The sequence below is a fragment of the Xanthomonas hortorum genome (genome assembly GCF_040279205.1).
Classification (GTDB): Bacteria; Pseudomonadota; Gammaproteobacteria; order Xanthomonadales; family Xanthomonadaceae; genus Xanthomonas; species Xanthomonas hortorum_F.
On sequence record NZ_JBEOLS010000029.1, the window covers coordinates 1 to 57671 of the forward strand.

Annotated in this window: 37 protein-coding genes, 2 other RNA genes and 2 pseudogenes (1 of these 41 running past the window's edge); 14 read left to right on the forward strand and 27 right to left on the reverse strand. The window is 63.8% G+C overall.

Annotation, left to right across the window (positions count from 1 at the left end; all coding sequences use genetic code 11):
- Positions 1-827 precede the first annotated feature (827 nt).
- A complete protein-coding gene (locus ABS769_RS12630; protein WP_350498172.1) occupies positions 828-1913 on the reverse strand; it encodes a sialidase family protein in 1086 nt (361 codons plus the stop codon).
- Positions 1914-2027: 114 nt separating this feature from the next.
- On the opposite strand from ABS769_RS12630, the pseudogene ABS769_RS12635 reads away from it, so the two are divergent.
- Positions 2028-2138: pseudogene (locus ABS769_RS12635) on the forward strand (RebB family R body protein); the annotation flags it as partial.
- A 52-nt stretch (positions 2139-2190) separates the two neighbouring features.
- Here ABS769_RS12635 and ABS769_RS12640 read toward each other — a convergent pair.
- The 8 genes from ABS769_RS12640 to ABS769_RS12675 form a co-directional block, all read right to left on the reverse strand.
- Positions 2191-2406, reverse strand: coding sequence for a hypothetical protein (locus tag ABS769_RS12640; protein ID WP_102580840.1), 216 nt, complete (start codon positions 2404-2406; stop codon positions 2191-2193).
- 432 nt (positions 2407-2838) lie between these two features.
- Positions 2839-3585, reverse strand: a complete 747-nt coding sequence (locus ABS769_RS12645; RefSeq protein ID WP_317062017.1) for a YgjP family zinc-dependent metalloprotease — start codon at positions 3583-3585, stop codon at positions 2839-2841.
- The gene (locus ABS769_RS12650; protein WP_317062018.1) at positions 3582-6872 is read right to left on the reverse strand and encodes a type I restriction endonuclease subunit R; all 3291 of its coding nucleotides are present in this window, start codon (positions 6870-6872) and stop codon (positions 3582-3584) included. The genes ABS769_RS12645 and ABS769_RS12650 overlap by 4 nt, the downstream gene beginning before the upstream one ends.
- A complete protein-coding gene (locus tag ABS769_RS12655; RefSeq protein ID WP_317062019.1) occupies positions 6869-8131 on the reverse strand; it encodes a restriction endonuclease subunit S in 1263 nt (420 codons plus the stop codon). Before ABS769_RS12655 ends, ABS769_RS12650 begins: the two co-directional genes overlap by 4 nt.
- Positions 8121-8402, reverse strand: coding sequence for a hypothetical protein (locus ABS769_RS12660; protein WP_317062020.1), 282 nt, complete (start codon positions 8400-8402; stop codon positions 8121-8123). The genes ABS769_RS12655 and ABS769_RS12660 overlap by 11 nt, the downstream gene beginning before the upstream one ends.
- On the reverse strand, positions 8399-9265 hold the full coding sequence (locus ABS769_RS12665; protein ID WP_317062021.1) for a BRO family protein: 867 nt from the start codon (positions 9263-9265) through the stop codon (positions 8399-8401). Before ABS769_RS12665 ends, ABS769_RS12660 begins: the two co-directional genes overlap by 4 nt.
- A complete protein-coding gene (locus ABS769_RS12670) occupies positions 9258-10766 on the reverse strand; it encodes a type I restriction-modification system subunit M (RefSeq protein ID WP_317062022.1) in 1509 nt (502 codons plus the stop codon). The genes ABS769_RS12665 and ABS769_RS12670 overlap by 8 nt, the downstream gene beginning before the upstream one ends.
- A 16-nt stretch (positions 10767-10782) precedes the next feature.
- A complete protein-coding gene (locus ABS769_RS12675) occupies positions 10783-11370 on the reverse strand; it encodes a restriction endonuclease subunit S (protein ID WP_317062041.1) in 588 nt (195 codons plus the stop codon).
- Positions 11371-11539: 169 nt separating this feature from the next.
- Here ABS769_RS12675 and ABS769_RS12680 point away from each other — a divergent pair, with 169 nt between their 5' ends.
- Positions 11540-11800: an XAC0095 family protein gene (locus ABS769_RS12680; protein WP_317062023.1), complete on the forward strand. Its 261-nt coding sequence runs from the start codon at positions 11540-11542 to the stop codon at positions 11798-11800.
- A 519-nt stretch (positions 11801-12319) separates the two neighbouring features.
- Entirely contained in the window at positions 12320-14893 is a 2574-nt protein-coding gene (gene xopK, locus ABS769_RS12685; protein WP_317062024.1) for a type III secretion system effector XopK, read from the forward strand.
- Positions 14894-14950: 57 nt separating this feature from the next.
- Here the strand turns inward: xopK and ABS769_RS12690 are convergent.
- The 10 genes and pseudogenes from ABS769_RS12690 to ABS769_RS12735 form a co-directional block, all read right to left on the reverse strand.
- A non-coding RNA gene (locus ABS769_RS12690) (sX9 sRNA) lies at positions 14951-15026 on the reverse strand.
- A 60-nt stretch (positions 15027-15086) separates the two neighbouring features.
- Positions 15087-16928 (reverse strand): glycoside hydrolase family 35 protein, encoded by a 1842-nt coding sequence (locus ABS769_RS12695; RefSeq protein ID WP_317062025.1) that lies wholly within the window; start codon positions 16926-16928, stop codon positions 15087-15089.
- A gap of 49 nt (positions 16929-16977) precedes the next feature.
- The gene (locus ABS769_RS12700) at positions 16978-19320 is read right to left on the reverse strand and encodes a GH92 family glycosyl hydrolase (protein WP_317062026.1); all 2343 of its coding nucleotides are present in this window, start codon (positions 19318-19320) and stop codon (positions 16978-16980) included.
- Between the two features lie 135 nt (positions 19321-19455).
- Positions 19456-20919, reverse strand: coding sequence for a glycoside hydrolase family 125 protein (locus ABS769_RS12705; protein WP_350498173.1), 1464 nt, complete (start codon positions 20917-20919; stop codon positions 19456-19458).
- A 203-nt stretch (positions 20920-21122) separates the two neighbouring features.
- Entirely contained in the window at positions 21123-22547 is a 1425-nt protein-coding gene (locus ABS769_RS12710) for a 6-phospho-beta-glucosidase (protein WP_317062028.1), read from the reverse strand.
- Positions 22544-23461 (reverse strand): carbohydrate kinase family protein, encoded by a 918-nt coding sequence (locus ABS769_RS12715; RefSeq protein ID WP_317062042.1) that lies wholly within the window; start codon positions 23459-23461, stop codon positions 22544-22546. Before ABS769_RS12715 ends, ABS769_RS12710 begins: the two co-directional genes overlap by 4 nt.
- A complete protein-coding gene (locus tag ABS769_RS12720) occupies positions 23458-24825 on the reverse strand; it encodes an APC family permease (protein WP_317062029.1) in 1368 nt (455 codons plus the stop codon). Before ABS769_RS12720 ends, ABS769_RS12715 begins: the two co-directional genes overlap by 4 nt.
- Positions 24819-26730: pseudogene (locus ABS769_RS12725) on the reverse strand (beta-galactosidase). The gene ABS769_RS12720 and the pseudogene ABS769_RS12725 overlap by 7 nt, the downstream one beginning before the upstream one ends.
- An 80-nt stretch (positions 26731-26810) precedes the next feature.
- Entirely contained in the window at positions 26811-29699 is a 2889-nt protein-coding gene (locus ABS769_RS12730) for a TonB-dependent receptor (protein ID WP_317062044.1), read from the reverse strand.
- Positions 29700-30441: 742 nt separating this feature from the next.
- Positions 30442-33111, reverse strand: coding sequence for a glycoside hydrolase family 3 C-terminal domain-containing protein (locus tag ABS769_RS12735; RefSeq protein ID WP_317062030.1), 2670 nt, complete (start codon positions 33109-33111; stop codon positions 30442-30444).
- Positions 33112-33262: 151 nt separating this feature from the next.
- Between ABS769_RS12735 and ABS769_RS12740 the strand changes: the two genes are divergently transcribed.
- Positions 33263-33339: non-coding RNA, sX9 sRNA (locus tag ABS769_RS12740), on the forward strand.
- Between the two features lie 70 nt (positions 33340-33409).
- Here the strand turns inward: ABS769_RS12740 and ABS769_RS12745 are convergent.
- From ABS769_RS12745 to ABS769_RS12765, 5 genes are all read right to left on the reverse strand, one after another.
- Positions 33410-36091: a beta-mannosidase gene (locus ABS769_RS12745; protein ID WP_317062031.1), complete on the reverse strand. Its 2682-nt coding sequence runs from the start codon at positions 36089-36091 to the stop codon at positions 33410-33412.
- A gap of 21 nt (positions 36092-36112) precedes the next feature.
- Positions 36113-38557 (reverse strand): family 20 glycosylhydrolase, encoded by a 2445-nt coding sequence (locus ABS769_RS12750; RefSeq protein WP_317062045.1) that lies wholly within the window; start codon positions 38555-38557, stop codon positions 36113-36115.
- Between the two features lie 323 nt (positions 38558-38880).
- On the reverse strand, positions 38881-39936 hold the full coding sequence (locus ABS769_RS12755; protein WP_317062032.1) for a glycosyl hydrolase family 18 protein: 1056 nt from the start codon (positions 39934-39936) through the stop codon (positions 38881-38883).
- A 14-nt stretch (positions 39937-39950) separates the two neighbouring features.
- Complete coding sequence (locus ABS769_RS12760) at positions 39951-41633, reverse strand: alpha-L-fucosidase (RefSeq protein WP_317062033.1); 1683 nt, start codon at positions 41631-41633, stop codon at positions 39951-39953.
- Between the two features lie 208 nt (positions 41634-41841).
- Complete coding sequence (locus ABS769_RS12765; protein ID WP_317062035.1) at positions 41842-44535, reverse strand: TonB-dependent receptor; 2694 nt, start codon at positions 44533-44535, stop codon at positions 41842-41844.
- A 720-nt stretch (positions 44536-45255) separates the two neighbouring features.
- Here ABS769_RS12765 and ABS769_RS12770 point away from each other — a divergent pair.
- Positions 45256-46254, forward strand: coding sequence for a glucokinase family protein (locus ABS769_RS12770; protein ID WP_317062046.1), 999 nt, complete (start codon positions 45256-45258; stop codon positions 46252-46254).
- Positions 46255-46380: 126 nt separating this feature from the next.
- Here the strand turns inward: ABS769_RS12770 and ABS769_RS12775 are convergent, their stop codons facing one another.
- Together ABS769_RS12775 and bioA are read right to left on the reverse strand one after the other, a co-directional pair.
- The gene (locus tag ABS769_RS12775; protein WP_317062036.1) at positions 46381-47115 is read right to left on the reverse strand and encodes a 16S rRNA (uracil(1498)-N(3))-methyltransferase; all 735 of its coding nucleotides are present in this window, start codon (positions 47113-47115) and stop codon (positions 46381-46383) included.
- Positions 47106-48524, reverse strand: coding sequence for an adenosylmethionine--8-amino-7-oxononanoate transaminase (gene bioA / locus ABS769_RS12780; RefSeq protein ID WP_317062037.1), 1419 nt, complete (start codon positions 48522-48524; stop codon positions 47106-47108). The genes ABS769_RS12775 and bioA overlap by 10 nt, the downstream gene beginning before the upstream one ends.
- Before the next feature lie 42 nt (positions 48525-48566).
- On the opposite strand from bioA, the gene nudE reads away from it, so the two are divergent.
- The 8 genes from nudE (at position 48567) to ABS769_RS12820 (ending at position 54572) form a co-directional block, all read left to right on the forward strand.
- Entirely contained in the window at positions 48567-49115 is a 549-nt protein-coding gene (gene nudE / locus ABS769_RS12785) for an ADP compounds hydrolase NudE (RefSeq protein ID WP_006451450.1), read from the forward strand.
- A complete protein-coding gene (gene cysQ, locus ABS769_RS12790; RefSeq protein WP_006451451.1) occupies positions 49112-49912 on the forward strand; it encodes a 3'(2'),5'-bisphosphate nucleotidase CysQ in 801 nt (266 codons plus the stop codon). Before nudE ends, cysQ begins: the two co-directional genes overlap by 4 nt.
- A gap of 8 nt (positions 49913-49920) precedes the next feature.
- Positions 49921-50895, forward strand: coding sequence for a nucleoside triphosphate pyrophosphohydrolase (gene mazG, locus ABS769_RS12795; protein WP_317062038.1), 975 nt, complete (start codon positions 49921-49923; stop codon positions 50893-50895).
- Complete coding sequence (locus tag ABS769_RS12800) at positions 50892-51227, forward strand: YnfA family protein (RefSeq protein ID WP_006451453.1); 336 nt, start codon at positions 50892-50894, stop codon at positions 51225-51227. Before mazG ends, ABS769_RS12800 begins: the two co-directional genes overlap by 4 nt.
- A 196-nt stretch (positions 51228-51423) precedes the next feature.
- Positions 51424-52533 carry a glycine cleavage system aminomethyltransferase GcvT gene (gene gcvT, locus ABS769_RS12805; RefSeq protein WP_350498174.1) on the forward strand — a complete coding sequence of 370 codons (1110 nt, stop codon included), beginning with the start codon at positions 51424-51426 and terminating at the stop codon, positions 52531-52533.
- 141 nt (positions 52534-52674) lie between these two features.
- Complete coding sequence (gcvH, locus tag ABS769_RS12810; RefSeq protein ID WP_023904736.1) at positions 52675-53070, forward strand: glycine cleavage system protein GcvH; 396 nt, start codon at positions 52675-52677, stop codon at positions 53068-53070.
- Between the two features lie 379 nt (positions 53071-53449).
- Complete coding sequence (locus ABS769_RS12815) at positions 53450-54115, forward strand: hypothetical protein (RefSeq protein WP_317062039.1); 666 nt, start codon at positions 53450-53452, stop codon at positions 54113-54115.
- Positions 54105-54572, forward strand: a complete 468-nt coding sequence (locus tag ABS769_RS12820; protein ID WP_023904733.1) for a hypothetical protein — start codon at positions 54105-54107, stop codon at positions 54570-54572. The genes ABS769_RS12815 and ABS769_RS12820 overlap by 11 nt, the downstream gene beginning before the upstream one ends.
- A gap of 154 nt (positions 54573-54726) precedes the next feature.
- Here ABS769_RS12820 and ABS769_RS12825 read toward each other — a convergent pair whose 3' ends face one another.
- Positions 54727-56070, reverse strand: a complete 1344-nt coding sequence (locus ABS769_RS12825; protein WP_317062047.1) for a serine hydrolase domain-containing protein — start codon at positions 56068-56070, stop codon at positions 54727-54729.
- A 369-nt stretch (positions 56071-56439) separates the two neighbouring features.
- Here ABS769_RS12825 and ABS769_RS12830 point away from each other — a divergent pair, with 369 nt between their 5' ends.
- Positions 56440-57671 carry the 5' portion of an NTP/NDP exchange transporter gene (locus ABS769_RS12830; protein WP_317062040.1) on the forward strand. Its footprint extends 133 nt past the window's final position, so 1232 of the gene's 1365 nt are visible here — the first part of the coding sequence; the start codon lies at positions 56440-56442; its stop codon lies beyond the right edge, outside the window.

The window sequence follows — 57671 nt, forward strand, 5'->3', positions numbered from 1 at the left end:
TTATCGTTTCGAGTGTCACCTCGGGCAACTGTTCGGGCGAATCAAGGGAGAATCCGGCGTGGGTACCAAGCTACACGGCGATCGCTGAGATCCAGGCTCTCACGGTGGCCCACGCCGGCTCTCGACATCTAAACTGCCAGATTCCGAACAGATAAGGCTCTTCTGCGGCATCCATGCCGCATAAGGTCCCGCGACGGTGTGCGGGCAAGGACCAGTCGAGGTGGTCCGGGGTGCATGGTTTTCAACAACGCAACCGATTAACTCTCTGGTGCGGTGAGGCACCGTGCAATCGACCAGCAAGGCTTTTTACTCGAGCTTCTGATTGCATCTAAACGGCGCTACGACCCAAGTCTCAGTGTGTCGAAGTGATTGCTTAGCGCGGGTAGATCAGTTGCAGAGCGGGTGATCTGTGGGTCTGCTGCAGGGCCCTTGCCCGCCCACCATCGCGGGACACGCCGCAAGTACGTCCGTGTAGGCTCTTACGCGGCATCCATGCCGCGTAAGGTCCCGCGACGGTGAGCGGGCAAGGACCAGTCGAGTTGGTCGGTGCATGGCTTTTAACAAAGCAGCCAGGAACTCTCTGGTGCGGTGTCCTCGCCGCTTGCGGGACCGTGTGGCGGCATGGATGCCGCCACCGAGCCTACATGGACGTACTTGCGGCGTGTCCCGCGAGCGGTGAGGGCACCGCGCCCTCGACTAACTGAGCTTTTGACCGCATCTAAACAACGCTTCGATTCGAAATTTCGCTTGTCTTGTGTCCTCCCTGCATGTCCTGCGAGCAGTGAGGACACCGCGCCCTCGACCTATTCCTGACTATGCAGCAGTGGCTATGGCGTCGTGCTATCAGCGTTGCCGTCAAGTCGCGCCGGATCGATCACCACATGCTTGATACGTTGGCGCTTCCAGGTGTAGCTGATGTGCACCAGACCATCGCGGGTCTGGATCACGGCAGGATAGGAAAACTCGTCTTTTTCGCTGTTTTCCAGTGTCAGTACGCGCTGCCAGTGCACGCCATCAGTCGATAGCGCGACCGCAAGCGTGCCGCGGCCGTCCCACCAGTCCTTGCCGGCGATGCCGGGGTTGTAGACCAGCAGGGCGCGGCCGTCGCGCAGCATCACGGCGTCGGTGCCGGAGTTGGGGTTTTCTACGTCCAGCAATTGCATCGGTTGCCAGTGCAGGCCGCCATCATTGGAGAACGTACTGAAAAGCTTGTTCTGCTGGCTTCGGCCCAATATCTGCACGCGGCCGTCTGCATGCAGCAACACGCTGGGTTGGATCGCGCCGATCACTTTCGGATCATTGAGCGGCATGCCGCGTTGCCAATGTGAGCCGTCGTCGTCGCTCCATTCCAGATGCGCGCGCCAGCCATGGTCTTCGCTGCTGCTGGGCGCGAGGATGCGTCCATTCGGGAGCTGTACCGGCTTGTTCTTGATCGGGCCGAGAATGCCGTCGGGCAGGCGCTGCGGTGGCGACCAGTGCGCACCGTCACTGGTCGATGTAATGCGCAGGCCCCACCAATCGCGCGGATTCGGGCCGAGCTTGTAGTACAGCTGCACCGGCCCGGTGCGGGACTGAAACAGCACCGGATTCCAGGCTGGCAGTGCCGCGCCATCCACGCCTGCGTGCGCGCCGTCTGCGATGCGGCGCGGTGTCTGCCAGTGCTGCGGGCCGCGTTGGGCGAGCCAGATACCGACATCGGCCGCACCCTCGTGTGCGCCGCCGAACCAGGCCGCCAGCAGCGTGCCGTCGCGGGTTTCCAATAGTGTGGACGCGTGCGCCTGCGGCGTCGGTGCCGGGTCGGCGATGAACTCGCTGAGCACGATCGGTGAGGGAGGCGATGCCGGTGATTCGGCGTTGGCGGCGAAGCCCGCGAGGCTCGCAACAAGGCAGGTCAGCAGGCGTGACAGAGGCATCGTGGTCCAGTCCTGTGCGGATTTTAAAGATACCTATTTATCATCTATTAAATACCATGTGCTTTGGTCATCGCGGGCGGCCGCGGTCGCCGACCACTGCGAGCACCCGCGATGCTCGATACCACTGCTTCGGCGGCGGACGTCGAGAAGGTCGCGCAAGCGGGCGTGGCCGACAATCTGACCAGTCTGCTCACCGTGCTCAAGGCATTCAACGGCGGCAAGTAATGGCGATTGGCGACAGCGGCAGTGCTGTCGCCAATGTTGCTGACGCGAGCGCTCAGGTCGCGTCGTCGTCGCGCGCTTGCGGCGGCAGCAGGATCTGCGGCTGTTTGGCCGAGTGGGTCTGGCACAGGAACGTCATCAGGTGCGCCGCTTCGGTGCTGCCGATCGGCTGGCTGGGCGCGGGCTTGCTGTGGACGTGTTCGGCAAAGGCGTGCTGGGTCTGCTCCGGAACCGCGGAGACAGGGTCTTGCGTAACGGTGGACGACGACATGAAACGCTCCTGGAACTCACCAACCGACCGTCGCTCGATGGAACGACGGGAATGCGCCACTGCCTTCCACAACGGCGTGAGCCGGTGATCTTGCCTGGAATGCCATCCGTTCGATACAACATAGGTAGCAGACGGTGCGTAGGCGGTGGACGTCCAGATAACGGCGCGGGCGCGGCGGTCTGAAGGGCCGTTGCTGAGACATGCAAACATCTCTGGCTGATCCGGTTCACGTTCTGGCAACGCATGTAGCGGAGTCAGCCAAGAACCATTGCCCCAGCAGGCAGCAGGCAGCAGGCAGCAGGCAATAAGCAGTAAGCAGTAAGCAGTAAGCAGTAAGCAGTAAGCAGTAAGCAGTAAGCAGTAAGCCTCCACTACGCCGACCACCCGAACGCTTGCCCCAGGCGGTCGGAGAAGCCCGACTGATCTAATTGCTCAGTGACGCAACGCCAGCTCGGCCAGACTATCCAGGCGTTGTTTGATCTCCCGCCAACCAGGCATATGGGCATCGAGCAGGCGATAGAAGGCCTTGCCGTGGTTGTGGATTTTCAGATGACACAGCTCATGCAGGATGACGTAATCGATACAGGCGCCCGGGACACGGATCAGGCCGAGATTCAAGCTGATCCTTCCCAAGGGTGAGCAACTGCCCCACTGGCGCTGCATCATCCGCAGTGAGAGGGGTGGCACCTGCTTGATCCAGCGGAGTTGGGCGGCCATGTTGGCCACGCGCTGCGGTAGCAGCAACCTGGCGCGCTCGCGTTGCCACTCTTCCAGCGCTGCGCGCACCACCTCGGGCGCACGGCTGGGCACCCGTGCTTCGACGTAACCGCCACGCAGGCGGACGTCATGCATCTGGTCGTCAAGGATTACCTTTAGCCGGTAGCGCCGCCCCAGATACAGCACAGTTTCGCCACTGACGTATTCGCGTGGGGTGACATGCCGCAGGCGTTGTTCGATCTTCACCAAGTGCAGGTGGATCCAGCGTGCGCGCCGGGTCAGCGCGCGTCTGATCTGAACATCGGTCGCCTGCAGTGGCGCATCCAGCCGTACGCAGCCATCGGGCTCCACATGGATGGCCACGCGTTGGGTGCGCCTTAGCGCGGATCGCCGGATCTGGCAGTGGATGCGGCGCTCGCCGTAGGTCACCACCATCTCGGTGTCGGTCTGACCTGGTGTCACGTGCGGCTGAGCCCAATGCGCGTGATGTGCACGACCTGCTCCACGATGGCCTTGGCATGGTCCAGCCCGACCAGATCGAAGATGGGCGGAAGCAAGGTCTGGCGAATCTGCGACTCGATGCTGTGCAGGTTCAACGAGTTCTCGGCAATGGCGGTGCGCACCACGCCATCGATCGTCAGTGCCAGATCGGCCAGATGCGTTGCCTCGGAAGCGCTCTTGGCGTGCATGGCATCCTCGCCCAGTTCCAGCAGGATCGCGCCGTAGTAGGCACTGGCATGCGGGTTGTCGGCCAATGCCACTGGAATACTGGGGATCTGCCTGGCCTCCAGGCGCTGCTCGAAGGCCTTGAACACGGCGTACTGCTTCAAGGGATGATCGAACATGGCTTCTGCCTCGGCAATGGCCTCTCGCAACAGCTCGCCGAAGACTTTTTGCGCGTACGGGTCGCTGGCCAACTCCTGTTCGATGGTCTTGCGCAGACGCGTCTGGATCAGATCGGCCTCGTTGCGGGTCTTCTCCTCCGACCAGGTCTGCGGATCTTCGCGCTTGCCCAATTCATACACGACGTACGCACCCGGGGATTCGCGCACCTCGCGGCCGATCACCTGTTTGTCCACCAGCTTGCGGATTTGCTCTTCGTAGATGCTGTAGTCCACGGTTTCCATCGCATCCTGGCGTGCGGTCCTGCGCAACCCGGAGAAGAAGCGCAGGTCGCGCTTGTAGCGGTCGATCAATGCATCCGGAAAGGCGGTGTCTTCAAAGAAACTGCGTGAGGAGAGTGCGGTCTGCAGGCACAGGCCGAACTCGGTCAGCACGGCGGAGAAGTCGTCGCGCAGTTTCTGTCGCTCGTCGTAATCGGCGCCCTCTTCGTCAGCGACGAAGCGCGGGCTCAGGCGCTGCCGGAACTGCTCCGGATCGTCATGGCTGGCCAGTCCGTCGAAGAATGCCCATAACCTGGCATTGAGCGCAGGCAAGCGTCTGTACTCGGTACTGATCGCCTGGTACAGGCCCTCGATATCGGCCACATCGAAGCCGCCTTGGGTACGGGTTTCCAGGTCCTGATACGCACGTACCGCCGTGTCCAGTTCGGTCAGGATGCCGCGGTAGTCCACCAGGATGCCGTAGCGCTTGGCGTCGTGCAGGCGGTTCACCCGTGCCACCGCCTGGATCAGGTTGTGGCCCTTGAGCGGTTTGTCGATGTAGAGCACCGCATTGCGCGGCTCATCGAAACCGGTGAGCAGCTTGTCCACCACGATGAGCAGGTCCGGGTCGCCATCGCCACCGAAGTCGCGCACGGTCTGCCGCTCGTACTCCTGCGGATCCAGCCGTTGGTCGGTGATGGCCTGCTTCCACCATTTCTGAACCTCGGGCAGGGTGTCTTCATCGACGTCGCTGTTGCCCTCGCGGGTATCGGGCGGGGAGATCACCACCGCGCCTGTCACTAGGCCGGTCTCGTCCAGGGCGCGCTTGTAGCGGATGGCATCGCGCTTGCTGTCGGTTGCCAGCTGCCCCTTCAGGCCCAACGGTTTGATGTTCTCGTTGAAATGCGCCGCGATGTCCCAGGCGATCAGTTCGATGCGATTGGCCGCCCCATAAATGGCGCGCTTGCTGGCGAACTTCTTTTTCAGATCCGCGCTTTGCGCGTCCGAGAGCCCGGCGGTGATCTTGTCGAACCAGCGGGTGACCGCCGCCGCGTTGACCTCCAGCTCCGGCACGCGTTCTTCGTACAGCAGCGGGGCCACGGTCTGGTCTTCGACTGCGCGCTGCATGGTGTAGGCATGCAGGATCGGGCCGAACTTGTTGGCGGCTTTCTCGTTCTTGAGCAGCGGGGTGCCGGTGAACGCCAGATAGGCTGCATTGGGCAGCGCCTTGCGCATGCGCTCGTGGGTTTCGCCGCCGTGGCTGCGGTGGCCTTCATCCACCAGCACGATCAGGTCGGCCGAGGTGTTGTGGCACTCGGGCAGCTTGGCGGCGGTGGTGAACTTCTGCACGAGCGAGAAGGTGATGCGCTCGCTGCCCAGGCCGATGCGGCGCGCCAGATCGCGGCCGGTCGTGGCCTTGCTGCGCTCACCTTCTTTTTTGGTGCCGACGGCCGAGCCAAACGCGCCGCCGCTGATGAAGTTGCGCGACAGCTGCGCCTCCAGGTCGGTACGGTCGGTCACCACCAGCACCCGGCACTGCGTCAAGGCCGTATCCAGCACCAACGCCTTGGTCAGAAACACCATGGTGAAGCTCTTGCCCGAGCCGGTGGTGTGCCACAGCACGCCGCCCTGGCGTCCGCCGTCGGGGCGACGCGTGCGGATCTGCGCCAGCAACGCGCGGATGCCGAAGAACTGCTGGTAGCGCGCCACGATCTTGCCGACCTTGCGGTCGAACAGCACAAAACCGCGCAGCACCTCCAGCAGCCGGGCCGGGGTGAGCAACCCGGCCAACAGCAGGTCCTGCTCGGTGGGCAGCATGGGCTTGGCCCACAACGCCTGGCAGTAGGCCCGCAGCGGCGCCGGCTTGTCTGCCAGCAGGGCATCGCGGGTAGCCGCAGGCAGTGGCAGGTTCTTGAGGCGGCGCAGCTGCGCCTGGTCGAACTGCTCGTCGCGCCAACGCGCCCAGAATTTGGCCGGGGTGTGCGTGGTGCCGTAGCGCGCCTCGGTCAGGCTGATGGCAACCAACAACTGCGCATAGGCGAATAACTGCGGAATCTCTTCTGCCCGCTGGTTGCGCAATTGCTGGCTGACCGCTTCGGCCACCATCGACTTGCCGGCATGCCCGGCATCGGCGCGCTTGGTTTCGATCACCACCAGCGGCAGGCCATTGACGTAGCCCACGATGTCGGGCGTGCGCGTATGCGTGCCGTGGGTGGAGAGCACCTCGCATTCTTCGGTGATGTCCCACAGGTTGTGGGCTGCATCGCCCCAGTCGATCACTGCGATGGTGGGCTGGTGCTTCTTGCCGTCGGGCATGAACTCGGTGACGGTGATGCCCAGCGTCAGCAGTTGATACAGCCGCTCATTGGCAGCCAGCAGCCCATCGCCCAGCGGCAGCGCCGACAGCTCGCGCACGATCTGGTCGATGCCACTCGGCGAGAGCGGGTAGGTCTGCCCCTTGTAGTCGAAACGACGGCTCTGCAACGTCTCGATCAGGCGCGGCAGCAATAGCACCTCTCGGGTGCTGCCGCGCAATGCCAGGCAGTGCGCACTGCTGAGGTAGCGCCAGCCCAGGTTGCACAGCAGGTGCAGTGCGGGCAGCTGCGCGCTGGCCTGTTCGCGGGTGTCCGGGGCGCTGTGCGTCATGCGTGTGCGGCCTCGTCGGCTGGCAGGCGCACGCGGCGTTTGCCGGTGAGGAGTTGGGACATCAGGGCGGATTTTTCTTCGCGCAGCAGGTCCAGCTGGTTCTTGATCAACGCAACTTCGCGGCCGGCTTGAGCCAACATCGTCGCAATCGCCTGCTGCTCTTCTACGGACGGCAACGGAATGTGGATGCGTTGGAAGTCCTTCCAGCGCAGGCTTCCGCGGCGGTCTACAGAGGCATTGATCGCAGACGCAAATATCTGGCGATAGTGTTCTGTCTTGAGTAGCGCAAACAGGTAGGTATCAACGACCTTGTCGCTCGTTTTGAAGACGGTGTACATAGGGCTGATCAAACCAGCCTCGTACAAGTTCTGATAGCCGATGGAGCCTTCATCGATATGATTCGTTGCATAGACGAAGCAGCCCCGAGGAGCAACCTTGTAGGTGGACGTATTTACGCTGAATACCTGTTTTTTGAAGTATTTCAGTGAATCCACCAGCCCGTGGTGTTTGGTGCAGGACAAAACCGGATGGGGCTCCGAATCGCCTAATTTTTCGCTGATTTCCGCAGCGACATCGCCGATTCGGGGGTAGTCCCACTCCACTGGAACTGAGCCATAGGGCGTGTTCCTCTTATGCCCACTAGCAGTGAAGCCCGCAAGACGTGCCTTGCCGGTCAATACTTGCTGTGAAAGCAGCATCTTCTGGTGACGACTGTTGGCTAGCAGTCGCTCGGTGGTGGCGATGGCTTGATCCCAGGTGGAGAGGATGTGGGCGATGCGGCGTTGTTCTCCCAAAGTGGGCAGAATGACCGGAAAGTCACATACGTTTTCGCGTGTGATGTTTGGGTCTTTTCTGCTGCTGGCAGCGTAGTTCTTCCATGTTTCAATGCTCCCATTTAGCCAATGTAAGACAAACTCTGGGTCTGCTTGGTTTCGTTCAATATCAATTGCAGAGATCGCCTGATTGACAGCGCTTTTCTCCCGCAATAGCCCTGTGCGGCCGATTTGCTTGAAGCCTCCGTACATGGCGACCAACACAGTTCCGGCAGGGAAAAGCCTGCAAGAAGATTCCGCCAGCGCTGCATCGGTGATGACTTCGTCTGTTGTTAATATCTCTGAATTTGTGAGGTCCATGGTTTTAACCCATGGCCACTTTCCGCCTACGAAATAGCGGTCATGTTGAGAGCGTGCGGGCGTGCTGCCAGATTTGACGGAGCCAATATCCCCAAGCGTTGTGCGTCGCCAGCCATCAGGAAGCATCACTTTTCCTAATTTTAGTTTTCAGCACCATGTTGGGCTGGTTGAGGTCAGCGCGTTCGACCATGCGTTGCGCAGCGGTCTTCTGACCGTAGGCGTCAGTTGTCAGGTTTTTCTTGACAACTGACGTCCCGATTCGGGCTTGTAATGCGGAGCCCCAGTGCTGCAAGCCAGGCAAGGCGGTTGTCCGGATCGCCCTTGGAAGGGGGGGGTCAAATTGACCCCCCCCTTTCGGCAAGTGGTTGATTTCCAAAGTGGCAAGGCGGCTGTTCATTTTTTGTCCTTGTCCTTGTCCTTGTCCTGACCCGGCGCCGGCTTGGCGTCCTTCTGCAGCCGCTTGATGCTGGTTTCCGGTGCGGGCAGGTCTTCCGGCAAGGTTCCGCCCAGTTCCTGAATGGTCTTGCGCACCGTCTGGCCCACCTCCAAATGCGTTCGGTTGGCTGCCGTCTTGCCCTGCACGTTCTCGCGGCGCAGTTTTTCTTCGGCCTGCGTGGCACGGAACAGGTTGGCCGCCAGTTCGGTGCTGCCCATGTGGTCGAGGATCGTCTGGCTCTTCTTCAGGGCCTTGCGTGCGTGGATATCCTTTGCGCCCAGGCCGCCGTACAACCCCTTGTAGCCGTGGTCCTGGAAGACGGCGTACTCCAGCGGTGTTTCCACACCGGCCTGTTTGGCTGCGGCGGCCAGATCCTTGTTGTGCTGGCTCATCTGGTCGCGCAGGAACAGGCGCCGCTGGTTCTCGCTCAGGGCATCGAAATCGACGGCTTCTTCGCCCTGGAGGCGTTCGTTGCCGATGCGCGCCAGCCAGCGCTTGAAGGGTTCGGCCTTGGGCGAGGGGATCGATTGAATGATGCGCAAGGCGCCTTCCAGCGTGGTGCAGTTCAACAACTGCGGCCCGCCCGCAGTGGCCACGCGTAGGGGAGTGACCAATGTGTCCCAACTACGGGAGAGCTCTTCATCGCGGCGACGCAAGTTGCGTAGATAGTTTTCCGGACTTTCCGAGTCGGTCAGTGCGACAACCAGGTCGATGACCGCAAACCACCATTGGTCTTGGTGCCATGTGCGCCGGACTGCAGCACTGTCGTGTGCCGGGAAGCCCTCGTCAGCATGCGTGGCGATATCTTTTTTTTCGTCACTCATAGCCAAGCTCCTTGAGATAGCGGGCCATCTGCGTTTCGAGTGTTGCCAGCTCGCCCTTCAACTGCTCGCGCTCGCGGCGCACTGCCATCAGGTCGATCTCTGCTTCTTCCTCGAAGGTATCCACATACCGCGGGATGTTGAGGTTGTAGTCGTGGCCGGCGATCTCGTCCGGGCTGGCGAGGTAGGCGTACTTGTCTACATTCTGTCGCGCCTGCACCGTATCCAGAATGCGTTGCAGGTCGCTCTCGCGCAGCATGTTCTGATTCTTGCCGTCCTGGTACTGGCGGCTGGCGTCGATGAACAGCACTTTTTTGTCTTTCTTCTTGGCGCGGAAGACCAACACCGCTGCCGGGATGCCGGTGCCGTAGAACAGCTTCTCCGGCAGGCCAATCACCACGTCGAGCAGGTTTTCTTCGATCAATTTCTGGCGGATGCGGCCCTCGGCGGCGCCACGGAACAGCACGCCGTGCGGCACCACCACGGCCATGCGGCCGGTACGCGGTTTCATGGTGGCGATCATGTGCAGGATGAAGGCGTAGTCGCCCTTGGTGCGCGGCGGCAGGCCGCGACGGAAGCGGTCGTGCGGATCGGTATCGGCGCTGTCGTGGCCCCACTTTTCCAGCGAGAACGGTGGGTTGGCCACCACGATGTCGAAGTCCTTAAGATGGTTGCCGGCCAGCAGCTTGGGATTGCGAATGGTGTCGCCCCATTCGATACGGTGGTTGTCCTCGCCATGCAGGAACATGTTCATCTTGGCCAGCGCCCAGGTGCTGCCGATCGCCTCCTGGCCGTAGAGCGCGTACTTGCCGCTGCCGGTGCGCTCGCGGATCAGCCGGCCGCACTTGAGCAACAGCGAGCCGGAGCCGCAGGTGGGGTCGCAGATTTCGTCGCCTTGCTGCGGGTCCATCAGGCGCGCCATCAACGTGGACACCTCTGGCGGGGTGTAGAACTCGCCTGCCTTTTTGCCGCTGCTGGAGGCGAAATTCTTGATCAGGTACTCGTAGGCATTGCCGATGATGTCGAGCTGCCCAATGCGCGAAGGACGCAGGTTGAGTGCGGGCTTGGCGAAGTCTTCCAGCAGGTGGCGCAGCAGGTCGTTCTTCTGCTGCTCCTCGCCGAGCTTGTTGGCATTGAAGCTGATGTCCTGGAACACGTCGCGCAGCTTGCCCAGGTTGGCGTCTTCGATGGCGTGCAGCGCAGTGTCGATGCGCTCGCCGTTGCCGGGGCGGTGGCGCTGGTCGTACAGGGTGTAGAAGTTGGCGCGGTGCGGGAGTACGAAACGCTCGTTCTTGAGCAGCTCCTCGATCAGGCCGGGCTTGTTGCCGTGCTTGGCGGTGTAGTCGTCGTAATGATCCTGCCAGACGTCGGAGACGTATTTCAGGAACAGCATGGTCAGCACGTAGTCCTTGTAAACGCTGGGATCCACGGTGCCGCGGAAGGTGTCGCAGGCGGCCCAGACGGCGGCGTTGATGGTGTCCTGGGCGATATCTGTCTTGTTCATGGCGGTTTCCAACGTCTTAGGCGAGGAGGCGCTCGGCGAGGATCGCAAGCTCGGTGTCGCGGTTGTTGATCAGCGCGTGTAAGGCGGCGCGCTCTGCTTGTGCGGCCTGCTCTAGCGCAATGGCCGCGTGCTGCAGTGGCAGTGGAGGCAGGCGGATGGGGGTCATGTCCAGCACCGTGCGGCGGATACTCAGCTGGTTGCTGCCCTCGGCCGACTGGCGCAGATAGCGTTGTGCCGGCGCCTGATTGAGTTGCCACGCGAGGAAGGCGGGCAATAGATGCTGCGGTGCCTTCACCCGGATGACATAGATGTGCGGGGAGCACAGCGTGCGTGGCGGCGGTGCCTGTGCCAGCGCTGCAAAGGTGTTGGCCCCCCTGGCGATGAACACGATGTCCTGATCCAGGAGCCAGTCGGGTTGTTTACGGCCTTCGACCTCTGTTGCGACAAGCGCGTCGTAGGTGCAGAGCCCGGTGCGTGGAACGTCCCTGATTTGGACAACGCGCACGCTGCCCCCGGCAACCTCAGGAATCGCCCCGCGAAACGGGTAGCCCATGCGGACGTCCGCGTGCTCGGCAAGGGTGGCGATGAGTGCATGATTGATCATGAAGCGCACAATGAAGTGGAATCCACTTTTTTTCAATAAAATTCTGCTTCATTTGATTTGATGTAGTAAAAATGGATGCGCGAAAGCCGGTTGCTTGGTAATCTCATGGGCAAGGAGCGGTGACTCCTGACGTGAGAACAGGCCATGCGGTGTGTGACGGGAGAAAAGAATGCAGCAACCCTTTGACGGTGATGGCTCCGTGCTGGGTTATTACCTGCCCGAGCACGCGCAAGACCGCCTGCAGAAGCTTGGCGAGCACATGCGTTTTCTGGCGCGGATTGCGGAGCCGCGCACGCGCGCAGAAGAGCAGGCCCCGCAACTGGCAATTCGCATGGACGAGCTGGCGCTCTGTCTAGAGTTGCTGGCAGAGCAGGTACGTCTGATTATTGATGAGGCACGCTGGCCGGCGACGCTGCACGCTTCGGTTTGAAGGATGCGGGCGGGTGATGGTGTCGGCGCGGATGCGTGTCAATCCGTATGCGGCCCGTGCAGTGTTTAATGCGTTCGTTGCATGCGACATAGATACGTGGCAGCCAAGCCTTGTGCACTCGGTACTAAGCGACGTCCTCCCGCGCTGGGTAGCGATCGGGTTTAGAGTGCGGAGTAGATTTGACCCGCCCCCGATTGCAGGGCAATTAGTCGGTAGAGATTTCGGCCTGATTTGGCGCCTTTGATCGGCCAGTGAGAAGAGTCAGTGCGGTTGAGACACTCCGCTTGCGGGCGTCCGTTGAAGCTCTCTATCGAGGCGCTACCGGTTTGGCGCCGCGCCGGGAGAAGTTCAGCTCCCGCCCGTTTTGATACGCCAGCGAGTCATCAATTTATATTCGAGATGAATGCTGTTCAATTTCATGTCGGCTGTTCTCTCCAAGGCAAGGAATTTCGCAGTTGGAGCGAGTCCTGCAGATAGAAGGCAGACTATTTCCGCAACGCATCATGTGGATATTTGGCTATGCGCATTCAACAGCACGCAAACAGCTCTGCCCGCTCGTTTGATTCGTCTACTCCCGACGCCCTTGCTTCAGCGAACGATCTGCCAGCTGCCGATGGCTGGCCCATGGGTTTGGAATCGTTAAAGCGAAAGGCTTCCCAACGAAAGCCCGTCTCCGGCCACGCTTCAAAACACAAAGCTGGCGAAAATGCCATGGCCGAAATTCAGGAAGCAGAGGCGGTCTATGATGCATTCGTGGTCGCCAAGTATCTTGCCGATCCACTGCATGGCACTGTAGACAACACGGCGGAACTGATCGCGGAAATGCCCAGCTCGGGTGAACCGGAACATTCCCCGGAAGCCGACCAACCCGCGCATTCACACGAACACACGCCGATCGATCACACGCCAGTGTCGGCAGACCATCAGACGCAGCAGGGTATCGGCGCAGATCACTCTCTGGATCCGCATCCGATCGAGCCTGCAGCGCACGAGAGCCTCCTGCACACCCTGGCTGAGGAGGGGGCGCCGGAAGGCGTTGCCGATCTGGCAATGAGCTTGAGCATCAGTGGCGCCATGCTGCCGCTCTCTGGCCTTGCGATCTACGCCGCCTACAAGGAAACCCGCGAAGTGGCCGAACAACGCGGTGCCCTGCGGCAACGCAAACGTCAACTTCAGTCGGAGAGGGCGTTGCTGCAAACTGCGCTGGAGAGCGGCCCATTGACTGCAGTTGCAGGCGCTCAGATCGATGCCTTGAGCGAGGCGATTGATACAGTCGCTTACCAACAACAGCGCAACGCACGTGATGGCGCCATCGCGGTGACCTCGATGGCGTCCGCAAGTGTGATCTTTACCAAGGCCACGACAGAGCTCGGCATCCAGGGCGGGTTGGCACTCGGCGCCAATAACGCAAATGCTGCTGGCTTGATCGGCCACAGCACCGCGGCCGCAGGCGTCGCGTCGGCGGCCGGTATTGCCGGCACATTTGTCTTGGCTCCGCTGGCAAGCGTCGCTGCCACCGCGCTGGGCGGTACGTTTCTGCACCAGTCACGCAAGGAGAAAACGCGCGTGGTTGCCGATGTGGCGCGTGTCGAAGACTTCATGCAACGCCTGGAAGCGGGCGAGCTCAGCCCTGGCGCGCAACGCTACCAGCACTTCTTGAGCACCAAGCTGACCCAGCGCAGCGGATTCGTCGGCAGCTTCAACAACTGGAACAAGGGCTTTGTCGTTGGCGGCGTCACCTACACGGCCAGCACTTTGACCAAAACCGGAGTCAGTGCTGCTGTTGTGCTGGGTGTAGCCACCGTGACCGGGCCGGTGGGCACCGGTTTGGTGGTCGGTGCCGGTCTGCTGGGTGCGGTCACGATGGGTGTTGGTGGCCACCAGTTTCTGCTGGCGCATGGCAAGCAAAAACGGTATCGCAACTACGAGACTGCGGAGATGCCCAGCGTGGACCGGGCATTGCTTGCCATGGCCGACCTGCTGCCCACGCCCGAGGCGGGCGTCGCTGCCTCACCGGGGGAAGTGGATCCGCATGGCACACCACGCGTCAGTGACGATGCCTCGGGAAAAGCGTCGGACACCGTCGTGACGACGGGCACTGGTGACCAGCTGGAGTCTGACCATGTCATGCCCGGCTCAACCGAACACACGGTGGCTGCCCAGTCGGTAGCGGCAAAACAGGCATCGCCTGCAGCCGACGACGCGTCAGCCGCGACGGAGGCGACTGCTGCCGTTCCGCAGCATGGATTCGAACTGCGCAGCGCCCTGTACGCCTGTATCGACGGTCAGGAAAAAGCACGGGACGCGCTCTTGCAGAGCTGCGCCAACGACATGAAGAAACGCTATCGGGCAGTGCCTCGCTCTACCGATCAGAGCCCAGCAACTGGTCAGGCGGCTCAACCGTCCTCGCTTGCGAAGCGAGCCAGGGCAGCGCTTTTTGCAGGGGCGACCTACGGGCGAGCAGTGCTCACCGGCAAACCCCGCGTCGCTGGCGAAAAAGCCGCGCGAAGCTATGCAAAACATACCGATACATTGACCGAAACAGCGTTGAACCAGTGGCTGCAAACGCCAGGCTCGGTCAAGTCGCAGGTTGCGTACATGCAAAGTTGCCTGGAGTTACAAAAGAAATATCTAGACTCGAAACTGCGCTTGCGGGTGGAGCTGTCGGCGGAGGATGCTGCCAGTGGTGCAATCCCAGACACAGAGGCCACAGCCACGACGGCTGCGCAGGCGCACGCACGCTTGACCACGCAACTGCATCAAGCGCGTGAGCGCGACGAGTTCCAACTGCGATCTGTCAGCTTGATGTTGGAAGAACTGGGCATGGCAAACGAGGAGCTGGAAAGTTCAGACATGAGAAAAATCCAGCGCGCAGAAAACAGGATGCAGGGGCTGCAACAGCGCCTGATCGGTGCGTTGACCGCAAACGCGATCACGCCGCAGCCAGGAAGTGCGGGCTTTGCGCATTTCTGCATGAAACAGGCCCGGCGGCACACTACCGATGTGCGCGGCACGTTGCTGGCCACCGAAATGCAGGCCGCGCGCATCCGCGAAGGCGCTGCGGCCGCGGCAACGCCGTCATTCAGCCCTTGAGCGATCAGCAGCCGTGGCGTCGTTGCCAAATGCACACCTGCCGCCACTGCCTGGAGTGGCTGACAAAACGTGGCGAGCAGTCTTCAGCGTGTGCGGACGGCGCGCTCATAACCGCAGCGCACGAGTGATACGTACCGATTCCGAGCGACGCCGCGCCCATCTGACGGTGAGCGCAGTCGTTTGTTGGCCGCGCTTAGTCCTTCGGCGTGATCCACACCTGCTGCTGCAAACCGCGCACGCTGGGCTTTGCGGTGTTGTCCAGATCGAACACCACCACGGCGTTGTCGCCCTTGCGCTGGAACGGCGCCGGGAAATACAGCGCACGTTGCGGACCGATGGCCCAGTGGCGGCCGAGGTTGACGCCGTTGGCCCAGGTCACGCCCTTGCCGAAGGCGCGCATGTCCAGATAGGTATCGGTGGGTGTGCCGATGCGCAGGCTGCCGCGATGGAAGGCCGGGCCGTCGACGTGATTGCGGGTCCAGCCGCGGATGCTGTCGGGCGAGCGCATCGGTAACGGGAAGGCCTGCCAGCCGGTGAGCTGCCGGTTGTCCAGCAGCACCGGGTCGACCAGACCGGCGCGGCCGTCGGCCATGCGCGGGCCGTAGTTGATGCGGCCGCTGTTTTCGACCAGCACATCGAGCGTGTGTTCGCCGGCCGGAATATCCACGTTGGTGGCGACCTGCTGCAGCCGGCGTTCGACGCTGCCCACCGGTTTCTGATCCACATACACGCGTGCCACATCGCGCACTTCGCCCAGATACAGCGCGCCCTTGCGCGGGCCGGTGACGGTGGTGCGGTAGAGGATGTAGCCGTAATCCTGGCCGAAATGTTCCATCGGCTGCGGGGTGTCGATAGCGATCGGCGCGGGCAGGTTGTCCCACAGCGAGGCCGATTCGCGCAGTTGGGTTTCCGGCAGGGCGGCGATGGCGATCGGCGCCGGCAATGCAGGCGGTTGCACGCCGGTGACGCGGGTGATGGCGTCGCGCATCAATGCGAACTTGGGCGTGGGACGGCCGGCCTCGTCGAGGATGGCGTCGTAGTCGTAGCTGGTGGTCTGCGGTGCGTAATGGTCGCTGGGATTGCCCTGGAAATTGGCACCATTCATGAAGCCGAAACTGGTGCCGCCGATGAACATGTAGAGATTGGCCGAGTGGCCCTGGCGCAGGATCCACTCCAGTTCTTCGGTCTGCTGTTTGGCGTCGGTGCTGGCGTGCGGCTTGCCCCAATGATCGAACCAGCCGGCCCAGTATTCGCCGACCATGCGCGGTTGGTCGGGGCGGAACTTGATCAGTTTTTCGAAGGCGCTCTTGGCTTCGCCCGGCGCGAAATTCACCACCGCCAGGGTATCCGGCAAGGTGCCGTTGGCGAGCATGTCGGCGCCGTCTGAGGTGAACAGCAAGGCGTCGTCGAAGCCGGCCTTGACGTACATGGCGCGGTTGTCGGCCATGTAGGCGTGGTCGTCGTCGTAGGAGCCGTATTCGTTCTCGACCTGCACGGCGATGATCGGCCCGCCGTTGTGGTTGAGCAGCGGATGCACCTGTTTGGACACCGCATCCAGATAGGCCTGGCTGGCGGCGAGAAAGCGCGGGTCGCGGCTGCGCACGCGGATGTTGTCCTTGCCGAACAACCACGCGGGGTAGCCGCCGGCTTCCCATTCGGCGCAGGCGTAGGGGCCGGGGCGCAGGATCACGTTGAGGCCTTGCGCGGCGGCTTCGCGCACGAATGCGGCCACATCGTTGTTGCCGGCAAAATCGAACCGGCCTTGTTGCGGTTCGACCAGATTCCAGAACAAGTAGGTCTCCACCGTGTTCAGGCCGAGTGCGCGTGCCTTCTGCAGGCGGTCCTTCCAGTATTCGCGCGGAATGCGCTGGAAATGGATGGCGCCGGAGAGAATCTGATACGGCTTGCCGTCGCGCACGAACTGCGTGCCTTGGGTGCCGAAACTGGGCCAGGTGTCGGTAGTAGCGGCAATCGCGGTGACGGGAAGTGCGAACGCGAGGGCCAGAACGAGCGGTGCAAGGGTGGTGCGCAACATGGGAAATTCTCGGCGGTGACGAGTGACTTGTAACGAGTAAGAACGAGCATCAACCAAACGAAGGCGGCAGATCTTCCTTGTTCGCACCGAAGGCCTTGTTCGGTTTGGCGCCCATGGTGAATTCCAGCGTGCCGCCAGCAGCCAGATCGGCATGGCGCATCCAGCTGCGGTTGATCGGTTTGCCGTTCCAGGTCAGCGATTGCACGTACACGTTTTGCGCGCTGCTGTTGTTGGCCACGATGCGCAAGGTGCGGCCGTTGCCGACATCCAGTTCTGCACGCTTGAACAGCGGGCTGCCGAGGACGTAGTTGCCGCTGACCGGATCCACCGCATACAACCCCAGCGCACTGAGCACGAACCATGCGCTCATCTGCCCGCAGTCTTCATTGCCGGACAGGCCGTTGCGCGCGTCGTGGTATTGCTCGCGCAGCAGCCGGCGCACCATTGCCTGGGTCTTGTACGGCTGGCCGGCGTAGGCGAACAGATACGCCACATGGTGGCTTGGCTCGTTGCCGTGCGCATACTGGCCGACCAGACCGTCGATATCCGGCGGTGCATCGGCAGGCAGTTCGGAGCTGGTGGAAAACAACTCGTCGAGTTTGGCGACGAAGCCGTCGCGGCCGCCGTACAGGTCCATGTAACCGTACAGGTCGTGCTGGTTGAGAAAGCTGGCCTGCCAGGCATTGGATTCGGTGAAGTCGCGCCACTTGCTGATGTGGCCCATGCCGCGCGGGTCGAACGGTTTAGCCCAGCTGCCGTCTTCCAGTCGCGCCTGCACGAAGCCGCTGTCGCGATTGAACACGTTGCGGTAATTGCGCGAGCGCTCGCGCAGTGCGCGTGCATCGTCGGTGGCACCGGCAGCCTGGGCCAGATGCGCGCAGGCCCAGTCGTCGTAGGCGTATTCCAGCGTGCGGCTGACCGCTTCGTCCACCTTGTCGGCGGGGATGTAACCGAGCTTGCGGTAGTACGCCAGGCCGTGGGTGGTGTCGTCCATCGCGCGTTTGCGGTACGCCGGCCAGGCGGCGGTGTAGTCGATGCCGGTGAAGCCCTTGGCATGCGCTTCGGCCAGCACCACCGCCGAGTGGTAGCCGATCATGCAGCCGGTTTCCACGCCTTGCAGCGGCCAGATGCCCACGCCATCCGGGCATTCGTTGGCGCCGCGCACCAGGCACTGCACCAGGTCGGGCACGCGCTCGGGTTGCACCAGGGTGAGCAGCGGATGCGCGGCGCGGTAGGTGTCCCACAACGAGTAGGTGCTGTAGTTGTGGTAGCCCTTGGGTGCGGTGTGGATCTGCAGGTCCATGCCGCGGTAACGGTTATCCACGTCGCTGAACAGCGTCGGCGCCAGCAGGCTGTGATACAGCCCGGTATAGAAGATGCGGCGTTGCGCGTCGTCATCGCTGTCGATACGCACGCGGCCCAGTTCCTTTTCCCAGGCCGCCACCGCTTGCGCATGCACGCGGGCGAAGTCGAAGTCGGGCAGTTCGGCGTCGAGGTTGGCCAGCGCGTTGTCGGCGCTGACGGCGGAGATGCCGACCTTGATCAGCAGTGGCGCATCGGAGGCATCGGGGAAGTGCAGTGCGGCCTTGAGATGCACGCCATCGGCGCTGCGCGTGCCGGCGGCCAGCGGCTGGTCTTCGTTGTACAGCTGCACCTGTTTGAACGGACGTGACAGCCGCATGGCGAAATAGATGTAGCGGCCCTGCGCCCACTGGTAGACGCGTCGGCCACCGGTGAGGGTGCGTTCGTCGACCACGCGCAGCTGTGCGTCGGTGATGCGGGTGGGGATGCCGGGTTTGTCCTGCATGCCATGGCACAGGTCCAGCAGCACGTGCGCCGGCTTGCCCTTGGGGAAGTGGTAGCGATGCAGGCCTGCGCGCGCGGTGGCGGTGAGCTCGGCATGCACGCCGCTGTCCTTGAGCCGCACGCGGTAGTAACCGGGGGATGCGGCTTCATCGGCATGGTCGTAGCGCGAGCGGTAGCCGCTGTCCGGTGCGTCAAGTTCGCCGGGCACCAGCTTCACTTCGCCGGTGGCGGGTACCAGCAGAAAGTCCAACATGTCGCCGATGCCGGTGCCGGACAGATGCGTGTGCGAGAAGCCCATGATCGAGCCGTCGGACTCGTGATAGCCGGAGCACGAATCCCACACGGCGTTGTAGGTGTCCGGGCTCAGTTGCACCATGCCGAACGGCAGCGTCGCGCCGGGGAAGGTGTGGCCATGGCCGCCGGTGCCGATGAACACATCGACATGGCGGGTGAGCTCGGCGCGGGTGCGCGCATCGGCCGGCAGTGCGTAGATGCCGGCGCGTGCGCGTGCAAGCCCGGAGAGGCCTGCGCTGCCGAACAGTGCCGCTGCGATGGCGCCTTGGAGAAAACCGCGTCGTGTTGCCATGGTGATGTGCTCTTGGATGTCACGAAGTGGGGCGGGCCGTACCCTCATCCGCCCTTCGGGCACCTTCTCCCGGCGGGAGAAGGGAAGATCAAGCGCTCTGCAGGTCCGCGTTGGAAGGGCGGGCCCTTCGTGGAATCAGGCGCTGCGCAGCAGCTGGGGTTTGCGTTGGTGCAGGTCGATGATCAGTTCGCCGAACAGGGTGTTGGCCCAGGCGAACCAGTCGCGGGTGAAGGTGCTCGGGTTGTCCTTGTCGAAGGCCTCGTGCATGAAGCCGGTGCCGGCATGGGTGGTCTTGAGCCACTGCAGGCATTGGCGCAGTTGTGCGTCGTCGTCGCTGACCAGGGCGTACTGGATGATCGACATCGGCCAGATCGTACCCATGCCGCTGTGCGGGCTGCCGACGCCTTCGGCCGCGCTGCCGCGCGAGAAATACGGGTTGCGTTCGCTCCAGGCCAGCTGGCGTGTGCGCAGGAACACCGGGTCGGCGCGCTCGCAGCAGCCCAGGTAGGCCAGGCTGAGCAGGCCGGGGGCGTTGGCATCGTCGATGAACAACTGGTTGCCGTAACCGTCCACTTCAAATGCCCAGTACGCCTGCCCATCGGCGTCGCGTTGCTGACCAAACTTGCGTGTCGCCGCTTCCACTTCGTCGGCCAGCGCGTTGCAGTCGGCGGCAAACGCGGTATCGCGGTGCAAGGCCGTGCTCATCGTCGCCAGCTGACGCAGCGAGGCCACCGCAAACAGGTTGGCCGGCACGAACAGCGGATACACGCAGGCATCGTCGGAGGGGCGGAACATCGAGTGGATCATGCCGTTGGGCCGGGTCGGCTGGCCGTAGCCTTCCAGCACCAGGGTTTCGGTGGCCAGCGGCGAGGGCCGCTGGAACACGTACGGGCCGCGATTCTCTTTGCGCTGCTGCTCGCGGAAGGTCTTGACCACCACGTGCATCGCCGCGCGCCAGTCGTCGTCGAACGGGGCGGCATCGCCGGTGGCGCGCCAGTATTCGTGCGCGATGCGGATCGGGTAGCACAGCGAATCGATTTCCCACTTGCGCTCGCCCACGCCGGGCTTCATCTCGGTGATGTCGTTGAGCGACCACTTCAGGCGCTGGGTCTGGCCATCGGGCAGAAAGGCGTTGGCATACGGGTCGAGCCGGATGCACGCGGCCTGGCGCTGGATCAGACCATGGAACATGCGCCGCAACGCGGGGTCGCGCCTGGCCAGCGGCACATACGGGTGCACCTGCGCGGAGGAATCGCGCAGCCACATCGCGTGGATGTCGCCGGTGATGACGAAGGTGTCCGGCTTGCCGTTGCGGGTGCCGGTTTCCACCGTGGTGTCTAGCGTGTTGGGGTAGCAGTTCTCGAACAGCCAGGCCAGTTCGGGATCGGCGATGCGCGCCTTGATCTGCACGATCTGTTGCTCGACCGCCTTGCTGACGAAGCGGCGCTGCGCCTTGGGTGGGCGCTTGCTGACGAAGTTGCCGGCGGCACTGGACGCGCCGGTAGCGGGCGCGGCCGCCAAGGCGGGCAGCGCGGTGGCCAGCAGGCCGGCGCCCGCGCTGGCGCCCAGCAACTGAAGGATGTCGCGGCGGGTGTGCATGACCTGGAGGCTCCTTGGATTCTGCAAACGGTCTGCACAGCGGCACCTCCGCATCAGCGGCGTGGCACGCCGGACCGACGATGAGACCTATGCAGGACCAATTCCCGATGACCATACAACGTGTGCGCCGAATGTGCATAGTGCGTTCGCACAATTCGGCGCCGTATACGTGGGTTGCGGCCAACAGCCGACACGGCTCCCCATCAACCAGCCGCATGCTCACGCCAATGCGCCGGCCCCGCGCAGTGGCCATCGTCGTGCTCATGCCCGAACAGCTCATCCAGCATGCGTCGCGACGGGCTCCACTCGCCGATCGCCGGGTGGATCAGCATCGCCTTGCAGGCGTCCAGATGGCTGCCGCTGAGCGCCGCCTCGATCGCGGCATGTTCGTAGGCCTTGAACGAGCGCACCAGGCCCTGCACAGCGCTGGGCAGCGGCGCGGCCGGGATCGGCACGATGCGGTTGCGGTCAATGTCGGCGGCGATTTCCACGATGTCGTCGTCGGCCAGCTCGGCCATCGCGCCCTGGTTGCGCACGTTGACCACGTGCCGGCTGGGGCGGGCGCCGGTCAGCGCGCTCATCACGTCCACGGCGATGCGGTGATAGCCGGTGCTGGCGCGGAACGGGTCCGGCTGTGGCGCCAGGTCGGGCGCGAAGGCCGAGCCGGCCTCGGCCTCCAGCTTCATGTACGAGCCGGAGCGCTGCGCCAGGTAGGCGGCATAGGTCTGCACTGCGCCGGTGGTGTCGCCGGCCTCCAGGCGGCTGCGCAGGTCGCCGATCAGGCTGCGGTTGAGCCGTTCGATCTCGCCACCGCGGCTGGCGCCGCTGGCGCGCTGGTTGTCCAGGGCGCGGCGGCGTTCGTAGAAGAAATACAGGTACTCGGTGGGGATCAGCCGCAGCGCACGCAGCATGTCGAAGTCGAACAACGGCGCCAGGTACAGCTGACGCAGGAGGGCGTCGTCGGCCAGCACGCGGTCGAGGATGTCCACGCCGCGCAGCCGCACCGCGCGGATCCAGCCCAGGTGGTTGAGGCCGACGTACTCGCATTCGACATCGGCGGCCGGCTCGCCGAGCGCGCGTGCGATGTTGTGGAACAGCTCCACCGGCGTGTCGCAGATGCCCACCACGCGGGCGCGGGTGTGTGCGCTGATGGCCTGGGTGATCAGCCCGGCCGGGTTGGTGAAGCTGACCAGCCAGGCGTCCGAACTCAGGCGCTCGATCATGCGCGCCTGTTCGATCGCCACCGGCACCGTGCGCAAGGCCTTGGCCACACCGCCGGGGCCGGTGGTTTCCTGGCCGGAATAGCCGTGGCGGATGATGGTCTGTTCGTCGGAGGCGCGCTGCGCGATACCGCCGACGCGGATGCTGTTGAGCACGAAGTGCGCGCCTTCGATCGCCGCTTCCAGCGATGGCGCGGCGTGCACCTGCAACGCGCCACCGGACTCGGCGACGATGGCGCGGCCCATCGCCACCATCAACGCCAGGCGCTCCTGGTCGGGGTCGTACAGCACGATCTCGCGCGCGCCCAGCGCTTCGGCGGCTTCGTTGACGCCGTACACCACCAACGGTGTGCGTACGCCGCCGCCGCCGATCAGGGTCAGTTTGCGATTGTCGACAGAACTGCTCATGGAACGTCCTCGTGTGTGGGGGGAGATAAAAGAAAAAGGCCGTCGAGCGCGCCGAGCGCGCTGCAGCAGGCGGCGCCGGCATGGCAGCCGTGCTGTGCGCTTTCGTCCAGCGTCAGGCCGCGCAGCTGGGCCGCCAGAAAGCCGGCATCGAACGCATCGCCCGCGCCGGTGGTGTCGCGCACCGGCACGATGGGCGCGGCGATCGGGCGTGCGCCGTTGTTGTCGATCACCATGGCGCCCGCAGCGCCGCGCTTGATCACCGTCTGGCGCAGGCCAAGTGCGCGTGCCCAGGCCAGGCAGGCATCGGCGCCGTCGCCGCAGCCCATCAGCGCAGCTTCTTTCTGGTTGGGCAGGAACCAGGTCACCGCGCGGCAGGTGGCGTGGTTGGCCGGGTCGGTAAGCCATGCGGGGCTGAAGCCCACGTCCAGTGAAGTGGTGCAGCCGGCGCGTGCCAACAGCGGCAATAACGTGGCTGCCAATGCGGCCGGCAACGGCATCGCAAAGTGCACATGCGTGGCTGCGGACAGTGTGTCGATGATGTCTTCGCGCAGTAGCAACGCGCTCAACTCGGCATTGGCGCCGAGATAGGTGAAGAACGAACGGTCGTCCTGGAGCGACACGCTGGTGGTCACGCCAGTGCCGGCAGTCGAGTCGATCAAACCATCGGCCGAGACACCGAACTCGCCCAAACGCTGTTCGAACAATAGGCGGTCCTGCGCACCGATCGCACCGAGTACGCGCACGTTGCAGCCCAGCCGCGCCAGCGCGCAGGCGGTGATGATCGTGCCGCCGCCCAGCTCCCGCGTGTAATGGCGCGCCAGCGCTTCTTCGCCCGGCGTGGGCCAGCGATCGAAGCCGCTGAAGATGTGGTCTAGATAGACCTCGCCGACCACCACGAGTTGCGCAGTGTTCATTGCAGCTGGAACGGCCATGCGCGCTGCCTCCTTGCCTGGATCAGATACAAGGCGCTGCCGAAGCACAGTGCCACCACGGCGGCGAGCAGCCGCCGCCCCGGGCTGGTCGCCAGCAGATACAGCCAGCCGAACACGCTGATCAGCAGCGGCCATGGATACAGCGGCATCGCAAAGGCCCGCCGACGTCGCTTGCGGCGCAACAGCACCACCGCCAGGCATTGCGCCAGAAACTGGAACAGGATCTGGATGATCATCAAAGTGGCGATCAGATCGTCCAGCGACAGCAGGCAAGCCAGCGCCGAGGTCGCACCGACGAACAGCAGCGACACGGTGGGAAACCCGCCGCGCGGATGCAGCCGTGCGAACACGCCGAAGAACTGCCCGGCCGCCGCGGCCGCGTACGGCACCCGCGAGTAGCCCAACTGCACCACCAGCGCCGAGCCCCAACTGGCCAGCACGATCAGCGCCACCGCCACGGTGCTGCCGATGGGGCCGTAGATGGCCTGCATGAAGTCGGCCATCACCGCCTTGGATTGCGCCGCCTGCTGCCACGGCAGCACACCGAGCAAGGTGATGTTGAGGCCCAGGTACAGCAGCGCCACGATCGGGATCGAGATCAGCACCGCGCGTGGAATCGTGCGCCGCGGCTTGCGGATTTCCCCACCGAGCATGCACACGTTGTTGTAGCCGCCGTAGTTGTAGACCGCGATCAACGCCACCGCACCGAAGCCCAGCCAGAATCCCTGCGGCGACGCGGGGCGCGCATGCAAGAACGCCGATGCAATGCCGAAATCGAAATGCAGCACGCCGCTGAGAATGATCCACACGCAGGCGCCGATCACCACCCCACTGACCAGCAGCGACAGCACTTGCACCGAGCGCACCTTGCGATACAGCAGCAGCGTGTTGAAGGCGCACAGCGCCATCGCAATCGCGGTTAGTTGGGTGTGGCCCAGCCCCGGCATCAGGAACGCCAGGTATTGCACGCAGCCCACCGCGGCAGAACCCACCGACAACGGTGCGGTCAGCAGGGTCTGCCACAGATACAGAAACCCGAACAAGCGCCCCCAACGTTCGCGGCCGTAAGCCTCGCGCAGATAGTGGTACGGCCCGCCCGAGCGCGGAATCGCCGCGCCCAGCTCGGCCCACACCAGGCCATCGCACAGACACAGCAGCGCGCCGGCGACCCAGCCCGCCAACACCATCGGCCCGGCCAGCGCCGACAGCGCCAATGGGATGGTAATGAACGGGCCGATGCCGATCATGTTCAGCAGGTTGGCCGACAGCGCGCTCCAGAAACCGAGCGTGCGCGGTGGTGCCGAGGCCTGTGGATTCGCTGGCAACACGGTGGGTGCGGTCAGCATGCGTGGCGCTCTGCATGTGCGACTGCCGCTGCGTTGGTCGCAATGCGTGTCGATGTCAGCCCGTCTGCGCAGTGAATCGCGGTGGGTTGCAGCTGATGCAGATCCAGCACCAGCACTGCGTTGTTGCCCTGCTTCAACCACGCGCCCGGGCAGAACAGACATTGCTGCGGGCCGATCTCCCAGTAACGCCCCAGCAGCCGTCCGTTGATCCACAGATAGCCTTTGCGCCACTGGCTCATGTCGAGGTAGATGTCGCCGACTGTTTCCAGCGCGATGTCGGCCGCAAAGAACAGGCCGGGCCGTGTGGGTGGTGCCTGCAGCGGGCGTAGCGTGGGTGCGTTGTCGCCATCCAGTGGCAAGCCATGTACCTGCCAGTCGCGCAGCTCCTTGCCATCGAGCCGCACCGGGCCGAGCAATCCCTTGGCATCGCCCAGGGCCGGACCGAAGTTGATATGCCCGAAGCTGTCGACCAGCACCTCCAGCGTTCGCTCATGATGCAGCGCTTGGAAGTGGCAGCTTTGGCGTGCTGTTGAGGCGCGCATGTTGCACGCGCGAGACATGCCCGATTTCGTCACCGTCGAGGTGCACCGCCGCGTAGTCGTGCACCTTGCCAAGATCCATCTGCGTGCCGGCCGCGATGCGGCGCCGGTACACCACCAGCCCCAGGTTCTGCTTGAGCAGGGTCTGGTTGTCGGTGGGCCGCTCGGTGTGTACAGGTCCGGTACGCAAGTGGTCCCAGAGCGCGGCCACCGGGCGTGCAAGGGCCGGTGCAAAGCGCGCGCGGGGTGGCGCGCCCGGGATCGATGGCAGCGCCGTGCTGCTGTGCTGGGCGATGATCCGGCGCAGCGCCATGTACGCAGGCGTGGCGCGGCCGCCTTCGTCGATCGGTGCACTGTAGTCGTAGCTGGTCAACGCAGGCTGGAATTGCGAACCATCGTCTTCGGCATTGGCACCCGCGCTCAAACCAAAATTGGTACCGCCGTGCACCACGTAGAGATTGAACGAGTAACCGGCGGCCATCAGCTGTTGCAGCATCGGCGCGTAATCGCGCTGCGCAAACGCGTCTTCGCCCCAGTGTGTCAGCCAACCGGGATAACCTTCGGCTACCCACGCCGGTGCATCGCCTGCGATCTGTTTTGCTTCCTGCAGTTCAGCCAGATCGGCGCCATCCAGTCCCAGCGCGGCGCCGGGCAGATAGGCCTTGCGCCGGCGCAGATCCTTCATGCCTTCGGCCAATGAGAACGGACCATCGATACCGTGCTGGCGCCACAGTGCCTCCAACGCCTGCAGATAGCCCACATCGCTGCCCTGCATGCTGTATTCGTTCTCGATCTGCAGCATCAGCACCGGTCCGCCGGCACTGGCCATCAGCGGTGCGATACGCGGCGCCACGGCGGCGATGTAGCGCTGCACTGCTGCCATGTAGCGTGCGTCTGTGGCATCGCGCAGGCGCATGCCCGGCTCGCGCAGCAGATAGGGCGGCAGCCCGCCCAGCGTCCATTCGGCGCAGACGTACGGGCCGGGTCGCAGATACACCCACAGCCCTTCCTGCTGGCACAGCCGGATGAAGGCAACGAAATCGCGTTCGCCGGTGTCGAAATCGAACTGCCCCGGCTCGCGTTCGTAGGCGTTCCACATCAGATACAGCGCGATGGTGTTCAAACCCATCGCCTTGACCATGCGGATGCGCTGCAGCCAGTCCGCACGGGCAATGCGCAACGGATGCATCTCGCCGCTACGGAGTTGCCACGGTTGCTGATCCAGCACGAACTGGCCGCGCTCGAAGCCGAACGCATGCGGGCGGCCATCCGGCCGCGGCGCATGCAGCGACGACAGCACCGCCGGCGCGGCCGCCAGACCGAACGGTGCGAGCAGGCCGAAGGTACACAGGCTTCTGCGTTTCATCGCTTCTCCAGGTGGATAGAAGGAACTGCCGCACTGCGCAGCGCCGCGCAGTGAGCGGCGCCGCACACTGCAGCGCGCCGCTAGAACGCGTACTTGACCGTGAACAACGCGGTGCTGCCGGCATCGACGATGTCGGAGATGGCCAGGTTGTCGCGGCCTACATGCGCCCAGTAGCTGTATTCCTTGGTCAGGTTGGAGATCGACAGGTCCATGCTCACGCCGTTGTCGAAGCGGTAGCCGGTGTGCAGATCCACGCGCCGCGTCGGGCGTGCCCATAGGTCGTTCCAGGGCGCGCCTTCGTGCAGGAAGTCGTAGCCCAGCAGGTAAGAACTGCTGAAGTGATAGCTCAGGTTCAACGAGAACCCATTGTGCTCGTAGAACAACTCCAGGTTGGCCATCGCCGACGGCGCCGATTGCATGTGTTCGTTGTCGAAGCCAGCCAGGCCCAGGTCGGCGCGCGCATGCTGGCGGGTGGCGTTGGCACTGATGCCCAGGCCGTCGAAGGGCGCGGGCAGGTCCTGGAACTTCTGCCGCGCGCTGAGTTCCACCCCGTAGATCTTGCCGTCGCCGCCATTGGTGGGCATGTGGTACAGCACCGTGCCGCTGCCGGTGGTGTTGCCGTTGGCCTGGGCCGAGCCGGCATCGTAGATGTAGTTGCGCAGCTGCTTGTAGAAGCCGGCCAGCGAGAAGAAGCCGCCGCGCTCGGTGGACCACTCGCCGGACAGGTCCAGGTTGGTGGATTCGATCGGCTTCAGGTCGGGATTGCCCTGGGTGATGGTGGTGACGCCATTGGAGATGTCGATCTGGCTGCCGCCACCCAGCTGTACGAAAGCCGGCCGCGTATAGCTGGTCCACAGCGAGACGCGATAGGCGGTGCGCAGGTCCGGCCGCCAGGTCAGGAACACGCTGGGTAGCGGCTCGTTGTAGGAGGTGTGGTTGTGGTCGAAGTAACCGACGATCTCGTTGCCGTCCGCATCCACCGGACTCACCCAGAAGGTGTTGTCGATCCCGGTGTGCTCGAAGCGCACGCCCGGCACGATATCCAGGTTGCCGACAGTGAAGGTGGCAGTGGCATAGGCGGCGCTGACCGCCTCGGTGCCGCGCATGGTGTTGCAGTTGTAGTTGTTGACGTAGAACGCACTGCCGCAGGTGTCCAGGTCATCGTCGGTGAGGTGCTGGGCGATCACACCGGCCACCGCCGCTTTGCTGACGCGCGGCGTATTCCAGTCGTATTTACCGGGAAAAATCGAGGCATAGGTACCGGTGAAGATGCCTAGATCACCCAGCGTGGTAGTGCCGTCCACGCCGCCGGTATACCAGTCGCGATTGGTGTAGCGGCGGCTGCTCTTGCTGTACTTCACTCCGAACTGCACTGACCGCAGCGCGCCATCTTCGAAATCGTAGCGGGTGTCGAAACGCGCGCCGCCTTTCTTCTGGCCGGAGTAGATCTTGGTCTGTTCGCCATAGCTGCTGGCGTACAACGCCGGGATGTTGTTGACCTGCGCCTGCAGCGCGGGCGTGAGCTGCGGGTACGGGAACGCACCGCCGCCGTAGCGCACGAAGCTGTTGCCGGAGTAGGCGTAGTTGTCCTGGCTGAACTTGTCTTCGCGCCCGTCGATTTCGACATGGTCGGGGCGGTCGTTGTTGCCGAAGCTGTAGAACAGGTTGGGCATGAAGGTCCAACCGCCTGCGGTCTTTTTGGCGCCGATCTGGAAGGTGGCGAGGTCGGCGACTTCCGGATTGGTCTCGTACCAGAAGCGCGAGGCGATGCGGCCGATATTCGGCGTGAAAACACCCGGCGTGCCGGTGGGCACGTAGCTCACATCCTGCGGCAGCAACTGGACGAAGGTGGTGCCTTGCTCGGTCTTGGCATAGGCGTAGGTCATGCGCGCATATAGCGACAGGCTGTCGTCCACATGCCAGTCGAACGAGGCGTTGCCGCCGTAGCGGCGCTCCCAGCCGGCGGCGATGCCCACGTTCATGCCGGTGCTAGTGAGGTTGCGTTGCGGGTCGAAACCGGCAGCGTTGCGGCCTTCGGCATCGGTGTTCAAGTATTCCCAGGAGCCATCGTTGAGCGCACTGGTGGCGGCGGCCACTTCGCTGTTGGTGGTGGTGCGGTAGTCGTAATACGCGCTGGCATACACGCCGAACTGCTGTGCCTCGCCGAACTTGTGCTGGAACTCGCCACCGAACCCACCACCCAGGCCATCGCCGCCGTAATCGCGCGCACGGCTTTCCACCCGGCCACTGCCGGTGACGCTGCCGCTGGTGGTGTCCTTGAAGTCGTAGGCGGTGGGCGTGCGGAAATCCAGCGTGCCGCCGATCGCATCGCCGTCCATGTCGGCGGTGGAGGTCTTGTTGGCCACGATGGTCTGCAGGCCGCTCGGCGGCAACAGGCTGAGCTGCACGCTGCGGCTGTACGGCATGCCTTGCGCCACGGTGACGCCGTCGATCATGTTGACGTTGTATTCGGAGGGCAACCCGCGCACCGAGGCGAACATGCCTTCGCCGCGCGCTGCACCGTCGATGCCGCCGAAGTAGCCCGAGCCGGTGCTGGTGATGTTGATGCCGGCGATCAGGCCGAGCGCTTCGGCCACGTTGTGCACGGCGGTGCGTTGCAGGTCGTTGGCCGACAGCACGTCCACCGTGTTGGCGGCGTTGATCTTCAGATCGCTGGCATCGTAGCGATTGCTCACCACGCTGACCGCTTTCAGTTGCTTGACCTCTTCCAACGCAATCGCCACCGAGGCGGTGCCGCTGTCGCCGACCTGCACGCTGGTTTCGGCCGCGCTGAAGCCTGGGTAATCCAGATTCAGTGCGTACTGCCCGGCAGGCACATCGCGGATGACGAAGTGCCCGCGCGCATCGGCGACCGCGCTGTACGGCGTGCCGGCGATGCGCACCTTGGCATTGGCGGCGGGTTTGCCGCTGCTGCTTTCTTTCAGGTCTCCCTCCACGGTGCCGGCCATTGCGGCTGCGGCCGAGGCCATGCCGGTCACGGTCAGGATTGCCACGATCCATTGCTTGCCGTTCGTACGCTCACGCTTTCCCACGTGCCACCTCGCCAGATGCTGGGCAACGTTGCCGACGGCAACGCCCTCTCGATGCCTTGCTCTTGGGCAGACGGTCTGCACGGCGATGCGCGCGTACGGCATGGCACAGCACGCGATCAACGCGTGTGCGAGTTACCGAACGGGATTGCGCCGGAGCATCTGCCAGCTTGGACAGCTATGCAGGCGTCAGTGGCGAGGCGGGGAGTACCCGGCGATGCACTTGGAGCGCGAGCGCATCGCGCTCAATTTGTAGTGCTTGGTCATGACGGCTGCACCAGCGTGACAGCAGCGCAGCATGCGTGAGTGCAATGCACTGCGAGATCGGCAACACGCAAGCGCTGGTCGGTACGACGATGCTGCATCCAACCATCTCCCAGTGCAGGTGCTGCGTGGAAACGCTGTTGCCATCAAAGTACGTCGAGCGCATCGCCGATGGCGCGTGTTGCCGACTGCGGTCAGTGATAGACCTCGTTTTCGTGTCTGTCAAGCAGGTGTGAAGTGTGTGCGGAGATCATCGTATTGCCTGCGGATAGATCACCAATTCCAACTCGCGCAGTTGCGATGCCTGCGTATTGCGATGCACCGCAACATGCGCGCGTAACGCAACAGGCGCCGGCCATGACAGCCGACGCCTGTTGATGTCCTGCAGTCGAACTCTTTACTTCGGCAAGGGCGAACGCCCCGAAATCGAAAACGCCGCCGCCTCGCCAACCGCGCCGGTCCCCGGCTGGCCACCACCGACAAACAGCGTGTAATCGCCGGCTTCCACCGCACGCTGTCCCGTGCGATCCACATCGCTCAAGGCGCGCGCATCCAGGGTGAAGGTGAGCGTGCGCTGTTCGCCCGGCTTCAGATGCACACGTTGAAAGCCGACCAGGCTGCGCAAGGGAGATTGCGGGCGATCCGGATACTGCAGATACACCTGCGCCACTTCATCGCCGGCCCGCTTGCCGGTGTTGCGCACCGTTGTGGTCACCTGCAAGGTGCTGCCGGCTTGCAGCGTTGTGGTGGACAACTTAGGCGCTGCGTAGGCAAAGCTGGTGTAGCTCAAGCCGTAGCCGAACGGGAACAGCGGCTCGCCCTTGAAGTAGCGGTAGGTGCGGCCCTTCATGTCGTAGCTGACGTACGGCGGTAGGTCCTTGGTGGAGCGATAGAACGTCACCGGCAAGCGCCCGCCGGGGTTATCGTCGCCGGCCAGCATGCGCGCGATCGCGGTGCCGCCAGATTGGCCCGGATACCACGCCGCCACGATCGCGTCGGCATGCGTCTTGGCCCAGTTCAAGGCCACAGCACTGCCGCTCATCAACACCACCACCAGCGGCTTGCCGGAAGCCTTTGCGCGTTCGAGCAGCGCTTGCTGCGGGGCGGGCAGGGCGATGTCGTTGCGGTCGCCGCCGTCGAAGCCAGGCACGTCGATACGCAATTCTTCGCCTTCCACATCCGGCGACAGGCCGACGAAGGCCACCACCGCATCGGCCTGCGCCACGGCTTGCTCGGCCTCGGCCAGTTGCGCCGCCGCCGGTGCCAGCCACTCCAGGCGCACGCCCTGATCCTGGCCGCGGTGTTCCAGTTCCAGCCGGATCTTGCGCGGGCGGGTGTCGTCGAAATGCAGCACGGTTTCCACGCTGCGGCCATCGGCGTTATGCATGCCGGCCGGCACGTGCTTGTCTTCGGCATTGCCGGCGACCACCAGCTTGTCGTCGATATACAGCCGTACCGGATCGTGGCCGGCGCAGTCGAAACAGCGCGCCACCCGCACCGCCAGCGTGTAATCGCCCGCGCTCGGCGGCAGCAGCTCGCCGCTCCAGCGCACCGCATAGCGATCGGCCGGCACGCCCTTTGCGGGGGCGACCTGATCCCAGTTGAAACTCACCGCGCGGTCCTGTCGCACCACGCGCGCAGCACCGGTCATATCGACGTTGTCGAAATATTCGCCACGTAGCCCCGGCTTGCCATCGCTGCGCAGCGCGGTCTCTGGAATCATGCCCGGCACACCCGTGGCCAGCGGGGCACCTTGCGCGTAACTCACCTGCTGCGCACCGAAGCGCTGGCGCAAACCCAGCAGCGGCGTCACCGGCGTGGACGAAGTACCTTGGTAGTTGGCTTCCAATGCCGCCAAGGCATCGGCATTCGGGCCGATCACCGCCAGCCGCGTGCCGGCTTTCAGCGGCAGGGTGTTGGCGTCGTTCTTGAGCAACACGATCGATTCGGCAGCGGCTTTCAGCGCCAGCGCACGGTTGGCTGCGTTATCGATCTCCTTGGCGCCGAGCTTTGCATACGGATCCTTGCGCGGCGCTTCCAGTTCGCCCAGGCGATAGCGCGCGGCGAACAGGCGAGCCAGCGATTGGTCGAGCAAGGCTTCGTCCACTTCGCCGCGTTCGATCGCCGTGCCGAGTTCGCGATAGGCATGCCCGCAATTGAGATCGTGCCCCGCTTTGAGTGACGCGGCCGACGAGCCGGCATTGTCGGGGCGGAAGTAATGGAACTGGGTCATGTCGTCCACCGCGTCGCAGTCGGACACGACAAAGCCCTTGAAGCCCCAATCGCCACGCACGCGGCCATTGAGCAACCAGTCGGCCGCGCAGGCCGGGGTGCCATGCAACGAGTTGTACGCGCACATCACAGAGCCGGCCTGGCCGTCGATCAATGCAGCGCGGAAGGCGGGCGTATAGGTCGCTTCCACATCGCGCGGCGACACGTCCACATCGAAGCCGTGCCTACCCGGCTCCGGCCCGCTGTGCACGGCGATATGCTTGGGCGTGGCGATGGTGCGCGGGTGATCGAGATCGTCGCCCTGCAGCCCGCGAATGAAGCCCACCGCCAATTGCCCGGTGAGGAAGGGATCCTCGCCATAGGTCTCCATGCCACGGCCCCAACGCGGGTCGCGGAAGATGTTGATGTTGGGCGACCAGATGGTCAGGCCCGCATAACGCTTGTGGTCCTTGCCCGGGCCGCCGGCCTGATTGAACTTGGCGCGCGCCTCGGTGGAGACCACCGTACCTACCTGCTGCATCAGCTGCGTATTCCAGCTGGCGGCCAGGCCGATCGCCTGCGGAAACACCGTGGCGTAGCCATTACGCGCAATGCCGTGCAGGCCTTCGCTCCACCATTCGTAGGCGGGGATGCCCAAGCGCGGAATTGCCGGTGCATCGTTCATCGCCTGCGCGACTTTTTCCTCCCGGCTCATTTGCGCCACCAATGCGGCGGCGCGTTGTTCTGGTGCTTCGTCGGTTTTCTTTGCGGCGAATGCCGGCGCGCCAATCAGCGGCAGGCCCAAACCCAGACTCAGCGCAACGGCCAGGCGGCATGGAAATACGGACAACGACATCGGTTCACTCCTGCGGGGCGGCGAATGGCCGTCACGCGTTGTTCTTGGGTTGCCCGCAGGACACTGCGGGCAGCGGTTAGTGACACTAAGAGCGGATAACAAAACCGCTGCGCTCACCGCCAGGCGGATGCGGTCGGTACTCGGAACCGGCATGTACCACTCGTAGACTCCGGTTCTGAGCGCGCCGCCCGTATCCACCTGACGACCGCTCGCTGCGTTGCGCAAACCGCCGTCTTCGCTGATCGCGCAGCGCCTTTGTGCGAGCGCTGCGCAATCAGCCGACGCCTTTTCCGGCGGCTTACTTCGTCTCGGCAGGCTCCGGCGGTGCACCGGCCAGCGTGCTCGCCAGATCGCGCACCTGCAGCGTGGACTGCAACTGCGCCAGCGCCGCCTTGCTGCTCACGTGCACGGTCAACGGCTCGCCCGGCAACAGGTCGAAGGCGTTGTCCGACAACGTGGCATCCACATCGCCAAACGACAGCCACACCTCGCGCGCCAGCGTGGGGCTGGACAGCGTCAGTGCATAGCCATCGCCATCGGCGCGCCACTGGCTGTCAATTTTCGCGCTCGGCAAGGCCACTTGTTTGGCCGGTGCGAAGAACACCACTTCGCGCGACAGCAGCTTGTCGCCGTCCAACAATTCGAACACCGCGTAGCTGCGCTTCGGATCGGCGCTGCCCAGCAACTGCTTGTCGCTGAAGTTGCCGACCTGCAGGCTGCTCAGCGGCTTGACCGTGGTCTTTTCTTCGCGCTTGCTCAGCACCTTGCCATCCATGCTCATGACGCGCATGCGCCAGCGTGCGGCCAGCGGTGTGGTGCGGTCGGACACCAGCGACACCTCGGTCTGGCCCTTGTCGTTGCGCAATGCGGCGATCAGTTCCGGCGCATAGAAGCGGCGTGCGTGGTAGTGCAGCGCCTTCCAGCGGCCGTAGTAATCCACGCTGGACCACGAGGCACCCGGCCATACATCGTTGAGCTGCCAGTACAACGAGCCCATCGATTGCGGGCGCGAGGCGCGCAGATGCGAGGCGGCCAGGTTGATGCCTTCGGCCTGCATCAGCTGGCTCAGGTAGACGAAGCTCTCGAAATCCTTGGGCTCGCCGAATTCGCGGCGGATGTACAGCATCAGCCGCTTGTTGCCGTTGCCCTTGTCGAACTTCTGATGCACGCGCATCACCGGCGACTCCGGATCCATGTCGCCGGGTTCGGCGAAGGCACGCACGGTGCGCATGTCCGGGAACGACTGCAGGCCGTATTCGGACATGAAGCGCGGAGTGACGTTGAGATACTCGGTCACCGGCAGCGCAGGGCCGCCCCAGACCTTCCAGTAGTGCATGTCGCCATCGTTGGCCTGATCGGCGGCGCCATCGAAGTTGGTGCCCGGCGAGGTGGACCAGTACGGCACGTCGCTATCGTAGGTGGCCACCACTTCACGGAACACCGTGCCGAACAAGGTGGTCATGCCGCGCTCGATACGCGTGCGTTCTTCCGGGTACACCGACTGCTTGAATTTGACTCGGTCGCCCCAGTTTTCCCAACCGGTCTGCACTTCGTTGTTGCCGCACCAGAGAACAATACTGGGATGGTCGCGCAGCCGCTTGACCTGTTCGATCGCCTCCTGCCGGGTGTTCTCGCGGAACTCCACGTCGTACGGCGGCACCGCGCCGCCGAACATGAAGTCCTGCCAGATCATGATGCCCAGCTCGTCGGCCACCTCGTAGAAGTGGTCGTCCTGGTAATGCCCGCCGCCCCACATGCGCAGCATGTTCATGTTGGCATCGCGCGCGTCCTGCAAGGTGCTGCGCATGCGCTCGGGGCTCACGCGCGCGGGGAACGCATCCAGCGGGATCAGGTTGGCGCCCTTGGCGAAGATCGGGATGCCGTTGATCACGATCTCCATGCTCTTGCCGTACTTATCTTTCTCGCGCCGCAGCTCCACCGAGCGCAGGCCGGTGATGCGCTTGATCTGCTGGCTGTCGCCATCGGCATCGCGCACGCTGGCCACGAAGGTGTAGCGGTCCTGCGCGCCATAGCCGGCCGGAAACCAGCGCTTGGGCTTGGCGATGCGCACCGGCAAATCGATACGGTTCTGGCCCGGGTCGACCACCGCCTGCTGGGTGAACTGGCCGACACTCTTCCCATCCGGCCCAAGCACATCCAGCGTCACCTGCACCGGCCCGCTGCGGCCGGCCTGCAATTCGAGCTGCGCCTGCAGTTGCGCACTCTCGGCGTCCACACGTTGCTGGGCGATATGCAGCCCGTCCACGCGCACCGCATCCCAGGCTTCCACACGCACGTCTTTCCAGATGCCGGCATTGACCATGCGCGGGCCCCAATCCCAGCCGAAGTTGTACGGCGCCTTGCGCACGTAGGTGGAGCTGTGCCGCGACTCGGGCTCGTCGCCAAATGCCGAATCGTAGGCACCCGGCAGCGCATACGGCTGCTTGGCCAACCACGGCTGGATCTTCTTGATCGGCGAGAACAGCTTGACCTCGAGCACGTTGTCGCCGCGCTTGAGCAGGGATTTCGCATCCACGCGCCACTGCCGGAACATGTTGTCGGCGCTGAGCAGCGGCTTGCCGTTGAGGGTGACCTCGGCAAAGGTATCCAGGCCATCGAACACCAGTTCGACATGCTCGCGTTTGAGCGTGGCCGCATCAACGTTGAAGCGTGTTTGATACTGCCAATCGCTCAGGCCCGCCCACTGGATCTTGCCTTCGTTATCGCGATAGAACGGGTCCGGCACGATCTTGGCGGCGATCAAATCGGTCTGCACCGCGCCAGGCACCTGCGCCGGCAACCACGCCGCCGCTTTCGGATAGGTCTTAGTTTGTTCCTGACCCGGCACCAGCCGCACCTGCCAGCCGGTGTCCAGGGTCGTTGCCGTGGGCGGCGCGGCCCAGGCCTGCGAGATAGCGAAGGCCAGGGCAAGCCCGAGACGGGCGGGTGCGGGGACGAAACGATGACGGGACAGGGGCATGGGTGACTCTCCTTGGATGGATCAGCGCGTGGCGGCGGGGGGCGCCTGCGCGGTGGTTTCAATCAACTGGACGGCGCCAATGGCATACAACGGGCCGCGAATCGGTGCGGTGAAACGCAGGCACAGATCATGGACGCCGGTGCGTGCAGGCAATGGGGTTTCCAGGGTGAGCTGCTCGCCCACGGTGTCGCCCTGGGGCAGACGCACGCTGGCCAGCAGTTCGCCCTCGCAGCCTTGTCGCACTTCCAGCTCACCGCCGCGCGATTTGGCCGGGTACTGCACGACCTTGGATTGTTCATGGGCCAGACCGAAGTTGTTCGGCAGACGTGCGGCCTCGACCCTAATCGCACCGATGCCGTCCAGGCGCGCTTGCGGATAGAGGCGGCAGGCATGGAACAGATCGACGTTGTAGACCGGCGTATCGGCAGCGGTCATTTCCGGTAGCAGCGGCAAGCGCAGGCCGAGCGCCCCTGTTTCGACGCAATCGCGCAGGCCTTGCGTATCCACGCGCAACAACCCGGCACGATCGAACGTGCGGCTGCGCGTAGCGGCCAGCGCTGTGCCATCGGATTCGAATGCAGTGGCCTTGACCGTAGTCGGCAGCTGAATCGTAAACGGCGCCTCATAGCGCGGCGATGCCGGCGTGGGATCGCTGCCGTCGGTGGTGTAGTGCAGCGTACCCGCGCCAGCCTGGGTGCGGAGCGCCACCTTGGCCGGGCCACCGGCCAACACCGGGTTGGGGCCGGATTCCAGCGCGATATCGGCGGCGAATGCACCGTCGCTATAGTCGATGCCCAGCGCCTTGTAGCGCTGCAACTGCGCCGGCATGCGCGCCAGAAAACCCTTCCAGTTGCGCGCAGCCACCGGCGACCACGTCACTTCCGCAACGGCAGACAGACGCGGGAATAGCGCATGATCGATATGCCACTTCGATGGAATGTATTCGGACCACAACGCGCCCTGCGCACCGAGGACATGCGTGGCCTGCTCGGCGCTGAGTTCTTTTGGTACCGGGTCGAACGCGTAGACCTTCGACAGCGGCAGGATCGTCAGGCGGCCGTTGGGCTCGTCGCTGCGCGTGGTCTGCAGATTGTCCAGATACAGCCAGTCGCCTGGTGCAAGCACCACATCGTGACCTTGCTTTGCCGCCACCACCGCGCCTTCGACGCCGCGCCACGACATCACCGATGCACTGGCCGGCACGCCGCCTTCGAGAATTTCGTCCCAGCCGATCATGCGCCGGCCGTGCTGGGTGAGGTAGGCCGCAAGCTGTTCGTTGAACCAGCCCTGCATCGCGTGCGCATCCTTGACCCCGAGCTTGCGCATCTGCGCGCGCACCGCAGGCGAGGCTTCCCATTGGTCCTTGACCGCCTCATCGCCACCGATGTGGATATACGCCGACGGGAACAACGTCAGCACTTCATCCAGCACATTGGTGATGAAACTCAGGCTGCGTTCGCTGGTGTTGAACAGATACGGGTTGACGCCCCAGTTCACACCGACCTGCGTGCGCTGGCCGGGCACGCCTACCTCTTCCGGATACGCCGCCACCGCGGCCTGCGCATGCCCGGGCATGTCCAGCTCGGGCAGCACGGTGATGTGCAGACGCGCCGCATAGGCAACGATCTCGCTGATCTGTTCCTGCGTATAGAAACCGCCGTAACGCTCGGGTGTGCCGTGCCGGCCGGCACCGGGCGGGGTGCGCCATGCACCGACCTCGGTGAGCTTGGGATAGCGCTTGATTTCGATGCGCCAGCCCTGGTCGTCGGTGAGATGCCAATGCAGCACATTGAGCTTGTGCGTGGCCATTGCATCCAGCACATGCTTGACCGTAGCCACGTCATGGAAATGGCGGGCCACATCCAGATGCTGACCGCGCCAACTGAAACGCGGCCAGTCGCGGATCGCCACCGACGGCACCTCGACCTCGCCCTTGCGCGCGTCCGGTGTCATCAGTTGCCAGGCGCTGATCCCGCCATAGAACAAGCCGGCACCATCGCGTGCGGCAATGCGGATGCCCTTGGCATCCACGTCCAGGCTATAGCCTTCCTTGTGCGCCACCGGTGCCTGCGGTGTGCGCTCCAGGCGGATGCTGTGCGGGGAGGCGTTGGTTTCGGTGCGCACTTCCAGGGTCAGGCCGCGGGTGCCTTGCAGCAGGCTGGCCAGCGTCTCGGCGCTGCGGCGTACTTCGGCGTTGCCGGTGGGAATCGAGATCACCGTGCCGGTGCCGACGCGAAAGCTGCCACTGCCGCGCCTGGCTTCGGCCGGGGCGGGAATCAGGGGCAGCGGTGCATTGGTCGCAGGCAGTGTCGAGGCGCTGCCGGGACTGGCCGCAGCCGGCGTACTCGCTGCATCGCGTTGGCCGCAACCAGCCACCACCATCGCAGCAAATGCCAGCGCAAGCAGGCGCGACGACCGCCTCTTCGATAACAGCAGGCTCGACGACTGCATGCTCAGTGACCGCATGCTCAATGATGGCTTGCGCAGCGACAGCAGGCGCGATAACGACAAGCGCAAGCCAGGTGCGGAGTTCGACTTCATGCAATCACATCCCGATGTGGCGGCGAGAACACGGCAGCCACGCACAGTAGCAAAGCCATGCCGGATGACGCAGGGACTGGCGCACGCTTCGTTCGGGTGCGCGCAGTGCGCGTGCTGCGTTTGGGAGAGGCGAATGCACTCTCGTCAGCGGCTGCAACGCGAGCGCGGGCGATGCAGGAATCGTGTGTCTGTCCCGATTCAAGCACCGAACCGCGCCCGCCAGGTCGTGCAGCGTTGTGATAACGCGCTTAGCGTTGCGCAGGTGGCAACTCGTCCCACACCTTCGGGTCTTCGGCGCCCAGCACCCAGCAGCTGAAGCCTTCCAGACCGTACTGCTTCACCATGTCGTAGCGTGCCTTGAAGCTGCGCGCATCCGGGCGGAACACCCACTCGCGCATATCGTCGCGATAGAAGTAGAACCACGATTCCTGCTCGACCGGATCCCACTGCACGGTGGCGTTCTGTTCGATCGCCAGCGGAAACGATTCGTCGGCATCGATATAGGTGGCCGCGATGTTCGACGCTTCGGTGCCGTCTTCCTTGACCGGGTTACCGGTGTACCAGCGGTAGCCGTAGGTGGCGATGCCGAGCGAGAGCTTTTCTTTCGGCACCTGGGTAATCGCGTAATCCAGATGCTTCTTCATCCACACCATGCCATCCACCGGGCCGGGCGTGGTCCAGCGGGTGTGCTGGTCGTAGGTCATGATGCTGACCAGATCCGCGGCCTGGCCCAGCGCCTTGAGGTCATACGCGCCGCGCCAGTATTCCCACATCCACTTGGAGAACTGGCCGCCTTCGGCATGGCCCGGCGCATTCGGCACCACCGCCACCGACATCTTGAAACCGGCCTTGTGCAGCGCATCGGCGGTCTGCTTGACCATCAGCGTGTAGGCGTCGCGGTCGGTCCAGGCGATGTTTTCGAAATCGAACTGGAAGCCGTAGTACTTGTGCTGCTTGCCGTGGATCAGCAGCGACTCGATCATGCGCTTCTTGGCCGCTTCGTCGTGCATCAGCTTGTGGAAGCCGTCGCGGCCGGTGGTCATCGACAGGATCGGCATCACCCGCAGCTTGTTCTGCTTGGCGATGTCGTACAGGTAGGTGTTGGGGGTACCGTTGACCAGGCCGTTCTGGTCCACGCCGTACCAGGTCGGCACCACCACATCGATCTTGTCGACGTTGGCGATGAACGAGTTGGTCGATTTCTGCGTGTTCATCAGATAGAACAACGCCGTGGGGTTTTTGGCCAAGGCAGGCGCGCAGGCTAACGCCAGCGCGAGCAGTATCCAGGTCAATTGCTTGCTCATGAAAACAGCATCCGTCAGGGAGTGGAAGAAGAAAGGTCGATGCGGAAAACGTAGGCGTGTTCGCCCACCGGTTTGGCAGGCAGGCTCAGATGCAGGCCGTCGGCTTGCTGCTCGAACGGCACCTTCTTGCCATTGGCCAGTAGCGTCACACCGCGCACGCCATCGGCGGGGGTGAGCGAGCGGATCACCGCCTTGCCGCCGGCGGGCCAACCGAGTTCGATCGCATACAGCGCACCATCGCGTGTGGTGAAACGGAAATCTTCGGCCGTATACGGCTTGGTCTTGACGTCCTGGAAAGTGCCGCCCACCACTTCAGTCGGGCCTTCGCCATACACGCGCCACGGCTTGCTGTCGTAGATCGCGCCGCCATTGGTCTTGAGCCACTTGCCGATCGAAAGCAGGATGCCGCGCTCGGTCTCCGGGATCGAACCATCCGCACGCGGGCCGATGTTGAGCATCAGGTTGCCGTTCTTGGCCACCACGTCGGCCAGCATGTGGATGATGAAGGTCGGCGATTTATAGGTGTCGTTTTCGATATAGCCCCACGACGCATTGCTCACCGAAGTGTCGGTCTGCCAATGGGTGGGATGGATGCCGGTGAGCTGGCCGCGCTCGATGTCCAGCGTGCCGGCCCCTTCCGGAAACGCGCCCAGCTTGTAGTTCACCACCACGCCGCGATCGGCTTCGGTGCGCGCCGCGCCCTGGTTGTAGTAGTAGGCCAGCATGGTCGGCAGGCTGCTGCGGAAGGTGGGGTGGGCAATCCACCAATCGAAATAGATCAGGTCCGGCTGATAGGTATCGATCAATTCTGTGGTGCGTGCCAACCAATCGTCCAGCCACGCCTGCGACACCGGCGTCCAGTCGTTGGCCACATCGGCATCGTCCTTGCCCGGCAGACGCACCTGCGCCGGGCCGTACAGCGCCGCATAGCGCGGGTCGTTGACGTCCGAATCGAATTTACGCCCGCCGTCGAAGAACCAGTTGTGTTCGGCGCGGTGCGAGGACAACCCGAAGTGTAATCCCTGCGCGCGGATCGATTTGGACAACTCGCCCAGCAGATCGCGCTTGGGCCCCATCTTCACTGCGGTCCAGTCGGAGAGCTTCGAGTCGTACAGCGCGAAGCCGTCATGGTGTTCGGCCACCGGCACCACATAGCGTGCGCCGGACTCGCGGAACAGTTTGGCCCAACCATTCGGGTCAAACTTGGGCGCGGTGAACTTGGGAATCAGATCCTTGTAGCCGGAACTCGCCTGCGGGCCATAGGTCGCCACGTGGTGCGCGAATTCCTTGGAGCCTTGCAGATACATGTTGCGCGAGTACCACTCGCTGCCGAACGCCGGTACCGAGAACACGCCCCAATGGATGAAGATGCCGAACTTGGCGTTGTCGTACCACGCCGGCGATTGATAGGCCTTGAGTGCAGCCCAATCGGGACGGAACGGGCCCTTGCGTGCGCCTTGTTCTGCCCCATGCACCAGCCGCTCGCGCTCGGGTGCGTACTTGGCGGTGGCGCTGAGCCACTGCTGGTCGATCTGTTCGGGGCTGAGCGTGGTGGCGGTCGGCGCGGTGGGCGATTGCGCGTGCAACGACAGCACCGGGCAGGCCACCAGCAGAGCGAGCGCGAGCGCGCGACTCCTGGGTACAGCTCCGGCGTGGCGGCGGGATGGAGCCGCGCGGTGGCGGCTATCGGTCGTCATGGGAACTGCACTCCTGTAAGCGAAACGTGTTGGCAAGACGGCAACCGGCACGTGGATGGCGGAAGCGGGCCTGGCGATAGTCCTTCAAGCGCGAAGGGATATGGCCAGTGGCACTTCTGCATGCAACCGATGGCCTGGCGCTGCAGGCGCAACGACAGGCAAAAAAAAGCGCGCCACCGTGGAGGGACGGTGGCGCGCCGGGACTACATCAGAACTTGAAGTTCAACTGGGCCTGGTAGCCGCGGCCGTTCTTGTAGAACGCCGTGGGGGTATCACGCGTGTTGCTGAAGACCCGGTAGGTGGAATCCAGCAGATTGGTCGCGCCGAAGGTGATGCCCATGTAATCGGTGATCTGATACGAGGCGTTCAAATCCAGCTGCTTGTAGGCATCTGCAAAGTCACGCGACTGCAGGCGACCGATCTGGGTGAAGTACTTCGAGCGGTAGCTGTAGTTCACGCGCACCGTCCAGTCGCCGTGTTCCCAGTACGGAATCACGTTGTAGGTATCGCGCGACAGGTACGGCAGGTTCAAGCCGGAGCTGGAATCGGATTCGGCAAAGGTGTAGTTGGCCTGCAAGCCAAAACCCAGACCGAAGGTCTGCTGGTAGTTGACCGACACGCCGGTGACCTTGGCGTCCGACACGTTGACCGGCGTGGTGACCTGATACAGGCCGGCAATGGCCGGCGGTGCCGGATTCAGCTGCTGGCTGGTGGTGGTGCTGACGATGTAGGAGCTGATGTCGCGATAGAACACTTCACCGGACAACATGCTGGACGGGGCGAAATACCACTCGGCCGCCAGATCGTAGTTGGTGGACTCGTACGGCTTCAGATCCGGGTTGCCGCCATTGGCAGTCAGATCGCCGGTACCGCTGTTGATGGTGAACGTGCCGGCCAGATCGGCGTAGCGCGGACGCGCGATGACCTTGGCTGCCGAGAAGCGCAGCACGGTGTCGTCGGTGATGTCGTAGGCGATGTTGAAGCTCGGCAGCGCCTTGCGATAGTCGTTGGTCTCGGCCACACGGTCGAAGTTGGTGCCGCCATCGTTGCTCTGCCAGAACTCGGACTTGTCGGTGGTGTCGACCAGGCGCACACCCACGTTACCGCGCCACTGGCCGGATTCGAAGTTCAACTGCGTGTAGACGTTCTGGGTGATTTCCTTGACCTGGAACGAAGCGCCGAAATCAGTGCGGTACGGGCCCTGCGGCTGCGACAACAGATAGTTGCGCACCGAGTTCAGGCTGGCGGTCGGCCAGGTGGTCAGGTCGCCGCTGGCGCCGAGGCCGTCGTACAGGCTGCTCGGCGTGCTACCCGGATTGAACTGCGTCAGCGACACCGCGTCGGTGGAGTTGATGCGGTTGCCGCGTGCGTCCACGCCGTTGTTGTGGTTGATGTACTTGTAGCCGAACTGCAGCTTGGTGAACGGGCCCAGTTCCAGGTCGCGCGAGGCATCCCACTGGAAGTACTTTTCCTCGTCCTTGCTCTTCTGGTACGCGATACCGCCGGCCTGCATGATGCCGGTGTTGGTACCGGGGACATTGCCCTGCTGGCCGGGAGCCAGGCCTGCCGGATTGCCCGGCAACACCCAGTTCGAGGCGCCGCCGTTGTCGTAGTTCACTGCGGTGTTCTGACCATCGAAGGCGTAGTTGTAACCGCCGTCCTGCATCAGGAACTTCATCAGGTATTCGGGGTTCTTGCCGCCGGTCGCTTCAGTGTTGCCGACCTGGGTGGTGAACACCCACTTTTCACCGGACCAGTCGTGACGCAGGTTCAGGCTCTTGGTGGTGACGGTGCTCTCGCGGTAGTTGGCATCCAGCTGCGCGTACGGCTGGCCGGCTGCGCCATCGCTGACCGTGGCCGAGGTCACCACGCCGTTCTGCACATTGGCCTGGGTGACCTTCTGGAGGTCGTCGTTACAGGCCGGGCACACATAACGCGCCTGGCTGAAGTTGTTGTACTTGCCCTTGATGTACAGGCCGGTCAGGTTGAATTCGTTCTGCTCGTTCGGCTTCCACTGCAATGCGCCCTGCAGGCCGCTGCGCTCGCGGGTCTGCTGGAAGAACGCGCTGCTGATGCCGGCCGGCACGCGGGCGGTGGCCACATCGCTGCCGTCGCCGGTGATGGTGGCTGTCGGCGGAATGCCTTGGCCTCTATCGTTCCGGCCGGTGGTGTAACCGAAGTATTCGATACCGGCGCGCGCCAGGTCCTGCTTGTCGTGCGTGGCGGAGATCAACGCGCCGAAGGTTTCGTCGTCGTTCTTCCAGCTCCACAGCGCCGAGCCGCGCGGGTTGCCTTCTTCCGAACGGTCGTTGTAGTTGTAGCCGATCGAGCCGCGGATGGTGTTCTTGGGCAGGTCCAGCGGCTTGCGGGTATGCACGATCACGGTGCCGCCAATCGAGCCTTCGTCGATGCGTGCCTCGGGGGTCTTGTAGACCTCCATCAGGCCGATGATTTCCGGCGACAGCAGGGTGTAGTTGAAGGTGCGGCCGCTGGTGTCGGTCGGGTTGCCGCCCCAGTCGCCCGAGGCGATGGTCTGGCCGTTGAGCAGCACGCGGTTCAACGCCGGGTCGGTACCGTTGATGCTGACCTTTTCGCCTTCGCCGAACTGGCGGTCGACGCTGATGCCCGGCAGGTGCGACAACGATTCGGCCGCATTGATGTCCGGGAATTTGCCGATGTCTTCGGCGCTGATCGCATCGACGATCGAGTTGGCCGAGCGCTTGACCGCCTGGCTCTTCTCCAGCGAGGCGCGGTAGCCGGTGACGGTGATGGTGTCCAGCTCGGTGGTGGCCGAGGGCGCACTGGGAGTGGCCTGCTGTTCTTGTCCGGCAGCCATGGCAGAGCCGGAGCAGTACAGAGCGGCGGTGATACAGAGTGCTAACGTCGTGGTGCGGCTGTGCATGGCTAAACCTCATTGGTTAGTGCTTTGAGCGCGCCTGGCCCGTAGTGGGGCGCAACGCGCTCGGCGTGGCCGGCAAAACAACACGCCCTGACCGATCGCGGTGATTGCACTGGCACGCGTCGTGAGAAGCGGGTCCAGGCGATTCGCGTGGTAGAGGAGGTGTCCCCCGTGTGGTGAAGCGGTGTGGCGAATGCGACTTCAGCGAGTCGAACGTCGGGTGACGCACCACTCACGAATCCGGAATCGGCAGGCGAGGGAATGGCCCGATGTTCAGTCCCGAACAGTCCATGGCCCCTCCTGCCAGAACCCTGATTTGGATCGAGTCTCGCGTAGCGTTGACAGCGTTGTCAACACATCGTCACAGATCTCTGAAGCGCCTGCGATTGCGCTGCAATGCAGCAAATTTGCGACAGGGTTCCGTTTGCGCCGATGCAGTTGCGCAGCATGGCGTGAGAACGTGCGCATCGCGATTCGCTTTTTCTATGGTGAATTCGCAATGCAATGCGTCCCGACGCTGATTTGTGCGGAAATCGCTGCCAAAGATGCGGATTTTTGGTGGATGATGAAATCAACAGCGCCCCGCATAAATCGTGATCGCGACGGTTGCGTTACAGGGCGATTGCTGACAACGTTGTCTACCCGTTACCGTTCGTCGGCTAACGGGACATGACACCGGCCCGCTGCCATTTATCAGGAGAACGCGTGAGCGCAAGCAGCCCAATGGACGCGGTGTCTTTTCCGCGCACCGAAACCTTCGTTGCCGCAGATGTGGGCGGGACGCATGTGCGCCTGGCGCTGGTGTGCGAAAGCATCGATCCACGCAAACCGGTCACTGTGCTGGACTACCGCAAGTACCGCTGCGCCGATTACCCGGGACTGGCCGAGATCATGTCGGCATTCTTCGCGGAGCTTGGCTGTGCGCCGGTGAAGCGCGGTGTCATCGCCAGCGCCGGTTACGCGCTGGAAGACGGCAGCGTGATCACCGCCAATCTGCCGTGGGTGCTGGCACCGGGACAGATCCGCAGCCAGCTCGGCATGCAGGCCTTGCATCTGGTCAACGATTTCGAAGCGGTCGCCTATGCGGCCAATTACATGGTCGGCAATCAGGTCCTGCAGTTGTCTGGCCCGCCGCAGGGCGCAACAGGTCCGGCGCTGATCCTTGGCCCCGGCACCGGGTTGGGCGCAGCGTTGTGGATTCCCAACGGTACCAACGCGGTGGTGTTGCCGACCGAAGCCGGCCACGCCGCACTCGCGGCAGCCAGCGATCTGGAAGTGGCGTTACTGCAGCAACTGCGCCGCACGCGCACGCACGTGGCCACCGAACATCTGCTTTCCGGCCCGGGCTTGTTGAATCTCTATACCGCGCTGGCTGCACTGCGCAGCGAGCCGGCCGTGCACGCCAGCCCGTCCGACGTCACCGCCGCCGCATTGGCCGGTAACGACACGTTGGCACGCGATGCCTTGCAGGCGTTCTGCGGTTTCATGGGGAGCGTGGTCGGCGACATGATCCTGTTGTACGGCGTGCGCAGCGGTGTGTATCTGGCTGGCGGCTTCCTGCCGCAGATCGCTGCCTTCATTGCCGAAAGCGACTTCGTCGCGCGCCTGCTCGACAAGGGCGCCTTGCGTCCAGCGCTGGAGCAGGTGCCGGTCAGCATCGTCGAACATGGCCAGCTCGGTGTGATCGGCGCCGCCAGCTGGTTTTTGCAGCACGGGCGCTGATTCGATCGAATTCCGCATTCCCGTAGGAGCGCCCTTGGGCGCGATGGGCATTGTCGATAACGCTTCATCGCGCCCAAGGGCGCTCCTACGATGTAGGGCGGGCATCAGATGACCCGCAGCATCGCCCTATAGATCCCCAAACCGCGACTGCAGCGCCGCAATTGCCGCCAGCCCTGCGGTTTCGGTGCGCAGAATGCGTGGACCCAATTGCAACCCGCTGAAACCGGCCTCGCCGAGGATTGCGCGGTCGCGCGGCGACCAGCCGCCTTCCGGCCCGATCGCCACGATCACAGCCTGTTGCGCGACGACCGGCAGCGTGGCCAGGCGATGCTCGCCGTGCGGGTCCAGCGTCAGCCGTAGCGCATGCGGGTCGCTGGCCTGCGCCGCGTCCTGCAGGCCCAGTGGCGCAGCGACCGTGGGCACGCGTGCACGCCCGGATTGTTCGCAGGCCGAGATCACCACGCTGCGCCAATGCGCCACGCGTTTTTCCATCCGCGCCGGATCCAGCTTGACCTCGGTGCGCTCGGCGTTGACCGGCACGATCGCCGCAACCCCCAGCTCGGTCGCCTTCTGCAGGATCAGGTCCATCTTCTCGCCGCGCGCGATGCCCTGGATCAGCGTGATCGACAGCGGCGATTCGTTGCACAGCGGCTGCGCACGTTCCACCAGTGCGCGCGCCTCGCGCTTGCCGGCCAGCGTGATACGCGCGTGGTAGTCGCTGCCGTCGCCGTTGAACAGGATGCAGGCATCGCCCTCGCGCAGTCGCAGCACACGCAGCAGGTGATTGGCCGACTCTTCGGGCAGCGTCACCTCCTGGTCGCAATGCAGCGGCAGTGCGACATGCGAGCGGGTCAGGCGCATGCAACCGCCTCCTCGATGGCATGGCGGGTGGTGGCAGCCAGCAGCGCAAGTTGCGCTTCGTCCACGCAATACGGCGGCATCCAGTACAGCACATCGCCGAGCGGGCGCAGCACCACTCCCTTGGCGAGGGCGGCGCGATAGGCCTTCAGGCCCACCCGCGCCGCCGCCGGAAACGGCGTGCGTTTGTCGCCGCCCTGGGTGAGTTCGAACGCCACGATCATGCCGGCCTGGCGCACGTCCGCCACGGCGGGGTGTTCGCCGATCTGCGCGGCCAGTGCGCGCATGCGCGCGGCCGTGTGCTGGTTGCGCGCAATCACATCGTCGTCTGCAAAAATCTGCAAGGTGGCCAGTGCCGCCGCACAGGCCAGCGGATTGCCGGTGTAACTATGCGAATGCAGAAACGCACGTTCGCGCGAATCATCGAGAAACGCGTCGTACAACTGCTGCGTGGCCAGCACCGCCGACAACGGCAGAAAGCCACCGGTCAATCCCTTGGACAGACACAGCAGGTCAGGCATGACACCGGCCTGCTCGCAGGCGAACAAGGTGCCGGTGCGGCCGAAGCCGGTGGCGATCTCGTCGGCGATCAAGAACGCGCCATGCGCATCGCACAATTCGCGCGCACGCCGTAAGTAAGCCGGGTGATACATGCGCATGCCGCCTGCGCATTGCACGCGCGGCTCCAGGATCAGTGCGCAGATTTCGCCTGGCGATTGTTCGAACACCGCCTGCAACGCATCGGCTGCCTGCAGCGCATAGTCTTCTGCGCTCTGCCCGGGCTCGGCCAGATACGCATCCGGCGAAGGCGCAAAGATCGATTCCAGCAGCAGCGGCGCATACACGCGCCTGTACAGCGGAATGTCGCCGACCGACAGCGCGCCGATGGTCTCGCCGTGATAGCCGTTTTCCAGCGCCACGAAGCGGGTGCGGCGATGCTCGCCGCGGTTGTGGAAATAATGGAAGGCCATCTTCAACGCCACTTCCACGCCGGCCGATCCGTTGTCGGCATAGAAAACTTTAGATAGCGGCGCGCGGCCCGCCTGACGTGGTGCAATCGCCAACAGGCGCTCGGCCAGTTGCACTGCCGGCGCATGCGTGAAGCCGGCCAGCATCACCTGCTCCAGCTCGCCGGCCTGGCGCGCGATGGCCGCGCCGATGCGCGGTTCGGTGTGGCCGAACAGGTTGGTCCACCAACTGCTGACCGCGTCCAGATAGTGGCGGCCGTCGTAGCCGACCAGCCACGCCCCGTCGCCACGCGCGATCGGCACCAGTGGAAGTGTGTGCGGGTGCTCGCGCATCTGCGTGCAGGGGTGCCACAGCACCTCAAGATCGCGTTGCCGCCAATGTTCGGCAGTTTGAGAGGCTGCCGGGTCTGCTAGGATTTCGGGCTCATGAACATGTCGATGCATACGCCTATTCTATCGGTCGCCCCCGCCCCCTGCGTGTCACGCATGAGCCCGCGTCTGCCGACCATCCACAAGATCACCGATCTCGGTGACGGGCCGTTCCGTCGCCAGCAACTGGATCTGGAATTTTCCAACGGCGAGCGCCGCTTGTACGAGCGCCAACTCAGCCAGGGCCACGGCGCGGTGGTGGTGGTGCCGATGCTGGATGCGCAGACCGTGCTGCTGGTGCGCGAGTACGCCGCCGGCGTGCATCGCTACGAGCTGGGTCTGGTCAAGGGCCGCATCGATGCCGGCGAGACGCCGGAGCAGGCGGCCGACCGCGAACTCAAGGAAGAAGCCGGTTACGGCGCGCGCCAGGTGCAGGTGCTGCGCGCGATGACGCTCGCTCCTACTTATATGAGTCACCAATCCTGGTTGGTGCTGGCGCGCGATCTCTACCCCGAACGGCTGGTTGGCGACGAGCCCGAAGAGATGGAAGTGATTCCCTGGCCGATTGCCCGTCTGGCCGACTTGATGCTGCGCGACGATTTCTCCGAAGGCCGTTCGCTGGCTGCCCTGTTCATTGCGCGCGAGTGGCTGGAGCGCAATCCATGATCCGCATTCCGATGGAACTGCGCGAAACCGTGATCGCCATCGCCCGCGAGGCGGGTGATGCGATCATGCAGGTGTACGCGCAGGACTTCGCGGTGCAGATCAAGGACGACGCCAGCCCGCTGACCCAGGCCGACCTGGCCGCCAATCGCGTCATCGTCGATGCGCTGCGCCGGGTCACTCCGGACGTGCCGGTGCTGTCGGAAGAATCCGCGCACATCGCCTGGGAAGAACGCCAGTATTGGACCAGTTACTGGTTGGTCGACCCGCTCGACGGCACCCGCGAGTTCGTCAAGCGCAACGGTGAGTTCAGCGTCAACATCGCGTTGATCCACATGGGCGCGCCAGTGCTCGGCGTGGTGCAGGCGCCGGTCGATGGCCGGGTCTGGTACGCGGCGCGTGGCGAGAACGCCTACCGCCGCGATGGCCATCGCGACGAAATGCTACAGACGCGCACGCCCGCCGCCACGCCATTGCGGGTGGCCGCCAGCCGCTCGCATCGCGACGCGCGCACCGCGGCCGCACTGGAGCGCATGGGCGAGATCGATGTGGTGGCGCAGGGCTCGTCGTTGAAGTTCTGCCGCATCGCCGAAGGCGATCTCGACGTCTATCCACGCTTCGGTCCCACCTCCGAATGGGACACCGCTGCCGGCCAGTGTGTGCTGCATGCCGCCGGCGGCGTGTTGCTGGCGGGGGGCTCCGGCAAACCGTTCCGCTACAACCGCCGCGATACCTTGCTCAACGGCGATTTCATCGCGCTGGGCGATCCGAATCTGCCGTGGCGCAGTTGGCTGGTATGAGCGTCGCTATGCCTCAGACCCCGCCGACCGGCGACATCCAGCGCCTGCTGCAGTTGATGGCGCGTCTGCGCGATCGCGAGCACGGCTGTCCCTGGGATGTGGAGCAGACCTTCGCCAGCATTGCGCCGTACACGATCGAAGAAGCCTACGAAGTCGCCGATGCCATCGATCGCAACGACCTGCCGGGTCTGCGCGACGAATTGGGCGACCTGCTGCTGCAGGTGGTCTTCCATGCACAGATGGCAGCAGAGCAGGGCGCATTCGACTTTGCCGACGTGGTCGCCACACTCAGCGACAAGCTGGTGCGCCGCCACCCGCATGTCTTCGCCGATCAACAGGTCGACGGCGCGCAGGCCGTGAGCGCCAACTGGGAGCAGATCAAGCGCGAAGAACGGCGTGCAGCCGGCCATCAGGACGACTCCGCACTTGCCGGCATCGCACGCGGCCTGCCGGAGTGGCAGCGCTCCACCAAGCTGCAGTCGCGCGCGGCGCGGGTCGGCTTCGATTGGCCCGGCCCGGCACCGGTGCTGGAAAAACTGCAGGAAGAAATCGAAGAGTTGCGCGTGGAGTTCGCACGCGGCCCGGTCGCCGACAACCAGGCACGGCTGGAAGACGAGCTTGGCGATGTGTTGTTTGTCTGCGCCAACCTGGCGCGGCACGCCAAGGTCGATGTGGGCGCCGCACTGCGCCATGCCAATCTCAAATTCGAGCGCCGCTTTCGCGCCATGGAAGCGCTGGCGCAGACCGCAGACACCAACCTGACAGCACTGTCATTGGACCAACAGGAAGCGCTGTGGCAACAGGTCAAGCGCGGCGAGCGAGGCGAGGATCCGGCTGCTTTCGACCCGCTGGCCGCCGGCAAACCTGCCACCTATCAGTCAATCGTCGGCGAGCAAGGTCTCGATGTCTCCGACCCGCATCAGGCAGACCGCGACCAGCAGGATTTGAACAAGCAAGATTTCGACAAGCCAGACCGCGCATGAATTCCGCACCGACCACGCTGCTGCTGTTCGCAGCCACCGCGGTCGCCGAACTGGTCGGTTGCTACCTTCCTTATCTATGGCTGCGCAAAGACGGCAGCATCTGGTTGTTGCTGCCGACCGCGTTGAGCCTCGCCATCTTCGTATGGTTGTTGAGCCTGCATCCCGAGGCCAGCGGGCGTGTGTATGCGGCCTATGGTGGCGTCTACATCGCCAGCGCCTTGCTGTGGTTGTGGTGGGTGGACCGGGTGACGCCGACGCGTTGGGATCTGTTGGGTGCCGCCTGTTGCCTGCTTGGCATGGCCATCATCATGTTTTCGCCGCGCAGCGTCTGATCGCGCGCATGGCGAGGTCGTGCGGCTGATGCAGCGCCACGCTGGCGACGGCGCCGAGCATCGCAACGTGCGGATGCAGGGACTCGATGGCAGCCCGCAGGAGTGGTTACGCAAATGCTGCGGCGCGGCGAACACGCCGTTCCCGCAAGCGCGGCCGGGCGGCGATAATGGTCCTCTTTTCCTTGGACCGGCGCGCATGACCCAGAAGACCATCCTCAACGATACCCATCGCGCGCTCGGCGCCAAGATGGTCGACTTCGGCGGTTGGGACATGCCGATCCATTACGGCTCGCAGTTGGACGAACACCACCAGGTGCGTCGCGATGCCGGTATGTTCGACGTCAGCCACATGACCGTGGTCGATCTGCACGGCGCGCGTGTGCGCGAATTTCTGCGCTACCTCCTGGCCAACTCGGTGGACAAGCTCAAGGTCTCCGGCAAGGCGCTGTACACCTGCATGCTCAATCCGCAGGGCGGGGTGATCGACGACCTGATCGTTTACTTCATGAGCGAAGAGTTCTTCCGCCTGGTGGTCAACGCCGCTACCCGCGAAAAGGATCTGCAGTGGATTGGTGAGCAGGCCGCGCGCTTCGATGTGCGCGTGGAAGAGCGCAGCAACTTTGCGATGATCGCGGTGCAAGGTCCCAACGCACGCGCCAAGGTCATCGAGCTGGTGGATCCTGCCGACAGCGCTGCAGCCAGCAAGCTCGGCCGTTTCGCTGCACTGCAGACACATTCGCGCGATGGCATCGCACTGTTCCTCGCACGCACCGGCTACACCGGCGAAGACGGTTTCGAAATCGTGTTGCCGCAGGATGCGGCGGTCGCGTTCTGGAACGCGCTGCTCGCGCAAGGCGTCAAGCCGGCCGGTCTGGGCGCGCGCGATACCTTGCGTCTGGAGGCAGGCATGAATCTCTACGGGCAGGACATGGACGACGCGGTCACGCCTTATGAGGCTGCGTTGGCGTGGACGATCACCCTGGACGAAGGCCGCGACTTCATCGGTCGCGCCGTGCTCGAAGCGCAAAAGGCGCAGGGCGCGCCGCGTCAACTCATCGGTGTGGTGATGGATGAGAAGGGCGTGTTGCGGCATGGCCAGAGCGTGTTCACCGCCAGCGGCGAAGGCGAGATCCTGTCCGGCACCTTCTCGCCCACGCTCGGCAAGGCGATCGCGTTCGCGCGCGTGCCGGCCGGCAGCATCGACGACCTGCGCGTGGACATCCGCGGCAAGCAGGTGCCGTTGCGCGCGGTGAAGTTTCCGTTCGTGCGCGATGGCCAGGCACAGCCCGGCGTGCTCGGGCAATGAGTCAAACGCTGCCGGGCGTGCAGACGGCCGGCAGCGCGCAACATCGGTAGCAACCAAGCAGTCCTGCACGCGCGTGCACCTGTCTTGTCGCGCGGTCTAAACTAGCCACCTGTCCCTAACCCCAGTTTCCCCGGAGCACACATGAGCGAGATCCCTGGCGACCTCAAGTTCCTCAAATCCCACGAGTGGGCCCGCGTCGAAAACAGCGGCCGTGTGACCGTCGGTATCTCCGACCACGCGCAGGGCTTGCTGGGTGACCTGGTCTACGTCGAACTGCCGGGCGTCGGCGACACCGTGCAGGCCGGCAACGGCGCGGCAGTGGTGGAGTCGGTCAAGGCCGCCTCCGACGTCTACAGCCCGGTCAGCGGTACCGTCGTCGAGGTCAATAGCGCACTCAGCGACAAGCCGGAAACCATCAACGAAGACGCTTACGGTGATGGCTGGATCTTCGTGGTCGAACTCGACGACAAGGAAGAGCTCAACGACCTGCTGTCGCCGGACGACTATGCCGAGCTGCTGGAAGAAGACGCGCACTGATCGCGCCTGGCACATCGCAACCTCGGATGGCCGCTCCTGGAGCGGCCATTTTTTTTGCACGCCACGCTGGCGCCGGCGCGCCGGTATCGATTGCAGTGGCCAGCGAACTGTCGCGTTGCCGATTCCTCGAACGATGCCTGCATGCCAGGTGCCGGTCTCCATCGCCACGCTCGGCGGCCGAGCGAAAAACACCGCACGCGCCAGGCACGCATCACCACCACCGCGTCGAAGGATGTCCGCATGCAGGCGCGTCGGATTTCTGGCGTGAGCCAATCGTGAGGACGCGGCGTGTGCGTGGTGAAAAAAACTGGCGCTCGCATGCGTCGATGGTCGATCGTTGGACGCGATGCAAGGCATGCATGCATGCGTCGAGTCGTCCATGCAGACGCATGCAAGGCGATCGAAGAGCGCAATAAGTTTGCGCATTTGTGCTGATGCGACGCCCCAAGCGCAGTCATTGGATAAAAAATTTTCAGCTGGCGGACAGGCGACGCAATACATCACTGCCTTGCACCTTGCGACGCGCCCGTCATGCCGATCCAGTCGCTGCATTCTTGACCGCTTCAAAAAAACAGCACAAAAGAAGTGGTTTTCTGAAAACCCTATTGCACGAATGCGCGCGTCGCTCGCACGCGCATGCCAGTGCAAGGCCTGTCTGGATCACCTCGACGCGCCGCATTGCGATGGCTGGCTGAAAAAAAATTGCAAAAGAGTGTTGACAGTAAAAAAAAGCGTGATTAGGTTTCGCCCAGCAGACGTTGCTGCGAAAGAGAGTGAGCAGAATCGACATCAAGCCGACACGCTTGTTCCAGATGTCCACCGAAGCGCTATCCACGGTGGAGTCGGGTCCGCTTCTCTCCAAGAAAGCAGCAGTCGTTCCGATCACGCACCCGTGTCGCCGTTCGATGCGGGTGTTTCTGTATCCGTCCCGTCGCGCATCACCTGCGGATGGTTCCCGACGACGGCATGCCGTCGCGGGGTTTGGTTCAACTGGGCGTTTCACCTCCATAGTTCACTGACGAGGAGCCAATTACATGGCCACTAAAAAAGCTGCAAAAAAGAAACCCACCGCCAAGAAGGCAGTGAAGAAGACTGCCGCCAAGAAGGCAGTCAAGAAGGTCGCCAAAAAGGCAACCGCTAAGAAGGCAGTGAAGAAGGCTGCTGCCAAGAAGGCCGTCAAGAAGACTGCCAAGAAGGCAACCGCCAAGAAAGCAGTGAAGAAGACTGCCAAGAAGGCAACCAAGAAGACTGCCGCCAAGAAGGCAGTGAAGAAGACCGCCAAGAAGGCAGTGAAGAAGACTGCCAAGAAGGCGACCAAGAAGACGGCCGCCAAGAAAGCAGTCAAGAAGACCGCCAAGAAAGCAGCAGCTCCGAAGAAGGCGACCAAGAAGTCCGCCACCAAGAAGACTGCCGTAAAGAAGGTCGCCAAGAAGAAGCCGGCCGTTCGCAAGAAGAAGGCCGCTCCGGTCGCGCTGCCCGCAACTCCGGCGCCGCTGATCTGATCTGCAACACCCGATCGCCGTAAACATCGAGCTCTCTCCCCGACGCCCAGCGGGGAGTGAGCTTTTTTATTGGGTCGCTCTCAACAATCGCGAACGCCAAAAACAACAAAGGCGACCGAAGCCGCCTCTGTCTTGAATCGCTGCAAACGCTAACTCAGCGCGGCGATGCCACCGACTTGCCGGACGAGGCACCCTTGCTGGCAGGATCGGGACGCTCGGCCAGCATGTTCTCGCTGCCGAAGTCGCCATCCACATCGATGTCCAGCCAACGCTTGGCCGGCAGGCCGAGTGCGCGATCCAGGATGGTCGGCAGCATGCCCGACGGCAGGCCGCTCTCGCCATTCCACATGATCGCGATGCCAAGGTCGCGCTCGGGCAGCAGCGCGACCAGGCCGCGATAGCCCTGCACCGCGCCGGCATGGAAGATGACTTGATGGCCGGCGTAATCGAACACGCGCCAGCCCAGCGCGTAGCTGGCAGCGTCCACACGCTCGTGGCGCCAACCCGAGCGCATCTCGCCCGGTGTGGAGATCAACGGCGCATGCAGCGTCGCCAGCAGGGGCGCAGGCAGCACGTCGGTGCGGTGACCGGTGTGTGCAAGCAACCACTGCGCCATGTCGCTGGCGCTGGCGTTGACGCCGGCAGCGGGCGCCAGGCGGTAGTAGGTCGGCTTGGGCGTCAGTGCCACCCAGCCGCCGCGGCTGCGCACATGCGGGCGTGCCGCATGCGGGCTGGCCTGGATGCCGGCCAGGCCCATGCTCGCGTCATTCATGCCCAACGGCTTGAAGATGCGGCGCTCCACCGACTGCTCATAGAAGCTGCCGGAAGCGGCGAACACCACATCGCCGACCAGGCTGAAGGCCACGTTCTGATACGCATAGCAATCGCCCGGCGCGCAGCGCAAGGGTGCAGCGGCGAGCTTGTGGCTGAGCGAGTAGTAGTCGACGTTGGATTCGATATCGCGGTCGTAGGCATTGCGGGTCAGGCCAACGCGGTGGCTAAGCACCTCGGCCACAGTGAGCTGATGCGTGGCGACGTTATCGCTGAGCTGGAAGCCCGGTACGTAATCGACCACCTTGCTGTCCCAACGCAGCACGCCGTCGTTGACCAACAGGCCGGCCATGGTGCTTGCGAACGCCTTGGACAGCGAGGCGAGACGGAACACGGTGTGGCCATCGACCGGCTGCGGATGATTGACGTCGGTGACGCCATAGCCGCGCGCGCTGAGCACCTTGCCGCCCTGCACGATCGCCATCGCAATGCCGGGCACGCGGTTGCCGTAGGTCAACTGATTGGCCATCGATTCGAACGCGGCCACATCGAAGCCGGCCGCCGGTGGCAGCACACTGCTGGCCGGAAGCGAGGCACGATACTGCAGCGGAGCGGTGGGCGACTGTGCGGCGGTGGCCGGCTGCAGCGCAGAGGCAGCTGGCGCGGGCGTCTGCGCGGTGGAAGAGAGGGCCAGGGGCAATAACGCCCCGAGCAGCCCGATGGCCAACGGACGAAACCGTCGGGGCCTGCGCATTTCAGTCATGGTTGTCCCGCCTGTTCCACTGCCTCCGGCGATTCTAGCGCCGCGCTTCGCTATAGCACAAACTGCCAGAAGATGAATGGGCATCATATTGATCCTATTGATGATTTTAGGTTCAGAAATCGGGCGGCGCGGAGCGCTTCGAGTGCGGCTCGGCACCTGTGCAGATGTGGCTGCAAGTGGCGTGCCGTCTGGATGCAGGATCAGTCCGTTGTGTTCTGCACTGCGGCGCTGGTGGTGCTGCGCCGCATCGGCTAACTTGCGCGCTTCCTTCGCGGGTGCCGCCGCTGCCATGTCCACGCTGTCGGGCCCGTTTGTGCAGGCGATTTGTTCACCATGACCAGCCGATTTTCTTCGTCGCAGTCTGCGGCTGGCCGTTTGAGCGGCGCGTTGCGCAGTTCGCCGCCGCTGGCGTGGAGTTTTCTGTATTTCTTCTGCCTGCTTAGCGGGTATTACGTGCTGCGCCCGGTGCGCGAGGCGATGAGCGCCTCGGCGGATGTAGAAGCGATCTTTCCCACCGGCATGATCGCCTTCTTCGCCGCGCATGGCATGCCGCTCAAGGACTTCACCCTGCAGGTGCTGTTTACCTGCACCTTCCTGATCATGGTGTTGCTGCAGCCGGTCTACGGCGCACTGGTCAGCCGTTATCCGCGCCGGGTGTTCCTGCCGGTGGTGTATGGCTTCTTCATCGCGACCCTGTTGCTGTTCTACGTGTTGTTCGATAGCGGCGTGCCCGGGCGCGGCATGGCGTTCTTTTTGTGGGTGACCGTCTTCAACCTGTTTGCGGTGGCGGTGTTCTGGAGCTTCATGGCCGACGTCTTCAGCAATGCCGAAGCGCGCAGTTACTACGGTTACATCGGTGCGGCAGGCACGCTGGGCGCGTTTCTCGGGCCGATCCTCACCCGCACCCTGGTCGAGCGCATCGGCATCGCGCATCTGATGCTGGTGTCGGCCGGGTTTCTGACGGTGTGCGTGGTCTGCGTGCTGCGTCTGCGCTTGTGGGCGGTTGCGCGCGAGCAGGAGCGACAGCTGAGCTCCGGCGAAGTGCCGATGGGCGGCGATGTTCTGGGCGGGCTCAAGCTGATCGTGCGCGAGCCATTGCTGCGCTGGTTGGCCTTCATGGTGTTGTTCGGTGTGGGCGTCGGCACCTTGCTCTACAACGAGCAGGCAGCGCTGGTACGGCGGCTATACACGGACGCAGCGGCAGCCACCGCCTATTACGCGAGCATCGATCTGGCGATCAACGCGCTCACCCTGGTGCTGCAACTGCTGGTGACGCGCGCGCTGTTGTCGCGTTTCGGTATCGCGCCGGCGCTGTTGATTCCGGGTGTGGCGATCACGCTGGGCTATGCCATGCTGACAGCCTCGCCGTTGCCGATGATGATCGCGATCGTGCAGGTGATCACGCGCTCCAGCGAGTTCGCACTGGCCAAGCCGGCGCGCGAGACCTTATACACGCGCGTCGACCGGGAATGGCGTTACAAGGCCGGCGCGGCGATCGACACCGTGATCTACCGCGGTGGCGATCTCACCTTCGTGTGGGTGCACAAGCTGGTGTCGGCATTTGG

Excerpts from the sequence above, each read along its gene's own strand:
- ABS769_RS12630 (WP_350498172.1), bottom strand. The coding sequence starts at position 1,913 with ATGCCTCTGTCACGCCTGCTGACCTGCCTTGTTGCGAGCCTCGCGGGC.
- ABS769_RS12640 (WP_102580840.1), bottom strand. The coding sequence starts at position 2,406 with ATGTCGTCGTCCACCGTTACGCAAGACCCTGTCTCCGCGGTTCCGGAG.
- ABS769_RS12650 (WP_317062018.1), bottom strand. The coding sequence starts at position 6,872 with ATGACGCACAGCGCCCCGGACACCCGCGAACAGGCCAGCGCGCAGCTG.
- ABS769_RS12655 (WP_317062019.1), bottom strand. The coding sequence starts at position 8,131 with ATGCTTCCTGATGGCTGGCGACGCACAACGCTTGGGGATATTGGCTCC.
- ABS769_RS12660 (WP_317062020.1), bottom strand. The coding sequence starts at position 8,402 with ATGAACAGCCGCCTTGCCACTTTGGAAATCAACCACTTGCCGAAAGGG.
- ABS769_RS12665 (WP_317062021.1), bottom strand. The coding sequence starts at position 9,265 with ATGAGTGACGAAAAAAAAGATATCGCCACGCATGCTGACGAGGGCTTC.
- ABS769_RS12670 (WP_317062022.1), bottom strand. The coding sequence starts at position 10,766 with ATGAACAAGACAGATATCGCCCAGGACACCATCAACGCCGCCGTCTGG.
- ABS769_RS12675 (WP_317062041.1), bottom strand. The coding sequence starts at position 11,370 with ATGATCAATCATGCACTCATCGCCACCCTTGCCGAGCACGCGGACGTC.
- ABS769_RS12680 (WP_317062023.1), top strand. The coding sequence starts at position 11,540 with ATGCAGCAACCCTTTGACGGTGATGGCTCCGTGCTGGGTTATTACCTG.
- xopK (WP_317062024.1), top strand. The coding sequence starts at position 12,320 with ATGCGCATTCAACAGCACGCAAACAGCTCTGCCCGCTCGTTTGATTCG.
- ABS769_RS12695 (WP_317062025.1), bottom strand. The coding sequence starts at position 16,928 with ATGTTGCGCACCACCCTTGCACCGCTCGTTCTGGCCCTCGCGTTCGCA.
- ABS769_RS12700 (WP_317062026.1), bottom strand. The coding sequence starts at position 19,320 with ATGGCAACACGACGCGGTTTTCTCCAAGGCGCCATCGCAGCGGCACTG.
- ABS769_RS12705 (WP_350498173.1), bottom strand. The coding sequence starts at position 20,919 with ATGCACACCCGCCGCGACATCCTTCAGTTGCTGGGCGCCAGCGCGGGC.
- ABS769_RS12710 (WP_317062028.1), bottom strand. The coding sequence starts at position 22,547 with ATGAGCAGTTCTGTCGACAATCGCAAACTGACCCTGATCGGCGGCGGC.
- ABS769_RS12715 (WP_317062042.1), bottom strand. The coding sequence starts at position 23,461 with ATGAACACTGCGCAACTCGTGGTGGTCGGCGAGGTCTATCTAGACCAC.
- ABS769_RS12720 (WP_317062029.1), bottom strand. The coding sequence starts at position 24,825 with ATGCTGACCGCACCCACCGTGTTGCCAGCGAATCCACAGGCCTCGGCA.
- ABS769_RS12730 (WP_317062044.1), bottom strand. The coding sequence starts at position 29,699 with ATGGCCGGCACCGTGGAGGGAGACCTGAAAGAAAGCAGCAGCGGCAAA.
- ABS769_RS12735 (WP_317062030.1), bottom strand. The coding sequence starts at position 33,111 with ATGTCGTTGTCCGTATTTCCATGCCGCCTGGCCGTTGCGCTGAGTCTG.
- ABS769_RS12745 (WP_317062031.1), bottom strand. The coding sequence starts at position 36,091 with ATGCCCCTGTCCCGTCATCGTTTCGTCCCCGCACCCGCCCGTCTCGGG.
- ABS769_RS12750 (WP_317062045.1), bottom strand. The coding sequence starts at position 38,557 with ATGCGGTCACTGAGCATGCAGTCGTCGAGCCTGCTGTTATCGAAGAGG.
- ABS769_RS12755 (WP_317062032.1), bottom strand. The coding sequence starts at position 39,936 with ATGAGCAAGCAATTGACCTGGATACTGCTCGCGCTGGCGTTAGCCTGC.
- ABS769_RS12760 (WP_317062033.1), bottom strand. The coding sequence starts at position 41,633 with ATGACGACCGATAGCCGCCACCGCGCGGCTCCATCCCGCCGCCACGCC.
- ABS769_RS12765 (WP_317062035.1), bottom strand. The coding sequence starts at position 44,535 with ATGCACAGCCGCACCACGACGTTAGCACTCTGTATCACCGCCGCTCTG.
- ABS769_RS12770 (WP_317062046.1), top strand. The coding sequence starts at position 45,256 with ATGGACGCGGTGTCTTTTCCGCGCACCGAAACCTTCGTTGCCGCAGAT.
- ABS769_RS12775 (WP_317062036.1), bottom strand. The coding sequence starts at position 47,115 with ATGCGCCTGACCCGCTCGCATGTCGCACTGCCGCTGCATTGCGACCAG.
- bioA (WP_317062037.1), bottom strand. The coding sequence starts at position 48,524 with ATGCATCGACATGTTCATGAGCCCGAAATCCTAGCAGACCCGGCAGCC.
- nudE (WP_006451450.1), top strand. The coding sequence starts at position 48,567 with ATGAGCCCGCGTCTGCCGACCATCCACAAGATCACCGATCTCGGTGAC.
- cysQ (WP_006451451.1), top strand. The coding sequence starts at position 49,112 with ATGATCCGCATTCCGATGGAACTGCGCGAAACCGTGATCGCCATCGCC.
- mazG (WP_317062038.1), top strand. The coding sequence starts at position 49,921 with ATGCCTCAGACCCCGCCGACCGGCGACATCCAGCGCCTGCTGCAGTTG.
- ABS769_RS12800 (WP_006451453.1), top strand. The coding sequence starts at position 50,892 with ATGAATTCCGCACCGACCACGCTGCTGCTGTTCGCAGCCACCGCGGTC.
- gcvT (WP_350498174.1), top strand. The coding sequence starts at position 51,424 with ATGACCCAGAAGACCATCCTCAACGATACCCATCGCGCGCTCGGCGCC.
- gcvH (WP_023904736.1), top strand. The coding sequence starts at position 52,675 with ATGAGCGAGATCCCTGGCGACCTCAAGTTCCTCAAATCCCACGAGTGG.
- ABS769_RS12815 (WP_317062039.1), top strand. The coding sequence starts at position 53,450 with ATGCAGACGCATGCAAGGCGATCGAAGAGCGCAATAAGTTTGCGCATT.
- ABS769_RS12820 (WP_023904733.1), top strand. The coding sequence starts at position 54,105 with ATGGCCACTAAAAAAGCTGCAAAAAAGAAACCCACCGCCAAGAAGGCA.